The organism is Streptomyces cyaneofuscatus (assembly GCF_042718795.1).
GTDB lineage: Bacteria > Actinomycetota > Actinomycetes > Streptomycetales > Streptomycetaceae > Streptomyces > Streptomyces cyaneofuscatus_A.
In genome coordinates this window covers 230,687-288,357 of record NZ_JBHXOX010000007.1, presented here as the reverse complement: position 1 = coordinate 288,357, position 57,671 = coordinate 230,687, and the positions used below count along the sequence as shown (strand labels likewise).

Here is a 57,671-nt window from a genome sequence, read left to right as displayed (position 1 = left end):
CACCTCTTGGTTGATCCTCCAGTGTTACGTCTGGGGCCTGGTGTATTTCCGTACGGTGAACCAGTCGTGCGGGCCCCTGTCCTGCGGCTTCACTGGCCGGTATGGACCTCAACACGGTGCTCGATGTGCGGGACGGCCGCAGCCCCGCTCCCTGGCGGCCGGGCGACGCCTGGCTCGGCGGGGGCACCTACCTCTTCTCCGAGCCGCAGCCGCGTCTGCGCCGGCTGGTGGACCTGAGCCGGATGGGCTGGGAGCCGGTGCGTGAGCTGCCGGACGGCTCGCTGGAGCTCGCGGCGACCTGCACGATCGCGCAACTCTCCCGGTTCGGGAAGACCTGGCACGCGCCGGCGGCTCCCCTCGTCGAGCAGTGCTGCCGGGCCTTCCTCGCCTCGTTCAAGATCTGGAACATGGCGACCGTCGGCGGCAACCTCTGCAACGCCCTGCCCGCCGGGCCGATGATCTCGCTCACCGCCGCGCTGGACGGCACCTGCCTGCTCCGCGCCCAGGACGGCTCGCTGCGCCGCGTGAAGGTCGCGGACTTCGTCACCGGCGCCGGCCGCAGGGACCTGGCCGAGGGCGAACTCCTGCGCTCGGTCACCCTGCCCGCCCGCGCCCTGGCCTCCCGTACGGCGTTCCGCCAGGCGTCCCTGTACGGGCTCGGGCGCTCGGGGGCCCTGGTCATCGGGGTCCTGGACCCGGTCGACGGGTCGCTGGCCGTGACGGTGAGCGCGGCGACGGTCCGGCCGTTCCGCTACTGGTTCCCGCTGCCGCCGGACCGGCACACCCTGCACGCCACCATCGACGCCACGATCGGCGCCGACGACTGGTTCGACGACATCCACGGACTGCCCGCGTGGCGGCGGCACATGACGCTGCGCTTCGCGGAGGAGATCCGCCGCCAACTGACGTCCGAGGGAGTGGCATGAGCTACGGCATCCACATCAACGGCCGCCCCTACGAGGAGGAGCCCCGCGCCGGCCAGTGCCTGCGCACCTACCTCCGCGAGCGCGCCTGGTTCGGCGTGAAGAAGGGCTGCGACGCCGGGGACTGCGGCGCGTGCACGGTCCACGTCGACGGGGAGCCGGTGCACAGCTGCCTCTATCCGGCGGTCCGGGCCGAAGGGCGGGCCGTCACCACGGTGGAGGGGCTGGCGGACGAGGACGGTGAACTCCACCCCGTACAGCAGCAGTTCCTGGACGCGCAGGGCTTCCAGTGCGGGTTCTGCACCGCCGGGTACCTGATGACGACCGCCGCTCTCGACGACGAACAACTGGCCGACCTGCCCCGGGCGTTCAAGGGCAACATCTGCCGCTGCACCGGCTACCGGGCCATCGAGGACGCGGTGCGCGGCGTACGGCACACCGAGGAGCCGGACGCCGGGCGGGCCGTGGGCCGCAACCTGGGCGCCCCGGCCGGGCCCCAGGTGGTGACGGGCACCGCGCGGTACACCTTCGACCTCGACGTCCCCGGCCTCCTCCACATGAAGCTCCTGCGCTCCCCGCACCCGCACGCCCGCATCCTCGCCATCGACACGGCCGCCGCCCTGCGCGTCCCCGGCGTCCACCTGGTCCTCACCCACCACGACGCCCCGGAACGCCTCTACTCCACCGCCCGCCACGAGCACCCCACCGAGGACCCCGACGACACCCGGCTGCTCGACGACACCGTCCGCTACATCGGCCAGCGCGTCGCCGCCGTGGTCGCCGACAGCGAGGCGGCGGCCGAGGAAGGATGCCGCCGCATCGAGGTGACGTACGAGCAACTCCCCTACGTCACCGACCCGGAGGAGGCGATGGCCCCCGGCGCCCCGGTCGTCCACGACAAGGGACCCGAGTCGCGCATCGCCCGCCCGCAGAACAATGTCGTCGGTGAGGTCCACGGCGAGATCGGCTCGGTGGAGGAGGGGTTCGCGGCGGCCGACGTCGTGTACGAGGAGACCTTCCGCACCCAGCGCGTCCAGCACGCCAGCCTGGAGACACACGGCGCGGTCGCCTGGTACGAGAGAGGGGAGGACGGCGAGGAACGGCTCACCGTACGCTCCAGCACCCAGACCCCCTTCCTCACCCGCCGTGCCCTGTGCGCCTTGTTCGACCTGGAGTTGAAGCGGGTACGGGTGCTGGCGGGCCGGGTCGGCGGCGGCTTCGGCGGAAAGCAGGAGATGATCGTCGAGGACGTCGTGGCGCTCGCCGTGATGCGCCTGCGCCGCCCGGTCAAACTGGAGTACACCCGCGCCGAGCAGTTCTACGGGGCGACCACCCGCCACCCCTTCACCATCGGCGTCCGCGCGGGCGCCCGGTCGGACGGCACGCTCACCGCGCTCCAGGTCCGGGTGGTGTCCAACACCGGTGCGTACGGCAACCACGGCCCGGCCGTGATGTTCCACAGCGTCGGCGAGTCGATGGCCGTCTACCGCGCCCCGCACAAGAAGGTGAACGCCTACTCCGTCTACACCAACTCCGTTCCGGCGGGCGCCTTTCGCGGCTACGGCCTCGGCCAGGTCGTCTTCGCGGTCGAGTCCGTGATGGACGAACTGGCCCGGCGTACCGGCGTCGACCCCCTGGCCTTCCGGGAGTTGAACATCATCGGCCCCGGCGAGCACATGGTCAGCCCCGGTGGCGAGGAGGAGGATCTGGAGATCGCCAGCTACGGCCTCGACCAGTGCCTCCAGGTCGTACGGAACGCGATCGAGGAGTACGGGGAGGGGCCCGGTTCCCCGGCCGGTTCCGGGCCCGGCGACGACGTCCCCGAGGGGTGGCTCGTCGGCCAGGGCACCGGGATGTCGATGATCGCCACCGGACCGCCCGGCGGCCACTTCGCCGACGCCACGGTGAAGCTGCTCCACGACGGAACGTACGACATCGCCGTCGGCACCGCCGAGTTCGGCAACGGTACGACCACCGTCCACAAACAGATCACCGCGGGCGCTCTCTCCACGACCGTCGACCGGATCGCGATCCGCCAGTCGGACACGGACGTGGTCCGGCACGACACGGGCGCCTTCGGCTCGGCGGGGACGGTGGTGGCGGGCAAGGCGGTGATGAAGGCCGCCGACGCCCTCGCCGTACAGCTGCTGGAATTCGCGGCCCGGTATCTGGGAGCTTCGGGGCCGGGGGAGTGCCGGCTCACGGCGGACGCGGTGGAGTGCGCCGGGCGCGTGATCAGCCTCAAGGAGCTGTTCCAGGCCGCCCGCGCATCCGGGCGCGAGCTGTCGGCGGACGGACACTGGGGCGGTTCGCCGCGTTCGGTGGCGTTCAACGCCCAGTGGTTCCGGCTGGCCGTGGACCCGGGCACGGGCGAGATCCGCATCCTGCGCAGCGTGCACGCCGCCGACGCGGGCAAGGTGATGAACCCGATGCAGTGCCGGGGCCAGGTGGAGGGCGGCGTGGCGCAGGCGCTCGGCGCGACCCTCTTCGAGAACGTACGGCTCGACGAGCGCGGCGAGGTGACCACGGCCGCGTTCCGTCGCTACCGGGTGCCGCAGTACGCCGATGTGCCGCGCACCGAGGTGCACTTCATGGAGACCTCGGACGCGATCGGCCCGCTGGGCGCGAAGTCGATGAGCGAGAGCCCGTTCAACCCGGTCGCCCCGGCCTTCGCCAACGCGCTGCGCGACGCGACGGGGATCAGGTTCACCGAGCTGCCGCTGACGCGCGACCGGGTGTGGCTGGCGCTCGACGCGGCCGGCCGGGGCTGACGATCACGTCCGGAGGGCGGGTCGCCGACTGGTCGGCCGGGACACGCGCCCCCGGGAGGTCCGGCGTCGCGCAGCGGGGCGGAAGGTCGGGGGTGAGCAGTGATCGCGGTCGGGTCATGGGTACCACCTGCCTTGCCGGCGGGAGTCCGGACGGGCTCCTACCAGTGATTCGGAGCCGTACGGCAAGGGGATTGGACCCGCCCCGGCCCCCGGCCCCCGTCCGCCGACGTCCGGCTCCCGGCTGGGCGAGGTGAGGTGGGCGGGGAGGGTGGGTAAGGGGCCTGGCGAAGACCCCTGTTACGTTTAGCTTAGGCTTGCCTAACTCTCACCCGCTCGTCCAACCATGAGGAACACCCATGCTCGGCTTCACCCGCGTGCGTCGTCACACCCTTGCCGCTTCGGCCACCGCCGTCGCCCTCGCCGTCGTCCTGGCCGGCTGCTCCTCGGACGGTGACAGCGGCAAGGACGCGGCGAAGGACACGGGCAGGAGCGGCGGCGCCTTCCCCGTCTCGATCAAGAGCTCGCTCGGTACCGCGAAGATCGACGAGAAGCCCGAGCGCATCGTCACCCTCGGCCAGGGCTCCGCCGAGACCGCGATAGCCCTCGGCCAGACCCCGGTCGGCATCGAGAGCTACCCGTGGGGCAGCGACAAGTCCGGCTACCTCCCGTGGATCAACGAGGCCGTGAAGAAGTCCGGCGACAAGCTTCCCAAGCAGTTCACGGGCGGCGAGGAGATCGACTTCGAGGCCATCACCGAGCTGAAGCCGGACGTCATCCTCGCCCCCTGGTCGGGCATCACGCAGAAGCAGTACGACGTCCTCAAGGACATCGCCCCCACGGTCGCCTACCCGGACCAGGCGTGGAGCACCGACTGGGACCAGCAGATCGACATCATCGGCAAGGCGCTCGGCCGCACCGAGGACACCGACGGCCTCAAGACGAAGATCGAGAAGCAGCTCGCCGACGCCGCGGCCACCCGTCCGAACTACAAGGACGTCACCTTCTCCTACATCTACAACTCCGGCCCCGGCACCCTCGGCGTCTTCAAGCCCGAGGAGCAGCGCGTCAAGATGGTCTCCTCGCTCGGCCTGAAGGTCGACCCCGTGGTCAACGGCTTCAAGGAGACCCCCGGCACCGACTCGGCCCTCATCGGCCTGGAGAACGCCGAGAAGCTGAAGGACAGCGACCTGGTCTTCACGTTCTACACGGACGCGAAGAACCGCAAGGAGATCGAGGGCCAGAAGCTGTACGGCGCGATCCCCGCGATCAAGAAGGGCGCCGTCGTCGCGAGCAACGACAACTCCTTCGTCACCGCCTCCTCGATCATCAACCCGCTGACCGTGCCGTGGACGATCGAGCGCTACCTGCCGATCATCGACGAGGCCGTCAAGAAGGCCGGCAAGTAACCCCGGCCGGGTATCCGGACCACCCAGGCCACCAGGCACACTGCACTCCCATGGCAACCACCACGGTCGCACCGTCGAGCGGCGCCGGCACCTCGCGTGCCGGCGCCGCTCGGACGGCGTTCCTCCTGCTCGCGGCGGTCGCCGCACTGGCGGTCGCGCTCTGCGCGAGCGTCATGTTCGGCAGCCGCTCCACCTCGTTCGGCGATGTCCTCGGCGTCGTCGGCGGAACCGCCGACGACAACGTCACCGCGATCATCGAGAGCCGCTACCCCCGTACCGCCCTCGGCGTCCTCGCCGGGCTCTGCCTCGCGGTCGCGGGCACCCTCATGCAGGGCGTCTCGCGCAACCCGCTGGCCGAACCGGGCCTCCTCGGCATCAACGCGGGCGCCTCCGCGAGCATCGTCGCCGCGACCGCCTGGTTCGGCGCGTCGGGCGCCACCGACACCATGTGGTGGGCGCTGCCCGGTGCGCTGGTCGCCGGGGTGCTCGTCCATGTCATCGGCTCCGCCGGTACGGGCACGAGCGTGGTGCGCCTGGTGCTCGCCGGAGCGGTGCTCACCGCCGTACTCATGGCGTTCATCCAGGCGGTGACGCTCAGCAAGCCGCAGGTGTTCGACAGCTACCGCTACTGGGTCGTCGGAGCGCTCGGCGGCCGGGACTTCGACGTGTTCTGGTCCGTCCTGCCCTTCGCCGTCGTCGGCTTCCTGCTCGCCCTCGCCCTCGGCCCCGGCCTCAACGCCCTGGCCCTCGGCGACGCGACCGCCGTCGCCCTCGGCTCGCACCCGGCGCGCACCCGGGGCGGCGGGCTGCTCGCCGCCACCCTGCTGAGCGCCGCCGCGACCGCCGCCGTCGGCCCGATCGCCTTCGTCGGCCTCGCCGTGCCCCACGTCGTACGGGCCCTGGTCGGCGTCGACTTCCGGGTCCAGCTCCTCTTCTCCGCGCTGCTGGGCCCGAGCCTGCTGCTCCTCGCTGACGTGGTGGGCCGGGTCGTCATGCGGCCCACCGAACTCATGGTCGGCGTCGTCACCGCCTTCATCGGCGCACCCGCGCTGCTCATCGCCGTACGCAGGATGCGGGGCACCACATGACCGTCACCACCGAACCCCTCCGCAAGCCCGTCAAGGCCCCCCGCGGCTACCTGGTCGTCGGCCGCACCGTGGCGCTGCCGATGCGCCGCGCCTCCCTCCTCGCGGGCGCCGGGCTCCTCGTCCTCCTCCTCGCGGCCGCCGTGGCAACCCTCACCTGGGGGCGCCTCGGCCTCGACCTCGCCGATCTGCCAGCGGCCCTCCTCGGGGACGCCGAGGGCAAGGACCGCTTCGTCTTCAACCGGCTGCGCGGCCCCCGCCTCACCGTCGCCATCGGGGTCGGCGCCGCGCTCGGCCTCTCCGGCGCGCTCTTCCAGTCCGTCACCCGGAACCCGCTCGGCAGCCCCGACGTCATCGGCCTCTCCGCCGGAGCGGGCGCGGGCGCCGCGATCTGCGCGCTGATGTTCCCCGACACCGTCCCCGTCGCCGTCGGCGCGCTCCTCGGCGCGGTCCTCGCGATGGCCCTCGTGTACGTCTCCACCGGCACCGGATTCCGCAACCCCGCCCGGCTCGTCATCGCCGGTATCGGGGTCGCCGCGATGGGCGCCGCCGTCACCCAGTACGTCGTCTACGCCCTGGAGCGGGACAAGGCCTCCGTTCTCACCGCCTACGTCAACGGCAGCCTCACCGCCCGTTCCTGGACCGACGCCACCACCATCTGGCTGGTCCTGCTCGCCGCCGCCCCGCTGACCGCCCTGATCTCCCGGCGGCTCGACATCGGCGAGATGGGCGACGACATCGCCGAAGGGCTCGGCTCCGAGCCGAGGAAGGCCAAGACCCTCGCCGTGGTCCTCGCCATCGCCCTCTCGGCGGCCGCCGTCAGCGTCTCGGGCCCCATCGCCTTCATCGCCCTGACGGCCCCGCAGATCGCCAAGCGCCTCACCCGCGGCTCCGGCCCCCACCTGCTCCTCTCGGGCCTCACCGGCGGCCTGCTGCTGGTCGCCGCCGACCTCTGCGCCCAGCAGTCGCCGCTCTTCGAGGACCTGCCGGTCGGGATCTACACCATGGCGATCGGCGGCGCGTACCTCGGCTATCTGCTGATACGGGAGTGGCGCCGGGGCGTGCTCTAGAGGCTCGCGGCCCTCAACTCCGCGAACAGCTCCCCCAACGTCTCCTCGCTCGGGATGTGGTCCGGCGCGCCCTGCTCCGTCAGCCGGGCCGCCGGGAACAGCGCGGCGGTCGCCTCCGCCGCCGGGAACGGCACCTCCTGGTCCGCCGGTGCGTGCCACAGCCGTACGGGCTGCGCCACCTCGCCCGGGACGAACCCCCACGGGCGGGTCTGGAGCCGCACCTCCCGGGCCGGCCCCCGCCAGCCGTGGGCGGCCAGGCCCGGCAGCGAGGCGAGCACCGCGGGGGAGCCGGCGAACACCTCCGCCATCCGCTCCGCCGCCCCGGCGAACCGGGCCACGATCTCGTCCACCCCGGCGAGCCGGGCGGCCTCCAGCACGTCCTGCTCGTCCGCGTCCGGTCGGCCGACGCGGATGTCACCGATGAGAGTGTCGTCGAAATCAGGTGAGGCTATCTCTTTAGTTTGATTTCTTCGGGTAGAGCTTCTCCCCTTCAGCGAGAGGGAGTTCACCCGCGAGGTGGAGGACCGGCGGAGGCGAGGGGGCCCGGAACGGGTCGCCGGAGACGGTGACGACTGGTCACGTACAGGTTCGTGGACCATACTGCCCGCCGTGGAGCAGAGCATAGATTCGAACAAGAAGCCCGAGTTCGCCGCTGGCACCGACCCGGCGTTCATCCCTCTCCCCGGCCTGGCGGCACCTGTCGCGACCCGGAAGACCGAACCGGAATCGGAGGCCGCACCGGAAACGGACCCGGAGACCGCCCCGGAGCTCGACGAAGCGGTTGCGGAGGTTACCGAGGCCGACGCCGACGCAGTGTCCGACGCGGAAGCCGAAGCGGAAGAGGCCGAGGACGGTCCGGTCTTCGAGATCAGCGACCGGCGCGGCTCGATCCGGGTGGCCCGGGAAGGCGTCCGGTTCACGCTGGACGACCAGGAGGCCGACTTCGACTGGTCCGAGATCGGCGCGGTGGAGATGAACCCGGCCCGCTTCGGCCGCCGGTTCACCGTGACCGTGCACCTGTCCAGCCGGCGCTGGTTCAACGCCGAGGTCGAGGCGGAGAGCCGGGCGCAGCTCAAGGAGTGGCCGGCCGAGCTGGACGCCGTCCTGGACGCCTACTTCGAGGAGTCCTGAGCGGTCGGCCGCGCCCCGGACACCGCCGAGCGGCACTCCCGCCCCCGGACACCGCCCGGGGGCGGGCGAGCGGTGCCGGAGGGTGATTCCTTATGCGCCGCACGAGCCGCACGAGCTGTACGCGCCGCACGGACCGTATGGGCCGCACGGGCTGTACGGGCCTCACGGACCGTACGAGCCGTAAGGGCCGCAGCCGCCCGTCACTCGCCGCGCCGGGACTCCTTGCTGCTCCGGACGCGCTTCACGACCCACCAGGCCAGCGCCAACGCGGCCAGTCCGAGCACGACCTTGGACACGAGCCCGACGTACGTCCCGACCACGTCCCAGCTGTCGCCGAGCCAGTAACCCGCCAGCACCAGCACGGTGTTCCACACCAGGCTGCCCGCCGTCGTCAGCCCGATGAACACCGGCAGCGGCATCCGCTCCACACCCGCGGGCACCGAGATCAGGCTCCGGAAGACCGGCACCATGCGGCCCAGCAGGACCGCCTTGGTGCCGTGCCGCGCGAACCACTCCTCCGTCCGCACCAGGTCCGCGGGCTTGACCAGCGGCAGCTTGGCCCAGAGGGCGTGCATCCGCTCCCGCCCGAAGACGGCGCCGAGCCCGTACAGCGCCAGCGCGCCGACGACCGAGCCGAGCGTCGTCCAGAACAGGGCGGAGGCCAGGCTCAGCACGCCCTGCGACGCGGCGAACCCGGTCAGCGGAAGGATGACCTCGCTCGGCAGCGGCGGGAACAGGTTCTCCAGGGCGATGGCGAGGCCGGCGCCCGGCCCGCCGAGCGTCTCGACCAGCCCGGTGGCCCAGCCCGCGATGCCGCCCGTCGGCTCCTCGGCAGCGACTGACAGTGCGAGGTGCATGAAGGATCTCCGGCGTGGGGGTGTCGGGTGCGCGGAGGGGCGTCGGCCGCCTCCTGCCGCCCATCCTCCCTCACGCCCGGTCCGGCACCATCGGCCGGGTGCGGCCCGAGGCCGCAGGCCCGGAACTGGGTGGGCGCCGGGCACCTGTGCGACGCTTGCGGCGGTCCGGCCGCCGGCGACCGCGTTCCCGGGAAGCGCGGAGCCCGGGACCGGACGGTGAAGGAGACGTACGTGGCGAGGGACGCCCGGTGGGACGCGCTGCTGGAACTGGTCGGCAAGCACGGCAGGGTGGAGGTCGAGGAGGCGGCCGCCGCGCTCGCCGTATCGGCCGCGACCATCCGCCGCGACCTGGACCAGCTCGCCGAACAGCACCTGCTCACCCGCACCCGGGGCGGAGCGGTCGCGCACGGCGTCTCCTACGAGCTGGCGCTCCGCTACAAGACCGGCCGCCACGCCCCCGAGAAGCAGGCCATCGGCCGCGCGGTCTGCGATCTGGTCGCCGTCGGCGAGGTGGTCGGCCTGACCGGCGGTACGACGGTGACCGAGGTGGCCCGCGCGCTCGCGGTCCGCCCCGACATCGTCGGAGAGGCCACGGTGGCGGGCGGGCAGCCGACGCTCACCGTCGTGACCAACGCGCTGAACATCGCGAGCGAGCTGGCGATCCGGCCGCAGATCAAGATGGTCGTCACGGGCGGTGTGGCCCGGCCGCAGTCGTACGAGCTGACCGGCCCGCTGGCGGTCGGCGTGATGAACGAGATCACGCTCGACGTCGCCGTCCTCGGCGTAAACGCCATCGACATCGAACGCGGCGCCTACGTCCACCACGAGGGCGAGGCCAGCGTCAACCGGCTCCTGGCCGAGCGGGCGCAGCGGGTGGTGGTCGCCGCCGACTCCTCGAAGATCGGCAAACGGGCCTTCGCCCGGGTCTGCGACCTCGGGATGGTCGATGTGCTGGTCACCGACGCGCACCTCACGGCGGAGGCGAAGGACCGGTTCGGCGATGCGGGCGTCCAGGTCATCACGGTGTGAGGGCTCAGGTGCGGTGGGACGGCTCAGGCGGGGTGGGAGAGTTCCGTGTGAGCGACTCGATCAGGCCCTTCGCCGTGTCGTTGGTACGCCGAACGGGTGAGGGACGAGAGGATTGCCCGATGAACAGTGAGCGCAGCCGGCGCGAATTCGACCGGCTTGACGACGGGGTGGCCCTGTGAGCAGGTACGACAGGTACGACAGATATGACGCCACCGACGAACAGTGGGAGGGGCTCGCCCAGGTCGTACCCCTGCGCGGCCGCGACGAGTGGCCGTCCCGGATCGACCACCGCACGGTTCCGGACGAGCGGGTGGCCGAACAGCGCCGCCTGGTCGTGCTGCGGGTGCAGGTCTTCGCGGACGCCCGCGAGGTGGCGGAGTACCTGGTCGCCCAGGTTCCGGTGCTGCTCGACCTGACGGCGGCGGAGACGGATGTGGCCAAGCGCATCCTCGACTTCAGCAGTGGCGTGGTCTTCGGGCTCGGCAGCGGGATGCACCGCGTCGACCGGAACGTCTTCCTGCTGGCTCCGGAGGGCATGGAGGTCGAGGGGGTCACCCCGGCGGGGCTCGCCCAGTCGTAGTCCCCTCCCTCCTCTTCCCTCCCCGCTTCCGTCCCCGCCTCTCCTCGTCGGCCTCGCCGCCGGACGCCCGCTCCGCACGTGGGCGTCCGGGGCGGCGGCGTCCGGGGCGACGTGGTCCCGGGCGACGTGGTCCGGGGCGACGGTGGTAGACCTGGGGCCGTGACAGAACTCGATGTGGCAGAACTCCAGCGACGGCTGGCCGCGTTCGCGGCGGCACGGGACTGGGAGCAGTACCACACCCCGAAGAATCTGGTGGCCGCGCTCAGCGTGGAGGCCTCCGAACTGGTCGAGATCTTCCAGTGGCTGACGCCCGAACAGTCCGCCCGGATCATGGACGAGCCCGAAGCGGCCCACCGCGTGGCCGACGAGGTCGCCGACGTCCTCGCCTATCTCCTCCAGTTCTGCGAGGTGCTCGGCATCGATCCGCTGCGGGCGCTGGCGGCCAAGATGGACCGGAACGAGAAGCGTTTCCCCGTCCCGAGCCCCTCGGAACCCCAGGATCGTCACTCTTCGGAGTGATCGACTTATCCACAATCGATTTTGTGTCCACAGATTTCCGATTTCCTCTGGCCTTACGGTGCCATCTACCTCACTGTGGGTAATGAAAGAGGTAAGCGGGTTTTCGTGATGACGGGGGAAAGACATGGAAGCGGAGCGTCTCATCGAGACGGGGCGGCGGGCGCTGGCCGAGAGCCGGGGCGCGCTGGACGTGATGGCGGAGGCCTGGCAGGCCCAGGCCCTCGCGCGGACGGTCGGCAGCCGGCTGGCCCTGTTCGGCCCGATGGAGTTACGGGGCGAGGCCCGGGCCCTCGGTGAGATCGGCGGCGGATGCGCGGCGCCGGACCACCCGGCGGTCCTCTCCCGGGGCACCCGGGCGGCGCAGCTCTCCCAGATCGCCGATGTGCGGGCGGCCCTGACGGGTCTGGCGCTGCTCCTCGGCGAGGCTGGGATCGCCCTGGTCTCGGTGGCCTGCGACACGGGGGAGGACGGGCTCTACTGGCAGTGCATCGAGGCCATGGACGCCGCCGACGAGTCGCTGGACCGGGTGCACGGGCTGCTGAGACGGCTGGCCGAGCGGGAGCGGGAGCGCGACGGCCCCTACGGCGGGATACGGGGCCCCGCCCCCTCGGCGGCGGGGCCCTGAGGAAGAGGCGCCGCCGAAGGGGCAGGATGGGTGCATGGATCTTCGAATCTTCACCGAGCCCCAGCAAGGGGCCGACTACGACACCCTGCTCACCGTCGCCAAGGCCACCGAGGACCTCGGCTTCGACGCCTTCTACCGCTCCGACCACTACCTCCGCATGGGCTCCGGCGACGGCCTGCCCGGCCCGACCGACGCCTGGATCACGCTGGCCGGCCTCGCCCGCGAGACCAAGCGGATCCGGCTCGGCACGCTGATGACGGCGGGCACGTTCCGGCTGCCCGGCGTGCTCGCCATCCAGGTGGCCCAGGTCGACCAGATGTCCGGCGGCCGGGTCGAACTGGGCCTGGGAGCAGGGTGGTTCGAGGAGGAGCACAAGGCCTACGGCATCCCGTTCCCGAAGGAGAAGTTCGGCCGGCTTGAGGAGCAGCTCGCGATCGTCACCGGTCTGTGGGCGACGGAGGTCGGAAAGACCTTCAGCTACGACGGCACCTATTACCAGCTCACCGACTCACCCGCGCTGCCGAAGCCGGCCCAGGCCAAGGTGCCCGTCCTGATCGGCGGCCACGGCGCGACCCGCACCCCGCGCCTCGCCGCGCAGTACGCGGACGAGTTCAACATCCCCTTCGCCTCGCTGGAGGACAGCGAGAAGCAGTTCGGCCGGGTCAGGGCCGCGGCGAAGGCGTTCGGGCGCGACCCGGACGACCTGGTGTACTCCAACGCCCTGGTCGTCTGCACCGGCAAGGACGACGCGGAGGTGGCCCGGCGGGCGGCGGCCATCGGCCGGGACGTGGAGGAGCTGAAGGCCAACGGGCTGGCCGGCTCGCCCGCCGAGGTGGTCGACAAGATCGGCCGGTACGCGGCGATCGGCTCGTCCCGGATCTACCTCCAGGCCCTCGACCTGGGCGACCTGGACCACCTGGAACTGATCTCCTCGCAGATCCAGTCCCAGCTGACCTGACCCGCTTTTCGCAACGCACACCGGACACCGGACGACGAGGGTACGAGGAGGAGATGGCCGTGAACTCCGGCCGTACGCTCGCCGAAGCGCTGGCGGAAGGGCCCGTCCTGCTGGACGGCGGCCTCTCCAACCAGTTGGAAGCACAGGGGTGCGACCTCTCCGACGCGCTCTGGTCGGCCCGGCTGCTGGCCGACGCGCCGGAGCAGGTCGAGGCCGCCCACCTGGCGTACCTGCGCGCCGGAGCGCAGGTGCTCATCACCGCCAGCTACCAGGCCACGTTCGAAGGGTTCGGGCGCCACGGGATCGGTCCGGAACGGACCGGGGCGCTCCTCGCCCGCAGTGTGGCGCTGGCCCGGCGGGCGGCCGACGCGGCCCGCCGGGCCGACCCCGGGCGGGAGATCTGGGTCGCCGCGTCGGTCGGCCCGTACGGGGCGATGCTCGCGGACGGCAGCGAGTACCGGGGGCGGTACGGGCTCACCGTCCGGGAGCTGGAGCGCTTTCACCGCCCCCGGGTGGCGGCGCTCGCCGAGGCGGGGCCCGACGTGCTGGCGCTGGAGACGGTGCCCGACGTGGACGAGGCCGAGGCGGTGGTGCGGGTCGCCGAGGAGACCGGGCTGCCCCTCTGGCTCTCGTACAGCGTGGCGGGCGGGCGGACCCGGGCGGGGCAGCCGTTGGAGGAGGCCTTCGCGGTGGCAGCCGGGCGGGAGGCGGTGGTGGCCGTCGGGGTCAACTGCTGCGACCCGGCCGACGCGGAGGAGGCGGTGCGGGTGGCGGTGGAGGTCACGGGGAAGCCGGCCGTGGTCTACCCGAACAGCGGGGAGGGCTGGGACGCCGAGGGGAGGGGGTGGACCGGGACGAGCACCTTCGACCCGGGGCGGGTGCGGGCCTGGACGGGGGCCGGGGCGCGGCTCGTCGGCGGTTGCTGCCGGGTGGGGCCGGACCGGATCGAGGAGTTGGCGGGGCTGCTGGAGCGCTGAGCCGGGAGTCGGCGGTGGGAGCACCGAAAATGCCTGGTGGGGGACGGGAGGCGAGGACCATACTCGGACAGGTGTTCCTGACAATCAGTACGACCGGCACCCCTGAACGCCCCGCCACGGACCTCGGCTTCCTGCTGCACAAGCATCCCGACCGGGCGCAGGCGTTCTCCACCTCGCACGGCACGGCACACGTCTTCTACCCCGAGGCGTCCGCCGAGCGCTGCACGGCCGCACTCCTGCTGGAGGTGGATCCGGTGGCGCTGGTGCGGCGCGGCAAGGGCAAGGGCCGGGGCGGTGCGCCCGACGCGGCGCTCGCGCAGTACGTCAACGACCGCCCCTACGCGGCCTCCTCGCTGCTCTCGGTCGCCCTCGCCACGGTGTTCAAATCCGCGCTGGGAGGTGTCTGCCGCGCCCTGCCCGAGCGGGCCGAGGCCCTTCTGCCGCTGCGGATCGAGGTGCCCGCGCTCCCCGCCCGGGGCGGTGCGGAGCTGGTGCGCAAGCTGTTCGTGCCGCTCGGCTGGGAGCGGGTCGAGGTGGCGGAGGTGGCGCTGGACGAGCAGTTCCCCGCGTGGGGCGTCTCGCGTTACGTACGCCTGGTGCTGGAGGGGGAGTTGCGGCTCGCCGACGCCCTGCGCCAGCTCTACATCCTGCTGCCGGTCCTCGACGACGCCAAGCACTACTGGGTCGCGCCCGACGAGGTGGACAAGCTGCTGCGGGCCGGTGAGGGCTGGTTGGCCGACCACCCCGAGCGCCCCCTCATCACCCGGCGCTACCTCTCCCACCGCTGGGGGCTGACCCGCCAGGCGGACCAGGCCCTGGAGTTGGTCCGGCTCGCGGAGTCGGACGACCTGGACGTGGACAGTGTCGACAACGCGGTGGACGAGAGCACCGACACGGAGGAGAGGCCCGTCCCGCTCGCCGAGCACCGGCGCACCGCGATCCTCGAAGCGCTGCGTGCAGCCGGTGCGCAGCGGGTGCTCGACCTGGGCTGCGGCCAGGGCCAGTTGGTGCAGGCGCTCCTCAAGGACGTGCGCTTCACCGAGATCGTCGGTGTCGACGTGTCGATGCGCGCCCTCACCATCGCCTCGCGGAGGTTGAAGCTGGACCGGATGGGGGAGCGCCAGGCGGGCCGGGTCACCCTCCAGCAGGGCTCCCTCACCTACACGGACAAGCGGCTCAAGGGGTATGACGCCGCCGTGCTCAGCGAGGTTGTCGAGCACCTGGACCTGGACCGGCTGCCCGCGCTGGAGTACGCGGTCTTCGGCTCGGCGCGGCCGGGAACGGTCCTCGTGACCACGCCGAACGTGGAGTACAACGTCCGCTGGGAGAGCCTCCCGGCCGGGCATGTGCGCCACGGGGACCACCGCTTCGAGTGGACGAGGGCCGAATTCCGGGAGTGGGCCGGGAAGGTGGCCGAGCGCCACGGGTACACCGTCGCGCAGCTGCCCGTCGGCCCGGACGACCCCGAGGTCGGCCCGCCCACCCAGCTCGCCGTCTTTACCCTGACCGACACGGACATCGACAAGAAGACCGACAAGAAGACCGACAAGAAGAAGGAGGCGGAAGCCGCATGACCAACGACGACAACAGCAACACCGACAGCACCAGCACCGAAACCAGCACCGACATCCCCACCGGCACCGCCGCCCGCACCCTGCCCGTGACCGACCTCTCCCTCGTCGTCCTCATCGGCGCCAGCGGATCGGGCAAGTCCACCTTCGCCCGCAAGCACTTCAAGCCCACCGAGATCGTCTCCTCGGACGTCTGCCGGGGCCTCGTCGCCGACGACGAGAACGACCAGAGCGCCAGCGGCGACGCCTTCGACGTGCTCCACTACATCGCCGGCAAGCGTCTCGCCGCCGGACGGCTCACCGTCGTCGACGCCACCAGCGTCCAGTCCGAGAGCCGCAAGCAGCTCGTCCGGCTGGCCCGCGAGCACGACGTACTGCCCATCGCCATCGTGCTGGACCTCCCCGAGGAGGTCTGTGCCCGGCGCAACGCCGACCGCCCCGACCGCGCCTCCATGCCCCGTCATGTCATCCAGCGCCACCGCCGCGAGCTGCGCCGCTCGCTGCGCGGTCTGGAGCGCGAGGGCTTCCGCAAGGTGCACATCCTGCGCACCGAGGAGGAGGCCGAGAGCGCCGAAGTGGTGCTGGAGCGCCGGTACAACGACCTGCGCCACGTCACCGGCCCGTTCGACATCATCGGCGACATCCACGGTTGCCGCTCCGAGCTGGACACCCTGCTCGGCACGCTCGGTTACGTGGACGGCGCCCACCCCGAAGGGCGTACGGCCGTCTTCGTCGGCGACCTGGTCGACCGGGGCCCCGACAGCCCGGGCGTCCTGCGCCGCGTCATGTCCATGGTCGCGTCGGGCAACGCGCTGTGCGTGCCCGGTAACCACGAGAACAAGCTCGGCCGCTATCTCGCGGGCCGCAAGGTCCAGCAGACCCACGGCCTCGCCGAGACCGTCGAGCAGTTGGAGCGCGAGGACGCCGAGCACCCCGAGTTCCGGCAGCAGGTGCGGGAGTTCATCGACTCGCTGGTCAGCCACTACGTGCTGGACGGTGGCAACCTGGTGGTCTGCCACGCCGGACTGCCGGAGAAGTACCACGGCCGCACCTCCGGCCGGGTCCGCTCGCACGCGCTGTACGGGGACACCACCGGCGAGACCGACGAGTTCGGTCTGCCCGTGCGCTACCCGTGGGCCGAGGAGTACCGGGGCCGCGCCGCCGTGGTCTACGGCCACACCCCGGTGCCCACCACCTCCTGGATCAACAACACCATCTGCCTGGACACCGGCGTCGTCTTCGGCGGGAAGATGACCGCGCTGCGCTGGCCGGAGCGCGAACTCGTCGACGTACCGGCCGAGAAGGTCTGGTACGAGCCGACCAGGCCGCTGACCACCGAGGCGCCCGGAGGTCGGGAGGGCAGGCCGCTGGACCTGGCCGACGTCCAGGGCCGCCGGGTCGTGGAGACCCGGCAGATGGGCCGCGTCGCCGTGCGCGAGGAGAACGCGGCGGCCGCGCTCGAAGTGATGAGCCGGTTCGCCGTCGACCCCCAGCTCCTCGCCTACCTCCCGCCCACCATGGCGCCCACCGCCACCTCCCGGGAGGACGGCTTCCTGGAGCACCCGGCCGAGGCGTTCGCGCAGTACCGCGCGGACGGCGTGGAGCGGGTGGTGTGCGAGGAGAAGCACATGGGCTCCCGGGCCGTCGCCCTCGTCTGCAAGGACGCGGAGGCCGCCACCGCCCGGTTCGGCACGGACGGCCCGACCGGCGCGCTGTACACCCGCACCGGCCGCCCGTTCCTCGACGACCGGGCCGTGACCGAAGAGGTCCTCGGCCGGCTCCGTACCGCCGTCACCGCCGCCGGGCTCTGGGAGGAGTGGGACACCGACTGGGTGCTGCTCGACGCCGAGCTGATGCCGTGGTCGCTCAAGGCCGGCGGACTGCTGCGCTCGCAGTACGCCGCCGTCGGCGCGGCCTCCGGCGCGGTCTTCCCGTCCGCGCTCGCCGGGCTGGAGAGCGCCGCCGCCCGTGGTGTCGACGTCGGCGACCTCTCCGTACGGCAGCGGGGCCGGGCGACGGACGCGGCCGCGTTCACCGAGGCGTACCGGCGGTACTGCTGGACGACCGAAGGGCTGGACGGGGTGCGGCTCGCCCCGTTCCAGATCCTCGCCGTCCAGGGCCGCTCGCTCGCCGCCGTCCCGCACGACGAGCAGCTCGCCTGGCTGGACCGGCTCGTCGAGCACGACCCGACCGGGCTGCTCCAGGTCACCCGCCGGCTCGTCGTGGACCCCGCCGACGAGGCGTCCGTCCGCGCGGGCACCGACTGGTGGCTGGAGATGACCGGGCGCGGCGGCGAGGGCATGGTCGTCAAGCCGCTCGGCGCCCTCGTCCGGGACGCCAAGGGCCGCCTGGTCCAGCCGGGCATCAAGGTGCGCGGCCGGGAGTATCTGCGTATCATCTACGGCCCCGAGTACACCCGCCCGGAGAACCTGGAGCGCCTGCGCTCCCGCTTCCTCGGCCACAAGCGCTCGCTCGCGCTGCGGGAGTACGCGCTCGGCCTGGAGGCGCTGGACCGGCTGGCGGACGGCGAGCCGCTGTGGCGGGTCCACGAGGCGGTCTTCGCCGTCCTGGCCCTGGAGTCGGAGCCGGTGGACCCCCGGCTCTGAGACCGGACGGAACCGTGGGCGATTCGCGGGGTGAACGGTGCTCCGCCCGGTGAGGATGAAGGCATGGGATTCCATGTCGACTCCGAAGCCGGGCGGCTGCGCCGCGTCATACTGCACCGCCCCGATCTGGAACTGAAACGGCTGACCCCCTCCAACAAGGACGCGCTCCTCTTCGACGACGTGCTCTGGGTGCGCCGGGCCCGGCAGGAGCACGACGGGTTCGCCGACGTCCTGCGGGACCGGGGTGTGGAGGTGCACCTCTTCGGGGACCTCCTCCAGGAGTCCCTGGACATCCCCGTCGCGCGCCGGCTGGTGCTCGACCGGGTCTTCGACGAGAAGGAGTACGGGCCGCTCGCCACCGAGCACCTGCGCGCCGCCTTCGAGGAGCTGCCCTCGGCCGAGCTGGCGGAGGCGCTGGTCGGCGGGATGACCAAGCGCGAGTTCCTGGAGCGGCACAGCGAGCCGACCTCCGTCCGCTTCCATGTGATGGACCTCGACGACTTCCTGCTCGGCCCGCTGCCCAACCACCTCTTCACCCGGGACACCTCCGCCTGGATCTACGACGGGGTCTCCATCAACGCGATGCGCTGGCCCGCCCGGCAGCGCGAGACCGTCCACTTCGAGGCGATCTACCGCCACCACCCCCTCTTCACCGGCCCTGAGGCGGGCGTCTTCCACCACTGGTCGGAGGGGCAGGACGACTACCCGTCCACGATCGAGGGCGGGGACGTCCTGGTGATCGGGCAGGGGGCGGTCCTGATCGGGATGAGCGAGCGCACCACCCCGCAGGCGGTGGAGATGCTGGCCCGCGGCCTCTTCGACGCCGGATCCGCCCGCACGATCGTGGCGCTCGACATGCCGAAGGCCCGCGCGTTCATGCACCTGGACACGGTGATGACGATGGTCGACGGCGATACGTTCACCCAGTACGCGGGGCTCGGCATGCTCCGCTCGTACACGATCGAGCCGGGCAGCGGTCCCCGCGAGCTGAAGGTCACCGACCACCCGCCCGAGCACATGCACCGGGCCATCGCCGCAGCGCTCGGCCTCGACGCGATCCGGGTGCTCACCGCCACCCAGGACGTGCACGCTGCGGAGCGCGAGCAGTGGGACGACGGCTGCAACGTCCTGGCGGTCGAGCCGGGCGTCGTCATCGCGTACGAGCGGAACGCGACCACCAACACCTATCTCCGCAAGCAGGGCATCGAGGTCATCGAGATCCGGGGCAGCGAGCTGGGCCGGGGGAGGGGCGGACCGCGCTGCATGAGCTGTCCGGTGGTGCGGGACCCTGTGTAGTGCAGGCATTTATCAGACAGGGGACCGGCGAATTCCGGACCCAGGGGGCTGTATAGGAATGCAGGTAGTCGTATAGACTTCCAGCACTGTTCGTCGATCCCGCACGACCCCTGGAGCCGTCACCATGGCCATCGACCTCACCGGCCGCCCCTTCCTCAAGGAGCTGGACTTCACCGCCGAGGAGCTCCTCGGCCTGGTCGCGCTGGCCGGTGAGCTGAAGGCGGCCAAGAAGGCGGGTGCCGAGGTCCAGCGGCTGCGCGGGAAGAACATCGCGCTGATCTTCGAGAAGACCTCGACCCGGACGCGCTGCGCGTTCGAGGTCGCCGCCGCCGACCAGGGCGCCTCCACCACCTACCTGGACCCCTCGGGCTCCCAGATGGGCCACAAGGAGTCGGTGAAGGACACCGCCCGGGTGCTCGGCCGGATGTTCGACGGCATCGAGTACCGGGGTGACAGCCAGCAGGTGGTCGAGGAGCTGGCCGCGTACGGCGGTGTCCCCGTCTTCAACGGGCTCACCGACGACTGGCACCCCACGCAGATGCTCGCCGACGTGCTGACCATGACGGAGCACAGCGACAAGCCCGTCCCGGAGCTGGCCTTCGCCTACCTCGGTGACGCCCGCTTCAACATGGGAAACTCCTACCTGATCACCGGCGCCCTGCTCGGCCTGGACATCCGCATCGTCGCCCCCGAGATGTACTGGCCGGCTCCCTCCGTCGTGACGCAGGCCGAGAAGCTCGCGGCGATCAGCGGCGCGAAGGTCACGCTCACCGCGGACATCACCGAGGGCGTCCGTGGCGCCGACTTCGTCGCCACCGACGTCTGGGTCTCGATGGGGGAGCCCAAGGAGGTCTGGGACGAGCGCATCGCCGCGCTCGCGCCGTACGCCGTGACGATGGACGTCCTGCGCGCCACCGGCAACCCGGACGTGAAGTTCCTGCACTGCCTGCCCGCCTTCCACGACCTCGGCACCCAGGTCGGCCGGGACGTCCACGCCGCCCACGGTCTGACCGAGCTGGAGGTCACCGACGAGGTCTTCGAGTCGGCGCACTCGGTCGTCTTCGACCAGGCGGAGAACCGGATGCACACGATCAAGGCCGTGCTGGTGGCGACGCTGGCGGGGGAGTAGCCGCCCCCTGCGGAGGGGGATTCGCATGACCATTCGCCCGATTGGGTGAACATGCGCGGTGGTGGCTACGATGTCGCCTCTGGTGGGGTTCGGGCTCGCACGCTCGAACCCCTTACCTGTGTCGCCGCCCACGCGCACACGGGACCGTCCCCCCACTGCACCACCAGAGAAGAGAACGTCCCGCATGAGCCCCGGCCTGCCGACCCCCGGCACCCCGAAGCGTCCCGGCCTCGCCCGGCCCGGACTGCGCCGCAAGAGCCCCGACCAGCTCATCGCCGAATCCGGCGGCGACCTGGAGGGCCACGGCCTCCGGCGGACGATGGGCCTCTTCCAGCTCGTCTGCTTCGGCGTCGGCGCCATCGTCGGCACCGGCATCTTCGTCGGCCTCTCCGACACCGTCGCCGAGGCCGGGCCCGCCGTCGTCATCTCGTTCGTCCTGGCCGCGATCACCTGCATCTTCACCGCCTTCTCCTTCGCGGAGCTGGGCAGCGCGATCCCGGTCTCGGGGAGCTCGTACTCCTTCGCGTACGCGGCCCTCGGCGAGCGCACGGCGTTCCTCGTCGGCTGGTGCCTGATGCTGGAGTACGGCGTCTCGGTCTCCGCGGTCGCGGTGGGGTGGAGCCAGTACGTCAACGAGCTGCTGAACAGCCTGATCGGCTGGCAGCTCCCCGCTGCCGTGTCCGCGGGGCCCGGCGACGGCGGCGTGATCAACCTCCCGGCGATCGTCGTGATCGCCATGGCCGCCACCCTCCTGGTGCGCGGCGTCCGGGAGAGCGCGAACGCGACGGCCGCCATGGCGGTCCTGAAGATCGGCATCCTGCTGGCGTTCTGCGCGATCGCGTTCACCGCGTACCAGGACGACAACCTCGTGCCGTTCGCGGGCCACGGGCTCGGCGGGATCACGGCCGGTGCCTCGCTGGCGTTCTTCTCGTACATCGGCTTCGACGCGATCACCACCGCCGGCGAAGAGGTCAAGAACCCCCGCCGGAACATCCCCGTAGCCATCCTGATCTGCATCGGCGTCGTCACGCTGCTCTACTGCGCGGTGGCGCTCTCGGCCATCGGCGCGCTCGGTGCGGACGCCGTCTCCGACAAGCCCGCCGCCCTCTCGCTGGTCGTCAACCAGGTCACCGACTCCTCGGTGGGCGGCATCATCATCGCCTTCGGCGCGGTCGTCGCCATCGCCTCGGTGGTGCTCGCCGTGATGTACGGGCAGACCCGCATCCTGATGTCGATGTCCCGCGACGGGCTGATCCCGCGCGTCTTCGAGCGCGTCTCGCCCAAGACCCACACCCCGGTCGCCAACACCTGGATCGTGGCCTGCGTCTTCGCCGTCCCGGCCGCCTTCGCCTCGCTGGACGTCGTCGTCAACCTGACGACCATCGGCACGCTCGCCACCATGGTCGCGGTCAACGTGGCCGTCGTGGTGCTCCGCCGCCGCAACCCGGAGCTGGAGCGCACCTTCCGGGTGCCGCTGTATCCGGTCAGCCCGGTGCTCGGCGTCGTGTTCTGCCTGTATCTGATGTACGGGACCGGCTGGACGACCTGGCTCCAGTTCGCGGTCTTCCTCGCCGCCGGATCGCTGCTCTACACGTTCTACGGGCGCAAGCGGTCCCGGCTGATCAGCTCTCCGGGGACGGACCCGGCTGGGACGGTATCGCCGGAAGCGTGAACCAGACGGCCTTGCCGTGCTCCGTCGTGCGGTGACCGCAGGCGGAGCTGAGGGTCCGGATCAGCAGCAGGCCGCGGCCGTGCTCCTGCCAGGGGTCGACCTCGTAACCGGGCTGCGGCCGGGACAGGTCACCGGGCGGAGCGGGGTCGTGGTCGTGCACCTCGACCTGGCAGCCGGTGGGCAGCAGCTCCACGACCAGCTCGATCGGCTCGCTGCTCACCGTGTGCTCGACCGCGTTCGCGACCAGTTCGGCGGTGAGCAGCTCGGCGGTGTCGCTGTCCGCCGGGGCGTGGATGTCCGACAGGGCGGTACGGACGAGAGCGCGGGCGATCGGCACGGCTGCCGTGGAATGCGGCAGGGCGATGCGCCAGGAGGCGGGAACAGGGACATCGGGCGGCACGGCGGGGTTCCGTTCGGGAGCGGGACTTCCTTGGAGCGGGACTTCTCGACTCATCGGGGTCTCTCGACTCATCGGCATCGCGTATCGAGACTTCCTGGGGTCAACCTTACGAACCGCACGGCCCGGACCATAGAGGCGGTCGACCGGTGCAAACAGGACTTTCGCCACAACGGTCTCACGCCTGGCGTATCGCGACCTCGTGACGACAGTCACGTACAGGTGATAACTTCGGTGGTGGAACGCGACCCGCGCACGGCCGGCAACCCGCCCGAATGCTGAAGGGAAGCCCTTCATGAGCTCGTTTCCCAGCTCCGCCCGGCGGGTGGAGGAGTGGCGTCATCTCCGGATCACCCGGGACGACGGTGTGGTGACCGTCACGCTGGACCGCCCCGAGAAACTCAACGCCCTGACCTTCGGCGCCTACGCCGATCTGCGCGACCTCCTCGCCGAGCTGACCCGGGAACGCTCCGCGCGCGCCCTCGTCCTCGCCGGCGAGGGGCGCGGCTTCTGCTCCGGCGGCGACGTGGACGAGATCATCGGCGCCACCCTCGCCATGGACACCGCCGCGATCCTGGAGTTCAACCGGATGACCGGCCAGGTCGTACGGGCCCTGCGCGAGTGCCCCTTCCCGGTCGTCGCCGCCGTCCACGGGGTGGCCGCCGGAGCCGGGGCCGTCCTCGCCCTCGCCGCCGACTTCCGGGTCGCCGACCCCTCCGCCCGCTTCGCCTTCCTCTTCACCCGGGTCGGCCTCTCCGGCGGCGACATGGGCGCGGCCTACCTCCTGCCCCGCGTCGTCGGCCTCGGCCACGCCACCCGGCTCCTCATGCTCGGGGACGCCGTCCGGGCCCCAGAGGCGGAGCGGATCGGGCTGATCAGCGAGCTGGCCGACGAGGGGCAGGCCGACGTCCGCGCCGCCGAGCTGGCCCGCCGCCTCGCCGACGGCCCCGCCCTCGCCCTCGCCCAGACCAAGGCGCTGCTCACCGCCGAGCTGGACATGCCGCTCGCCGCCTCCGTCGAGCTGGACGCCACCACCCAGGCGCTCCTGATGCATGGCGAGGACTACGCGGAGTTCCACGCCGCCTTCACCGAGAAGCGGCCGCCGAAGTGGCGGGGGAGGTAGCCGTGACGCGCGACGGCTCCCCCGCACGGACGCCCGTCCCCGGCCACGTGCCGACCCCCGTGCGGAGCGTCGCGGTCATCGGCGGCGGCCCCGGCGGCCTCTACGCCGCCGCCCTCCTCAAGCGGCTCGACCCGGCCCGCGAGATCACCGTGTACGAGCGCAACGCCCCCGACGACACCTTCGGCTTCGGCGTCGTCCTCTCCGACGAGACCCTCGGCTCCATCGAACACGCCGACCCCGAGGTCTACCGCGCGCTGAGCCGTGAGTTCGTCCGCTGGGACACCATCGACATCGTCCACCGCGGCCGCACCCACACCTCCGGCGGCCACGGCTTCGCCGCCCTCGGCCGCCGCCGCCTCCTGGAGATCCTCCACGAGCGCTGCACCGCCCTCGGGATCGACCTCCGCTTCCGCGCCGAGGCCCCGCCCGCCGCCGAGCTGGCCGCCGGCCACGACCTGGTCATCGCCGCCGACGGGGTGCACAGCACGACCCGCCAGGCACACGCGGACGCCTTCGGCCCGTCCCTCACCGAGCACCGCAACCGCTACATCTGGCTCGCCGCCGACTTCGCGCTCGACGCCTTCCGCTTCGAGATCGCCGAAACCCCGTACGGCGTCATGCAGCTCCACGGCTACCCGTACGCCACCGAGGCCTCCACCGTCATCGTCGAGATGCGCGAGGAGGTGTGGCGGGCCGCCGGACTCGACACCTGCGACGGGGGCGAATCCACCGCCCGCTGCGCCAAGTTCTTCACCGAGGCCCTGGACGGCAGGCCCCTGCGCGCCAACCGGTCCAACTGGCTCACCTTCCGTACGGTCACCAACTCCCGCTGGTCGCACGGGAACACCGTCCTCATCGGGGACGCCGCCCACACCGCGCACTTCTCCATCGGCTCCGGCACCAAGCTCGCCGTCGAGGACGCCCTCGCGCTCGCCGCCTCCATCGAGGAACAGCCGGACCTGGCCTCCGCGTTGACGGCGTACGAGGCCGAGCGCCGCCCGGTCGTCGCCTCCACCCAGCGGGCGGCGGCGGCCAGTCTGCGCTGGTTCGAGGAGCTGGCGACCTATGTCGACCAGCCGCCCCGCCGCTTCGCCTTCAACCTGCTCACCCGCAGCCGCCGGGTCACCCACGACAACCTGCGGCTGCGCGACGCCACGTTCACCGCCGCCGTCGAGGAGGAGTTCGGCTGCCCGCCCGCCACCCCGCCGATGTTCACCCCGCTGCGGCTGCGCGGCCTCGAACTGCGCAACCGGGTCGTCGTCTCCCCGATGGACATGTACTCGGCCACCGACGGGCTCCCCGGCGACTTCCACCTCGTCCACCTCGGCGCCCGCGCGCTCGGCGGCGCCGGGCTCACCATGACCGAGATGGTCTGCGTCAGCCCCGAGGGCCGTATCACCCCCGGCTGCACGGGCCTGTGGACCGGTGAACAGGCCACCGCCTGGCGCCGGATCACCGACTTCGTCCACACCTCGGCCCCCGGCGCGGCCATCGGCGTCCAGCTCGGCCACTCCGGCCGCAAAGGCTCCACCCGGCTGATGTGGGAGGGCATCGACCAGCCCCTGGAGACCGGCAACTGGCCCGTGTCGGCCGCCTCCCCGCTCCCGTACGCCCCTGGCGTCAACCAGATCCCGCAGGAGCTGGACACCGCCGGACTCGCCGTCGTACGCGAGCAGTTCGTCCGGGCGGCCCACCGCGCGGCCACCGCCGGCTTCGACCTCCTCGAACTCCACTGCGCCCACGGCTACTTGCTCTCGGGCTTTCTCTCCCCGCTCACCAACCACCGCACCGACGGCTACGGCGGATCCCTGGCCGCCCGCCTCCGCTTCCCCCTGGAAGTCTTCGACGCCGTCCGCGAAGTCTGGCCGCAGGAACGCCCGATGACCGTCCGGATCTCCGCCACCGACTGGGCCGAGGGCGGCACCGACGCGGCGGACGCCGTCGAGATCGCCCGCGCCTTCGCCGCCCACGGGGCCGACGCCATCGACGTCTCCACCGGCCAGGTGGTGCCCGAGGAGCGGCCCGAGTTCGGCCGCTCGTACCAGACCCCGTACGCCGACCGGATCCGCAACACCGTGGACGTCCCGGTCATCGCGGTCGGCGCCATCTCCTCCTGGGACGACGTCAACTCCCTGCTCCTGGCGGGCCGCGCCGACCTCTGCGCCCTGGCACGTCCGCACCTGTACGACCCGCACTGGACCCTGCACGCGGCGGCCGAACAGGGCTACACCGGACCGGGCGCGCCCTGGCCCCTCCCGTACGGCGCGGGCAGCCGGCCCCCGCCCACGGGCCGCACGGACGGGCCGAAGCCCCGGCTCACCTTGGAGTGACGAACTCCGGCCAGTGCTGCCAAGTCACTTCTGTCGCAGGGGAATCCGAGTAAAATTGGTTCTCTACTCGGGGGAGAGCGCATGTCCGACTTACTGGCAGCCGCCGCTGTCATCGCACCGTTCGTGAGCACCGCCGCAGCAGCCATGGCCGGAGCCGTCGTCGACTCCGCGCGGGACCGCCTGGCGGACAGCGCGGTGGAGGGAGGGCGGAGGCTGCTGGGCGCGGCGCTACGCAGGCACGACGACGACCTGGACCGCTCCGAGGAGGACGTCGACGCGGTCAGCGCCATCGAGCAACTCTCCCAGGAGCAGCGGCAGATCCTGGAGAACGCCATCGGCACCTGGCTGGCCGACGGCGGAGAACTGGACGCCCCGTCCCTGTCCCACTCCATCAGTGCCGCCGACCGCGCCTACCGCGCGGGCGACCTGACCCACGTGACCTCGTACGGGAACAACTCCCCGGCGATCGGCCGGATCGAATCGGCGACCTTCACCTTCCACCGTGAGCCGGGCGGCGGCGAAGCAGGTTGACCGCCCAGCCACCGGCGCCGGGCGACACCACCACCCATGGATCCAACTCACCGGCGATCGGCTTCGTCGGCAAGCTGTTCCTGAGCGTGTTCCTCGGGGACTCCGCCGACTTCACCGACCGGGCCAAAGGCTGGAGCGTCTGGAACTGGCCGCCGTTCCTGCTGGTCGTCCTGGTCGGCGCCTACGCCCTGATCGTGGCCCCCGACGGACCGGCACGCCAGTTCCTCTGGGTCCGTCTCGCGCTCGGCACCGCGGTCGCTCTGGCGCTGATCCGGCTGATCCTGCCGGCGCGCGGCACCCGGGCGCCCTGGCGCGTCCTGATGTCGGCGGCGGCCTTGATGTGCTCCTGCGCAGGCGCGGTCGGTATGGACCACCTGGCCGACCACGGAGAGGTCGACGTCACCGGCCGGAGCGAGATCAGCGGCCGCGCCGTCACCGACGGCTCGCAGCTCCGGCTCGTGGTCGACAGCCCGGCCGACCGCGCACGGCTGCGGCTGACGCTCACCATCCGGGACGCCGCCAAGGCCGCCCAGTTCTGCGCACCCGAGACCCGCTACTCCGCTCAACTGCTGGGGAACACCAGTACGCGTGTCGACGATGTGCGCAGCGGCCAGAAGGTCGAGTTCCCGCTGGGCGGACTGCAAGGGGCGATCGACGTGGAGATCACCCTGCTGACCGAAAAAGGATGTCGGATGAGCCTGTCCGTCGCGAACGCCGTACTTCACGACTGAGAGGACACCGTGGCTCCGACCTCCAAGACGCAGCGCCCGGCGCGGACCGCCCGGCTGCTCGGTACCGTCGCCGCACTGGCCGTGCTGGCGAGCTTCGCCGGCTGCTCCTCCTCGAAGGAGCCGGAGCGCGAGTTCCTCGGCGTGCGGCGCGTCACCGTCGCGATGCACAACGACCTGCCCGGCCTGTCCTACTCCGCGAACTACGACCGTTCCGGGCTGGACTTCCTCGTGTTCCGGCACATCGAGGAGGAGATCGACGTCGACTTCAGCGAGCCCGTCGACGTCTCATCGGGCGACCGGGTCACCCAACTCATCGAACGCAAAGCCGACATGACGATCGCGTCGTTCTCCATCACCGCCGAACGGATGGATGAGATCGACTTCGTCGGGCCCTACCTCAAGACCCGGCAGGGCTTCCTCGTCGGCCCGGACAGCGCCGACGTCAAACGGCTGGCCGATCTGCGGGGCAGCCAGATCTGCACCTGGCAGGGCACCACCTCGGTCGAAGCGCTGCAAGGCATCAAGGAGACCGTCGGCGCCGAGCCGGTCACCTTGACCGACGCGTCGGACTGCATCGAGCAGCTCGTCGCCGGCCAGGTGAAGGCCGTCTCCACCGACCAGGCCATCCTCTACGGCTTCGCCCGGCAGTACGAGAAGGAGGGGCTGCGCGTGGTGCCGGACGTGACGATAGGAGCGCCGCAGCACTACGGCATCGGGCTGCCGAAGGGGTACACCGCGGACTGCCGCAGGCTGGCGTCCTGGCTCAAGAAGCATGTGGGCACGAGCGGTTGGATCAGGGACGTCGAGACGTCGCTGCCGACACTCATCAAGGACGATCCGGCCTGGATCAGCAGCTACAAGCCGAGCGCCGCCGAGATCGAGGCGCGGTCGTGCCGGGACAGCATCAGTCCCTGACCCGCACGAACCGTTCCCCCGCGTCCCGCAGCCGGTCGTGCAGCTTGCCGAACACCTCCGCCGAGCGCCCGCCCGGCCACCCCTTCGGCAGCAGCTCCTCCGGCAACCCCGGGTCGGCGTAGGGGAGTTGCCGCCAGGAGTCCAGTGCCAGCAGATAGTCCCGGTAGGCCTCCTGCGGGCGGGGGCCCTCCTGCGGGCGCGGGCACCCCTCCTCGGTCCGCGGGCCTTCCTCGGTCCGCTCGGTCGCCTCCCACTCGCGGAGCACCGGTTCGTGCAGGTCCAGGAAGTCCCGGTGCAGCCGGGCCACCGCGTCCAGATCCCACCAGCGGGCCACCGAGGCGCGGGTCGCCGCGAAGCCCAGGTGGTCGCCGCGGAACAGGTCGACGTACGGCGCGAGTTCGAGCCGCTCCAGGGTGTGCCGGGTCTCCTCGTAGAGGCCGGCGGGGGCGATCCACACCCCGGGGGCCGCCGTGCCGAAGCCGAGGCGGGCCAGCCGGGAGCGGAGCAGGTGGCGCTTGGCGCGTTCGGCCTCGGGGACGGAGAAGACCGCGAGGACCCAGCCGTCCTCCAGCCGGTGCGAGGGGCGGCCGTAGATGCGCGCGTCGCCGTCGTCGAGGAGCTGGCGGGCGTCCGGCGACAGGGCGTACCCGGCCGAGCCGTCCGCCGCCCGCGCGGCGACCAGCAGCCCGCGCCGCTTGAGCCGCGAGACACAGGAGCGTACGGAAGGGGCGTCCACGCCCACGGCGTGCAGCAGGCGGATCAGCTCGGCCACGGCGAAGGGTGAGCCGTCCGCCGGACGGCCGTAGGCGCCGTAGAGCGTGATGATCAGGGAACGGGGGGTGCGCAGCTCGGCCACGTGATCACTCTAGGGGGAGTCCTCGCGGAGGAGGAACCGCTGGAGTTTGCCGGTCGCGGTGCGCGGCAGCGACTGCTCGAAGACGAAGACGCGCGGACATTTGTGCGGGGCCAGGTTGGCCTTCATATGGGCGCGCAGCGAGTCGGCCGTCTGCTCCGAGCCCTCCGTCAGCACCACGTGCGCCACCACGATCTCGCCGCGCAGTTCGTCCGGCCGGCCCACCACGGCCGCCTCCGCGACCTCCGGATGGCGGAGCAGGGCGTCCTCCACCTCGGGGCCCGCGATGTTGTAGCCGGAGGAGATGATCATGTCGTCGGCGCGGGCCACGTAACGGAAGTAGCCGTCCGGTTCGCGGACGAAGGTGTCGCCGGTCAGGTTCCAGCCGTGCCGGACGTACTCGGTCTGCCGGGGATCGGCGAGGTAGCGGCAGCCGACCGGTCCGCGGACGGCGAGCAGCCCCGCCTCGCCGTCGGGCAGCTCGTCGCCGCGCTCGTCGACCACCTGGGCCTGCCAGCCCGGCACGGGGACGCCGATGGTGCCGGGGCGGATGGCGTCGTCGGCGGCGGAGATGAAGATGTGCAGCAGCTCGGTGGCCCCGATGCCGTTGATGATGCGCAGCCCGGTCGCCTCGAACCAGGCCTGCCAGGTCGCCGCGGGCAGGTTCTCCCCGGCCGACACGCAGCGGCGCAGGGCCGAGAGGTCGTGGCCGTCCAGTTGGCCGAGCATCGTGCGGTAGGCGGTCGGCGCGGTGAAGAGCACCGAGACCCGGTGGCGTACCAGCGCGGGCAGCAGATGGTGCGGCCCCGCCTGCTCCAGCAGCAGCGTGGAGGCCCCGGCGCGCAGCGGGAAGATCAGCAGGCCGCCGAGGCCGAAGGTGAAGCCGAGCGGCGGGCTGCCCGCGAACACGTCGTCGGGGAGCGGCCGCAGCACGTGCGCGGAGAAGGTGTCGGCGATGGCGAGCAGGTCCCGGTGGAGGTGCATACAGCCCTTGGGGCGCCCGGTGGTCCCCGAGGTGAACGCGATGAGGGCGACCTCGTCGGCGGCCGTGTCGACCGCCCGGTACGGGCCGGAGCCGGCGTGCGCGGCCGCCAGATGGGTGAGGTCGCCGGGGCCGTCGCCGCCGTACGACGTGGTTCGTAGCCCGTCCACGTCCGCCTCGGCCAGATCCTCCGCCGACCGCGCGTCGCACAGTGCGTGGCTCACCCGGGCCAGCGAGCAGATGGTGGCCAGCTCACCCGCCCGCGCCTGCGCCAGTACGGTCACCGCCACCGCGCCCGCCTTCATGACGGCGAGCCAGCACGCGGCCAGCCAGGGCGTGGTGGGCCCGCGCAGCAGCACCCGGTTCCCGGACACCACCCCCAGGTCCTCGGTGAGCACATGGGCGATGCGGTCCACCGTCTCCCGCAGCTCGCCGTAGCTCCAGACGCCCCCGTCGGCGGAGCGCAGCGCGGGACGGTCCGGGCCCCGCTCCTCCACCGTGCGGTCCAGCAGCTCGTACCCGCAGTTCAGCCGGTCGGGGTAACGCGGCCCGGGACCGTCCAGGAGGAGCTCGGGCCACTGCTCCGGCGGTGGCAGATGGTCGCGCGCGAACGTGTCGGTGTGCGCACCGGGGACGCGTACGGACGCGTCGGCGGCGGCTGTGGGCGTGTTCGGCGAGGAATTCGGCTCCATCAAGGATCGCCCCCTTGTCGCCTTCGGAGCGTATCGTTCGGGTGACGGTAGTCAACAGTCCGCGATAAAGCAGAGACGCGATAAAGCAGAGAAGCCACAAGAAGCAGAGACGCGACCAGAAGCAGAGACGCGACCAGAGAGGCGCCGCCATGACGGCATTCTCCCTCGAACCGGCACAGACCGCCTGGTGCGAGGAGCTGCGCACCCTCGCCGAGCAGCACCTGCGCCCGCTGGCGGAGAAGGGGGAGCCCGGGCGCGTCAACCGCCCGCTGCTGGCCGCCCTCGGCGAGCTGGGCCTGCTGGAGCGGATGTTCTCCTCCGGCGCGCTGGACCTGTGCCTGCTGCGGGAGTCCCTGGCCCGGGGCTGCACCGAGGCCGAGACCGCGCTCGCCCTCCAGGGCCTCGGCACCACGCCGATCGTCCGGGCGGGCACCCCCGCCCAGCGCGAGCGCTGGCTCCCCGGGGTCCGGGCGGGCCGGACCGTCGCGGCCTTCGCGCTGAGCGAGCCGGGCGCCGGGTCCGACGCCGGGGCCCTGTCCCTGGCCGCCGAAGCCACCCCCGGCGGCTGGCGGCTCACCGGCGAGAAGTGCTGGATCTCCAACGCCCCCGAGGCCGACTTCGCCACCGTCTTCGCCCGCACCACCCCCGGCGCCGGCTCACGCGGCATCACCGCCTTCCTCCTCCCCGCCGACCGCCCCGGACTCACCGGCCAGGCCCTCGACATGCTCTCCCCGCACCCCATCGGCACCCTGGAGTTCGACGGCGTACCGGTCAGCGCCGACGACGTCCTCGGCGAACCCGACCGGGGCTTCCGGGTCGCGATGGACACCCTCAACCTCTTCCGGCCCAGCGTCGGTGCCTTCGCCGTCGGGATGGCCCGCGCCGCTCTCGACGCCACCGTCACCCACACCGCCCGCCGCACCGCGTTCGGCGGCCCGCTGAGCGACCTCCAGGCCGTCTCCCACCAGGTCGCCGAGATGGCGACCCGCACCGAGGCCGCCCGCCTCCTGGTGTACGCGGCGGCCGCCGCGTACGACGCGGGGGAGAGCGGTGTGCCGCGCCGCGCGGCGATGGCCAAGCTGTACGCCACCGAGACCGCGCAGTACGTCGTCGACACCGCCGTCCAACTCCACGGCGCGCGTGCTCTGCGCCGCGGCCATCTGCTCGAACACCTCTACCGCGAGGTCCGCGCGCCCCGGATCTACGAGGGCGCCAGCGAGGTGCAGCGCGCCATCATCGCCAAGGAGCTGTACGCGGCCTCCGCCGCCGAGGAGCCGGCCACCGCCCCGCCGGCCGCCGCCGAGCAGCCTGTCACCGCCGCCGCCCGGAAGACCCAGGAGCCGTCCGTATGAGCCCGTCCCACCGGATCAACCCCTCCGAACTCTCCCCGCCCACCGGCTTCTCGCACGCCGTCGTCGCCACCGGGGGCCATCTGGTCTTCCTCGCCGGGCAGACCGCGCTCGACCCGGACGGCAAGGTGGTCGGCGCCACCCTGCCCGAACAGTTCGCCACCGCCCTCACCAACCTGCTCACCGCCCTGCACGCGGCGGGCGGCGCCCCCGCCGACCTGGCCCGCGTCACGGTGTACGCCACCGATGTGGCCGACTACCGCTCCCACGCCTCCGAACTCGGCCGGATCTGGCGCCGGCTGGCCGGGCGCGACTACCCGGCGATGGCGGTCATCGGAGTGGCCCGGCTCTGGGACGAGCAGGCGATGGTCGAGATCGACGGGATCGCCGTGCTGCCCTGAGAAGGGATCGCCGTGCTGCCCTGAGACGGGATCGCCGCGCTGCCCCGAGCTGTGCGGTGGCCCGGTGTCATGCCGCATGCGCGAACGGTCAACCCGCAACCCACCCCCCGTAAAGAATTCGTCAAGAGAGTCGCGTTAGGCTCTCCGGGTGCGGCACCACATGGAACACCTTCACCTGCGTTCACAGCGGCCCCTACGTCCCCAGTTGACGCCTCCTCGGGCCCGGCGCGGGCCTCAGCGTGCCGGAGTGCGCGCGGCGTGCCGGTCCGATGAATCGACCGGGGCGATATATCTGTATTTGGTGCCCTCTCTCTCGGTTGTCTCGCCGCTCGACCCGGACGCCACGCTGTGATCGGGCTCATCATCGGCCACTTCGTGCTGGCCGCCTTCGCGGGCCCGCTGGTCCACCGGCTCGGCAGGCGCGCCTTCCTCGTGCTGGCGCTGCCTCCCGTCGCCGCCACCGTCTGGGCGTTCACGCAGTGGAGCACCGCCGCCTCCGGTGAGGCCGTCACCTGGTCCTGGCAGTGGATCCCGGACTACGACGTCGCGCTCGGCCTCCGCCTGGACGCGCTCTCCGAGCTGATGGTCCTGATGGCCGCCGGGGTCGGCGCCCTCGTCCTGATCTACTGCGCCTCCTACTTCCGCGACGACACCCCGCAACTGGGCCGGTTCGCCGGGAACCTGCTCGCCTTCGCCGGGGCGATGCTCGCGCTGGTCCTCGCCGACGACCTGATCACGCTGTACGTCTTCTGGGAGCTGACCACGGTCTTCTCCTTCCTGCTGATCGGCCACGGCAGCGAACACCGCCACAGCAGGCGCTCCGCACTCCAGGCGCTCACGGTCACCACGCTCGGCGGCCTCGCCATGCTGGTCGGCTTCCTGATCGTCGGTCAGGCCGCCGGTACGTACCAGATCTCCGCGATCGTCGCCGACCCGCCGGAGACGACCCTCGCCATCTCCGTCGCGCTCGTGCTGATCCTGGCCGGTGCGCTGTCGAAGTCCGCGATCTGGCCGTTCTCCATGTGGCTGCCGAACGCCATGGCCGCGCCCACCCCGGTCAGCGCCTATCTGCACGCCGCCGCGATGGTCAAGGCCGGGGTCTACCTGGTCGCCCGGCTCTCCCCGGCCTTCGCCGACGTACCCGTCTGGAAGCCCGTCATCCTGGTGCTCGGCGGCGCGACCATGCTGCTCGGCGGCTGGCGCGCGCTGCGCCTCAACGACCTGAAGCTCGTCCTCGCCTACGGGACCGTCAGCCAGCTCGGCTTCCTCACCCTGCTCGCCGGGACCGGCAACCGGGACGCGGCCCTCGCCGCCGTCGCGATGATCCTCGGCCACGCCCTCTTCAAGGCGCCGCTCTTCCTCGTGACCGGCATCGTCGACCACTCCGCCGGCACCCGCGACCTGCGGAAACTCTCCGGAGTGGGGCGCTCCCTGCCGTACGTCGCCGCCGTCGCCGTCCTCGCCGCCGCCTCCATGGCCGCGCTGCCGCCGCTGCTCGGCTTCGCCGCCAAGGAGGCCGCGTTCGAGGCGCTGCTGCACGGCTCGGCCGCCGACCGCTGGGCGCTGGCCGTCGTCGTGCTGGGCTCGGCGCTGACGACCGCGTACACCCTGCGCTTCGTCTGGGGCGCCTTCGCCCGTAAGCCCGGCGTCCCCGACACCCCCGTACACCGCGTCGGCTGGGCCTTCCTCGCCCCGCCCGCCCTGCTCGCCGTCCTCGGCCTGGTGCTCGGCCCCGGCGTCGGCCTGACGGACCGGCTGTTCAGCGCCTACGCCGACAGCTATCCGGCCCCCGCCGACCCCTACCACCTGGCGCTCTGGCACGGGTTCGGCATCGCGCTGCTCCTGTCCGCCGTCGCCTGGGCGGCCGGTACCGGCCTCTTCCTCGCGCGGGACACCGTCAGCAAGGTCTCCCGCCGGATCGCCTGGCCCACCGCCGACAGCGTCTTCGGCCATCTGCTGCTGGGTCAGGAACGGCTCGCCCTCCAGGTCACCGGCTTCATCCAGCGCGGTTCCCTCTCGGTCTACCTGGCGACCACGCTGCTCGTCATGGCCGGCGGACAGCTCGCCGTGCTCGTCACCGACCGGCCCTGGCAGGGCGCTCCGGCCCCCCGGATCTGGGACAACGAGCTCCAGGGCGGCGTGGCCGTCCTCACCTGCGTCGCCGCGCTGCTCTGTCTGACCGTACGCCGCCGGATGAAGGCGGTCGTCCTCAGCGGCCTGATCGGTTACGGCACCGCCCTGCTCTTCGTCGTCCAGGGCGCGCCCGACCTGGCGCTCACCCAGTTCTGCGTCGAGACCGTCGCGATGATCGTCTTCGTTCTGGTGCTGCGCCGGATGCCGGTCCACTTCGAGGAGACCGTCTCGCCCTGGCGGCGCGCGATCCGCATCCCGGTGGCCCTCCTGGCGGCCGGCACCATCGGCGTCGCGCTCTGGGTGGCCGCCGCCGCGCGGACCGCCGAACCCGCCGGCGCCGCCATGGTCGAGGAGGTCGCCGACCACGGGTACAAGGACGTCGTCGCCACGATCCTCGTCGACCTGCGCGCCTGGGACACCATGGGGGAGTCCGCCGTACTGGCCGCCGCCGCCATCGGGGTCACCAGCCTCATCTACCTGCACCGGCGCAGCGACGGGCCGATGCTCCCGGACGAACTCAAGGGCCGTACCGCCTGGTCGATCGCGGCCCAGCACACCGCGCGGCTGCCGCAGGGCGACGAGGTGGCGCCCGAGCGCGGCTGGCTCGCCGCCGGCTCCACGCTCGCCCCCGAGCACCGCTCGATCGTCTTCGAAGTGGTGGCCCGGCTGCTCTTCCACCCGATCCTGATCCTCTCGGTCTACCTGCTGTTCTGCGCCGAGAACATGCCCGGCGGCGGCTTCGTCGCGGGGCTCGTCGCCGGAGTCGCCCTCATCACCCGCTATCTGGCCGGCGGCCGGTTCGAACTGGCCCAGGCCGCGCCCCTGCAACCGGGTCTCTTCACCGGACTCGGCCTGTTCATCTCGACCGCGGTGGGGCTCCTCGGGCTGATCGACGGCACCGTGCTGCACGCCTTCACCTACTACGGGCACCTGCCGGTCTTCGGCGACTTCCACATGAGTACGCCGATCCTGTTCGACTTCGGCGTGTACCTGCTGGTGCTCGGCGTCGTCCTGGACATCGTCCGGGCCCTCGGCGCCAAGATCGACCGGCAGATCGAACGGGCCGCCGGCGCCCTGACCGCCTCCAACAGCACGACGGCGGAAGGGAACTCCCGATGACCGTCAGCGCCTCCCTCCTCGTCACGGCCGTGGTGCTCTGCGCCGTCGGCGCCATCCTCATGCTGACCCGCCCGCTGACCCGCATCCTGCTCGGCGCCGTCATCCTGAGCAACGGCGTCAACCTGCTGATCCTCGCCTCGACCGGTACCGCCGGCGCCGCACCCCTCCTCTACGGGGTCGACCTACGCCGGGTCACCGACCCGCTGCCGCAGGCCATCGCGCTGACCGCCATCGTCATCACCCTCGGCACCACCGCGTTCCTGCTCGCCATGGCCTACCGCAGCCACCAGATCACCGGCACCGACGAGGTGCACGACGACCTGGAGGACCGGCGCATCGTGCTCCGCGCCGAAGTGCTCTCCGAGCGCGCCCAGTTGCGCGAGGAGTTCCGCTCGGGCGACGAACCGCCGACGCCGGACGAGCGCGACCGCTACCGCGAGGAGCGCCGCAAGCTCCGCGACCGGCTCCGCGACGACCGCGCCCGCCAGGCGCGCGGCCGTGACGCCTCCGGCGACCTCTGGCACGACGTCATCGGCGCCGACCCCGAGGACTACGAACGCGACGGCGACGCCAAGGCCGACGAACGCTACCCCCGAGACGAAAGAGGAGCCGCCGGATGAACGCGCTCGTCCCGCTGCCGGTCCTCCTGCCGCTCTGCGCCACCGGACTCAGCCTCACCTTCGGCACCCGGATGCAGCGCTTCCAGCGCTTCATCAGCGTCGCCGTCCTCACCGCCGTCCTGGCGCTCTCGATCATCCTGATGATCGCCGCCGACCGGCAGGGCCCGCTCTCCGTCCACCTCGGCGACTTCGCCCCGCCGCTCGGCATCACCCTGGTCGCCGACCGGCTCTCCGGGCTGATGCTCACCGTCTCCTCGGCCGTCACGCTCTGCGTGCTGATCTACTCCCTCGGCCAGGGCATGACCGACCGGGACAAGGAGACCCCGCTGGCGGTCTTCCACCCGGCCTATCTGATCCTCGTCGCCGGGGTCTCCTGCACCTTCCTCGCGGGCGACCTCGTCAACCTCTTCGTCAGCTTCGAGATCATGCTGGTGGCCAGCTTCGTGCTGCTCACCCTCGGCGGCACCGGACCCCGGATGCGGGCCGGCTCCACCTACGTGATCATCTCCCTGTTCTCGTCGATGGTCTTCCTCATCGCCATCGCCATGACGTACGCGGCCCTCGGCACCGTCAACTTCGCGCAGCTCGCCGAGCGGCTGCCCGGACTCCCGCTCGGGGTGCAGACACTGATCCAGGCGATGCTGATCACCGTCTTCGCCATCAAGGCCGCCGTCTTCCCGGTCGCCGCCTGGCTCCCCGACTCCTACCCGACGGCGCCCGCGCCCGTCACCGCCGTCTTCGCCGGACTGCTCACCAAGGTCGGCGTCTACTGCATGATGCGGACCGAGACGCTGCTCTTCCCGGGCAACCGGATCGGCGACCTGCTGATGGCCGTCGCCCTGGCCTCGATGCTCATCGGCATCCTCGGCGCGGTCGCCCAGACCGACCTCAAACGGCTGCTCTCCTTCACCCTGATCAGCCATATCGGCTTCATGGTCTTCGGGATCGGGCTCGCCACCCGCGAGGCGTACGGCGGCGCCATCGTCTACGTCGTCCACCACATCACCGTCCAGACCACGCTGTTCCTGGTCGCCGGGCTGATCGAACGCCGGGGCGGCACCACCGAGCTGACCCGGCTCGGCGGACTCGCCAAGGCCGCGCCGATACTGGCCCTCCTCTTCTTCGTCCCCGCGATGAACCTGGCGGGCATCCCGCCGCTCTCCGGCTTCATCGGCAAGCTCGGCCTGATGCGGGCGGGCGTCGCCGACGGCTCCACCTGGGCCTGGATCCTGGTCGCGGGCTCGGTGGTCACCAGCCTGCTGACGCTGTACGTCACCGCCAAGGTGTGGAACCTGGCGTTCTGGCGGGCCGCCCCGCCCGGACAGGCCGAGGCGGGCACGGTCCTGGAGTCCGGGGACGACAGCGACGACGACACCGACATGGGTCCCGACGGCGTTCCCGGCACCGGTGACGAGGGCATCGAGCCCGTATGGCAGCCGGCCGGCGGACCCGTCGCGGCCACACTGCGGGAGAAGTCGGTCATCACCACCAGCCGGCTGCCCCGGCCCATGATGGCGGCGACCGCCGCGACCATCGCGCTGGCCCTGTCCTTCACGGTGTTCGCCGGGCCGCTCACCGCCTTCACCGACCGCTCGGCCGCCGAACTGCTGAAGCGCACGCCCTACATCGAGGAGGTGCTGGGCAAGTGAGCCGTTTCCTGCGGTTCTCGTTCCGCGACGCCGACCTGCCGCCGATGAGCTGCCGGATCGGCAGACGCGGACGCGTGCTGGACCTGCCGCTGATCGCCTGGCTCACCCTCATCTGGGTGCTGCTCTGGTCCACCTTCAACCTGGCCAACATCATCACCGGCGTCGTCGTCGCGAGCGCCGTCTGCCTGGCCTTCCCGCTGCCGCCGGTCGACCTCGGGCTCCGGCTCCACCCCTGGGGCATCATCCGGCTCGCCGGGTATCTGCTCTACGACATGTACACCTCCGGCGTGCGGGTCACCCGGCAGATCTTCAGCTCCACACCGCACCGGGCCGCCGTCATCGGCGTGCCCCTGCGCTGCCGCGGCGACCTGATGCTCGCCGCCGTCGCGGTGGCCGTCTCCAACGTGCCGGGCGGCTCCGTCATCGAGGTGCGCCGGGCCACCGCCACCGTCTTCCTGCACGTCCTGGACGCGGACCGGCCCGAGGAGCTCGAAGCCGCCCGGCAACAGGTCTGGCGGCTGGAGGAACTGACCGTACGGGCCTTCGGCACCCGGGACGAGATCGCCCGCGTCGCCGAACCGCCCCCACCGCCGCAGCTCGCCGCCGGAAGGCCCGCACCATGAGCGTTCTCGAACAGGTCGACCGTATTCTGCTGACCGCCGCCGTGGTCCTGGTCCTGGCGGCCGGTCTGCTGCTGCTGGTCCGGATCTGGCGCGGCCCCTCCATGCTGGACCGGGCGATCTCGCTGGACGTGATCGCCGCCCTGATCATCGCCGGCCTCGGCGCCAAGTCCGCCGTCGCGCTGGACTCGTTCTACTTCCCGATCATGCTGGTGCTCGCCTTCCTGGGCTTCACCGGCTCGGTGGGCATCGCCCGCTTCATCGCCGTACGCGACCGGCCCGCCGTCACGGTCCCGACCCGGGGCGCCCCGGGACCGGCCGCCGGCGAGACCAAGGAGGGCCCGCAGTGAACGACTGGCTCCAGATCCTCGACACGGCCGGGGCCCTGCTCGTCCTCCTCGGCGCCGCGATCTGCCTGCTCGGGGTGATCGGCATGCTCCGGCTGCCCGACGTCCTCTCCCGCAGCCACGCCGCGACCAAGCCCCAGACCCTCGGCATGCTCCTGGTGCTGGCCGGGGTCGCCCTGCGGCTGCGCTCCGGCATGGACCTCGCCACCCTCGCGCTGATCGGCTTCTTCCAGATGCTGACCGGCCCGGTCGCCTCGCACCTGGTCGCCCGCTCCGCGTACCGCACCGGACAGGTCCAGCACGAGGAGCTGCTCTTCGACGAACTCGACGAGCAGCTCACCGACGGCAGGCAGCCCCCCGGCCCGGCCTGACCGACCTGGCCCCCTTGACCCGGCCCGGCCTGACCGACCTGGCCCCCTTGACCCGGCCCGGCATGATCACGGAACTGTTCCGGCCCGGCCAATCACCCCCCGGCCCCGGTGTCCGCATGCCATGATGCGGGCAATGCCGGACGCTGGGGGGCGTATGGGAAGCACGGGCACAGTGCTGCGCGAACTGCGCGGCGCACAGAAGAGCGCCAAGGGCGTCTCGCTCTACTCGCGGTACGTGAACCGCCCGGCCGGGCGGTTCCTCGCGGCGGGCGCGTACCGGGCCGGACTGACGCCCAATCAAGTGACGCTGGTCAGCGCACTGTTCACCTACGCCGCACTCGCGGCGGTCGCGCTCGTGGAGCCGTCCTGGACACTGGCGCTGCTGGTCTACGCGGCGCTCGCGATCGGCTTCGCCTTCGACTCCGCCGACGGCCAGCTCGCCCGGCTCACCGGCCGGGGCGGGCCCGACGGGGAGTGGCTGGACCACGTCGTGGACTGCGGCAAGCTGGTGCTCGTCCACACCGCCGTGCTGATCTCCTTCTACCGCTTCGGCGAACTTCCCTCGGACGCCTGGCTGTTGCTGCCGCTGGGCTTCCAACTGGCCGCCGTGGTGACCTTCTGCGCGGGGCTGCTGCGCGAGAAGCTCGGCAAGGCGGCGGTGGCCGCAGCGCCGTCGGCTTTGGCCACCGCTCCCGTATCGCAGGTGCGGGCGGTCGCGCTGCTGCCCGCCGACTACGGAGTCTTCTGCCTGGTGTTCCTGCTGCTCGGCGCACCCGGGGCCTTCCGGGCCGGGTACGCCGTGCTCGCGGTGGTCCACACGCTCTTCCTGGCGGCCTTCCTCACCAAGTGGTTCAGGGAGCTGAGAGCGCTCCGTCCCGGCTGACCAGCACGTCCAGCGCCCGGCGCAACTGGGTGCTGGACGTGTGCACGGTGTACGGGAAGTAGACGACCTCCACGCCGACCTCGGCGAAGTCGCGCTCCAGCTTCTTCCCCTTCTCCGTGCCCCGCCAGTCGTCGCCCTTGAAGATCACGTCGAACCGGACCTGCTGCCAGGTCTCGACCTTGTCCGGCACGGTCTCCACGAACGCGGCGTCGACGAACCGCACACTGCGGACGATCTCCAGCCGTTCGCGCAACGGGATGACGGGCGTGTGGCCCTTGGCAAGGGCGGCCATCTCGTCCGAGACGACCCCCGCGACCAGGTAGTCGCACTGACTGCGGGCATGCCGCAGGATGTTGAGGTGACCCACATGGAACAGGTCGTACACCCCGGGTGCGTACCCCACCCTGTGCTGCACCATCCGTATCTCTCCCCCCACGGTCAACGTGATCCGGTGATGTTCCAACGACCTTACTGTGAAGAACACTTGTGCAAGCCGTGAACGGATAAGCTCGGTGAGGGGCTGTTCCCGCAGGGGGCAGCGGCTGTTGTGGGGGGAAGGCGATCGTCCGATGTCCGATGCCGAACGGCACAGGCCGTTTCTGAACCGCCGCCTTCTGGTGGTCTCGACGAACTACGCACCAGAGGTCACGGGCATCGGTCCGTACGCCACTCAACTCGCTGAGCACTGGGCGGAGTCCGGCGCCCGGGTGCGGGCGCTCACCGGGATGCCGCACTACCCGTCCTGGGAGCTGGACGAGGCGTACCGCAGCGTGTGGCGGACGGTGGAGATACGCGGCGGCGTCGGCGTCCACCGGCGCAGGCACTATGTGCCGCCCCGTCAGACGGCCCTGAAGCGAGCCGCGTTCGAGGCGTCCATCCTCGCCACCGGGCTGTTCGCGCCGCCGCCGGGACGGCCGGACGCCGTGATCGCGCAGATGCCCAGCCTCGCCGGCGGGGTGATCGGCGCCCGCCTCGCCCGCCGCCACCGCGTCCCCTACGTCCCCGTCGTCCAGGACCTGATGGGCGCCGCCGCCGCGCAGAGCGGCATACGGGGCGGAGGCAGGGCGGCGGCCGTCGCCGCGGCGGCCGAGCGGTACGCGCTGAGCGGCGCCGCCCTCGTCGGCGTCATCCACGAGAGCTTCGTCCCCGGCGTCACCGCCCTCGGCGTCGATCCCGGCCGCATCCGGCTCGTCCCCAACTGGACCCATGTGCACGGCCCCACCGCCGACCGGGCCGCCACCCGCGCCCGGCTCGGCTGGGACCCCGCCACCCCTGTCCTGCTGCACTCCGGCAACATGGGCCTCAAGCAGGGCCTGGAGGTCCTGATCGACACCGCCCGCCTCGCCAGGGACGTCCGGGTCGTCCTGATGGGCGACGGCAACCAGCGCGACGCCCTGCGCGCCCGCGCCGAGGGGCTGCCCAACGTGGACTTCCTGGAGCCCGCGGGGGCCGGGGAGTTCACCGACGTCCTCGCCGCCGCCGACATCCTCGCGGTGACCCAGCGGGCCTCCGTCCTCGACATGAGCGTCCCTTCCAAGCTCACCTCGTACTTCGTCTCCGGCCGCCCGGTCATCGCCTCCGTCGCCGACGAGGGCGGCACCGCCGACGAGGTGCGCCGCTCGGGCGCCGGGGTGCTCGTCGCCCCCGAGGACCCGGCCGCCCTGCTCGCCACCGTACGGAAGCTGGCCGCCGACCCGGCCGCGGCCGACGCGCTGGGGGCCGAGGGGCCGCGCTACGTCGAGCGCCACCTGAGCCGGGAGGCGGGCCTCGCCCGCTTCGACGACCTCCTCGCCGAGGCCCTGCAGGACGGACAAGGGAGCCCCCGCCGATGACCCCCGTGAACCGTGTCCCGGACGACCAGGACGAACCGGCGCTGCTGCGCGACCAGTTCCGCCAACTCCTGCGCTACCGAGCGCTGCTGGCGGTCGGCGTAGCCATCGGCCTGATCGGCGGCGGCTACCTCGCGCTCAGCGGCGAGGACACCTACACCGCCACCGCCGAGGTGCTGGTCCGCTCCGCCATCTCCGACCCCTTCGCCAGCGGGGCCACCGCCGACAAGGGGATCAACATCGGCTCCGAGCGCCAGACCGCCGTCAGCGACACCGTCGGCACCCTGGCGGCCGGCACCCTGCTCAAGAAGGGTGACGACGTCGCCGCCCGCGACCTGCTCACCGGACTCCAGGTCACCAACCCGCCCAACACCCTCACCCTCCGCTTCGCCTACACCGGCGCCACCCCCGAGCAGTCCCGGGCCCGTGCCGAAGCCCTGGCCAACGCCTATCTGGCCCACCGAAAGTCCCGCACCGAGGAATCCATCGAGAACATCTCCGACGGCTACCGGGCCCAGCTCGACCCGCTGGAGGAGAAGCGCGACCTGCTGGAGAAGCAGATCGGCCTGGGGGCGGAGGACGACGTCACCAGCGCCCGCGCCAACATCATCGTCTCCATCTCCGAGCTCAGCCGGAAGATCTCCGAGCTCAAGGCCCTGGACACCACCCCCGGCTACCTCAACAAGAAGCCCGTCGCCCCCACCTCGCCCACCGGCCCCGGCCTGCCGCTGCTGCTCGGCCTCGGCGCTGTCGTCGGCCTCGCGCTGGGGCTGCTGCTCTCCTGGGTGCGGCTCGTCTTCGACCCCGCCGTACGCTCCACCCGCGAGCTGGTCCGCTCGCTCGGCGCCCCGCTGCTCGGCACCCTGCCCCGCGAACGCGGCGCCGCAGGGTCGGTCCTCGCCATCGGCCGCAGCGGCTCCCGGCTCGCAGAGGAGTACCGGGCCGTCGCCTTCCGGCTCGCCTACGACCCCTCCTTCGCCGAGAGCCGCCGCCTGCTGGTCACCGCCCCGCGCGGCGACAACGAGGAGGCGGCGGCCGCCGCCGCCAACCTGGCCGCCGCCTTCGCCGAGATGGGCCGCGACGTCCTCCTGGTCGAGGCCGACCTGCGCACCCCCTCCCTCGCCCGCGCCCTGGGTTCCGCCGCGCACGAGGTCCGCCCGCCGCGCTGGGCCGCCGAGGAGGGCGACGGCAACTGGCCCACCGGCGGCCGCTCCAACGTGGACGTCCCCGGCTCCGGCGCCTTCGCCCTGATCCCCGGCACCACCGTCGACAACGTCCCGCGCGCCCTCACCTCCACCCCGGTCGGCCGGATCGTCGCCGAGGCCGACCGGCCCGGCAGCGTCGTCATCGTCCTCGCCCCGCCCGTCCTCTCCTACGCGGACGCGGTCGCCCTGGTGGACCGGGTGGAGGGCGTGATGGTGGTCTGCGACCCGCGCGCGGTGCACCGCAGCGACCTGGAGCGCATCCGCGAGATCATCGGCGCCTCCGGCGGCTCCGTCCTCGGCGCCCTGCTCCACCCGGGCCGGCGGCGGCTCACCCGGTCGGAGCGCCGGCCGAAGTCCGCCCGCCGCCGCAACGGCGGCGACGGGCCCGCCCCCACCGCCGAGCCGGACGCGCCCGAGATCACCGGCGACCCCACCGAGACCCTCGGCCTGCGCTCCTTGACGCTTCCGGCGGCGCGGCGGTGAGAGCCCGCACGGCCGTCCTGTGCTCGGTCGCGGACCAGGGCGTGGCGGCGCTCACCAACATCCTGGTGCTTCTTGCCGCCGCCCGGCTCTCCACGGTCGCCGACTTCGCCCGCTTCTCCGCGGTCTACCTGGTCTTCACGGTGCTGCTCGGCGTCTCGGGCGCGTACACCGGACAGCCGCTGGTCCTCAAGCGCGGGGCGGGGGAGGAGACCCGCGGCGCCTGCCGCTCCGCCGTCGCCTTCACCGTGCTCGCCGCCGCCGCGCTCGGCGCGCTCCTGGCCGCCGGCTGCCTCCTCGTCCCCGGAGACACGGCACGGGCGCTGCTGATGCTCGGCCTCGTCCTGCCGGTGGTGCTCGGCCAGGACGCCGTACGGTACGCGTTCTCCACCCTCCAGCAGCCCCATCTCGCCCTGCTCTCGGACCTGTTGCGGCTGGCGTGCGTCCTCGGCGTGCTCGGGACGCAGGTGTACGGGGCGTCTCCCGCCCGCCTGATCACGCTCTGGGGTCTCTCCGCCCTGCCCGCGCTCCTGCTCTCCGCCGCCCTGCTCCACCGCGCCACCGCCGGGTCCCCGCTGCTGCTGCGGCCGATGCTCCGGCGCGGCCACCTCGGGCAGCGGTTCACCGTCGAGTTCGGCGTCGGCAACGCCACCAGCCAGCTCTCCGTCCTCGGCCTCGGCGCCGTCGGCAACCCGCTCCTGGTCGGCGCCCTGCGCGGGGCGACCACCCTGTTCGGACCGCTGAACGTGCTGTTCACCTCCGCCACCTCCTTCGGCCCCCCGCTGCTCGGCCGCATCACCGACGAGCGGAGCCGGGTCCGGGCCACCGCCGCCCTCGCCGCCGTGCTCGCCACCACCGCCGGACTCTGGGCCGCCGTCCTCGCCCTACTCCCCGACCGCGCGGGGCGCCAACTCCTCGGCGACACCTGGTCCGTGGCCGCTGCCCTGCTGCCCGCGACCGGCAGCCAGTACGCGGCTATGGCCGTCGGCACCTGCGGGCTGCTCGCCCTGCGGATGATGGACCCGCGCACCACGCTCGCCATCCAGGTGGTCTTCTCGCTCACCACCGTGGCCTTCCTCGCGGGCGGTTACGTCGTCGGGGGCGTCCTGGGCGCCGCCTGGGGGCTCTTCCTCGGCTCGCTCTGCAAGGCCGCCGCCACCTGGATCAGGGTGGCCCGGCTGCGCCGCCGCCCGGCCCCGGAGGAGTCCGTCACCGTCGGCGCTTCGCCCGCTGCTCCCTGAAGGTGCTGATCAGCAGCAGACACAGCGCGGCGATGGCCAGCTTCCCCGCCGCCTGGAGCAGCGGGCCGCGCAGCAGGATGAAGGTGTACCCGGCGATCAGCGGCGCGGCGATGGCCAGCACACTGCCGGGGCCGGGTCCCGCCCGGGTGACGGACCGCGCGTACCGGCGGTCGGTACGGGCCGCCGCGTACCCGATCAGCGCCATCCCGCCGGCCATCCCGGTCGCCCCGAAGTCGACCCAGAACTCGGTCCACAGCGGGGCCGAGAGATTGGTCATCCGCAGCCCCATCCACTGCCCGACCCGGACCCCGGTGTCCTCCGGCTTCCCGCTCCACACCGCGCGCGGAACGAAGAACAGGGCGGAGCCGGTCAGTTGGCGGCCGTAGGTATGGCCCCGGGTGTCGACCCAGGAGATGGTGTTGGCGAACATCACCATCTGGTCGTAGTCCTTGGTCACCAGCGGCTCGAAGACCGAGGCCGACTGCGCGGGCCGCTGCCCCTCGTCGTCGTAGCGGAACTTGTCCGCGTACGGGAACACCACCAGCGCCCCCACCACCCCCGTCGCCAGCACCGTGCGGTAGACCGCCGCACTGCTCGGCATCGCGGTGAACACGAACGCCATGAGCACCGTCAGGAACCAGTAACGGGCGTTGGAGATAGGGTTGTTCACCACCAGGTTCAGCGCCCCCAGCGCCACCCAGACCAGCACCGTCGACGGGGTGCGCCGGGCCCGGTAGGAGGTCGCCAGACGGCGGGTGTACAGGAGCAGCGCCAGCAGCGCCGGGACCTGGCCGAAGCCCTTGATGAAGGCCGAGCCCACATTGGACCCCTCCGTGACCACCCCGCTCGCCGCGACGGTCTCGGTGATCTCCTGGCGGCTGGAGAAGAAGACCGCGGGCCCGCCCAGCTTCAGCACGTAGAACGCGCTCGCCGCGAACGCGACCACCACCAGCAGCCGCAGCCGCAGCGGATGCGCCACGGCGGGCCCCACGGTGGTCCGCGCGGAGGGCGTACGCCGCCGCAGCGGGCGCCGGGAGGCCAGCAGCGCCCCCAGGTCGTAGGCGGCACACCCCAGCAGGACCATCGCGACGGCCGTGATCAGATCCTGGCGCGGCCCCACCATCGGCGTCGGCGTCTGCCCGATCACCACCTGGGCGAAGGGGGCCACGCCCATCGCGATGTACACGAACATCCAGAAGACGCCCTGGAGCAGCCGCCGCCGGGTGGAGAGGATCATCGTCGCCAGCCGGGCCCCCGCGTAGCAGGTCAGGACCAGTTGGAGCCAGTACGCGGTGTCCCGGACGCCGTTGCCGGGCTGCGCGGCGATCACCGCGGGCAGGAAGCAGACCAGACCCAGGATGAGCGGCACCGAGAGCGCCCGCGACAGCATCGACCAGGCGATCGGCCGTTCGGCCGGCTCCAGGACACCGTCGGGGGCCCCTGGCCACGTGGGCCGCCCGACCGCGCCGTCGGCCTCTCCTCGCGCCGACGTGTGCACCGACGTCATGCGCCCCCCAGAGATCAGTGAACCGCTGAACACTCTAACGAATCAGCCCACTTGGGGAGGGCCGATGGCTAGGCTGTGAACAAGTGGCCATGGTCGAGGGGAACTCTGGTGAAAATCCTGCACGTCGTCACACTCCACACTCCGGACCACGCCTTCGGCGGTCCGACCCGGGTGGCGCTCAACCTGTCCAAGGTCCAGCGGGCCGCCGGGGACGACGCCCGCATCATGGCCCTCGGCGACGGCTTCCCGGACGGCGAACTCCCCAGTCATGTCGAGGGAGTTCCGGTCCACCTCTTCCAGGCCCGGCACGTGCTCCCGATGTTCGAGGTCAGCGGCATCACCTCCGCCGCCCTGCTGAACACCGCACGCCGCATGATGCGCGGCGCCGACCTCGTCCACGTCCATCTGATGCGGGACCTGGTGACCCTGCCCGCCGCACTCCTCGCGCTCGCGACCCGCACCCCCCTGGTCGTCCAGACCCACGGCATGATCGACCCGACCGAGAAGAAGGCCGCCCAGCTCACCGACCTGCTCGGGGTGCGCAAGGTGCTGCGCAGCGCGGACGCCGTCCTGCACCTCACCGAGATGGAGCGGCTCGATGTGAACGCCGTCGCCGCCCCCGTCCCGCTCACCCGCACCGTACGGCTGGTCAACGGCGTCCGCCCGCAGGAGCGCAAGCCCGCCCGCGACGCAGACCGGCCGCCGACCGTGCTCTACCTCGCCCGGATCCAGAAGCGCAAGCGGCCCGAGGACTTCGTCTCCGCGATGCCGCACGTCCTGGCCCGCCACCCGGACGCCCGCTTCGTCCTGGCCGGCCCGGACACCGGCTCGCTCCCCGGCACCCTCGCCCTCGCCCGGGAGCTGGGCGTCGAGGGCTCCCTGGACCATGTGGGCCCGCTGGAGCACGACGAGGTGCTCGCCGCCGGACGCGAGGCCGATGTGTACGTGCTGCCGGCGATCGAGGAGCCGTTCCCGGTCTCGGTCCTGGAGGCGATGTCCGTGGGCACCCCCGTCGTCATCACCCGCACCTGCGGCCAGGCCCCCGATGTGGCGGAGGCCGGGGCGGGCCGGGTCATCGACAGCCGGGTCGGCGAGGACGCGGCCAACGCCCGCAAGGTCGCCGACGCGATCCTGGAGCTGCTGGAGCCGGAGGCCGCCGAGCAGGCGGGCAAGGCCGCCTGGGACCTGGTCAACGACCAGTTCACCATCGAGGTCGTCACCGCCACCCTCCGGCGGACCTACGAGGACGTGGTCCGCCGGAGGCGAGGGTGAGCGGCGCACGGGTCAACGTACGGGCTTCTCGCGGGACTTGAGGGCGATCTGCCAGCGGTAGAAGCTCATCGCCAGCGCGAAGTCGAACCCGGCGCGGCCGTCCAGGAAGCCCCGCCGGTAGAGGTACATGTACGCGAACGACACCACCGGCTTGAACGGTGCCTTGTGGAACAACTGCCCCTGGCGTGACTTGACCTGGCGCACCTGCTCCTTCACCTGGGGGTGGTGCTCCAGCCACGCCTCCCAGTCGGAGTACCGGTTGTGCCGCTCGAACCAGGCGGTGACGGGGTCGAGGTCCTGGTGCTCGATGGGGTTCTCCAACGTCCCCGCCGTCGCGGCGACCGGCTGGTAGTGGCCCTCCACCTCCCCGATACCCGGCGCGTCCAGGTCTCCGACCTCCGGGTAGTACGAGCGGGTGCGGTCGGTCAACGACCGCTTGCGGATGGTGTATCCGTGCCGCAGCCGCTTCCCCGAGAACCAGTACCCGAGCGGGATGTCGTACGCGGCCGGCTTGGGCGCCGCCGGATCCCGGAAGGTCTCCCGCAGCTCGGCCAGCAGCCCGGGGCTGAGGCGCTCGTCGCCGTCCAGCAGCAGGATCCAGTCCAGATCCGTGCGGACGTTCTCCAGGCACCACTGCTTCTTCCGGGGGTGGCCCCCGTCCCAGGTGTACGTGACCACCTCGGCCCCGCACTCCTCGGCGATCTTCACCGTGTCGTCGGTGCTGTGGGAGTCCACCACGACGACCGCCTCGAAGTGGCCGAGCACCGACTTCACCGCCTCGGCGATGTTCAGGCCCTCGTTCTTCGTGGGGATCGCCACGGCTATCGGGAGCTTCGTCTTACCAGCGGTCATCCCTTGGCTCCTTCGGCCAGCCAGGCGTAGCAGCCTGTGGAGGTGAACGTACGGGCGGACTTCGGGATGGTGATCTTCCGCGACGTCCCGGTGTCGGAGGTGCCGGAGGCCAGCTCCTTGCCGCCCGCGCCCTCGATCTGCCACGAGCAGTTCGTCGTGGGCGACGCGGAGCGGTAGACGCCGGGCCGCACGGTCTTCCCGGTGTGGGTGCCGTCCGCGTAGGCGTACGCGGCCTCGTCGACCAGGTCCTGGTGCTGGGGGCAGAGCCCCGCCACCGCGGCCGGTGCGTCAGGGATCTCCTGGGTGGCGATGACGCCCACGGCGGTGTCCCGGTCGACCTTGACCAGGTAGCGCAGCTTCTCGCAGGTCTCCTGGCCGGTCTGGAGCACGGCGGCCGGGTCCATGCCCTTGGGCACCCGGTCCTCCAGATACTCCTTCTGCTTCTTGGTGAAGGTCCCGGTGGCCGGGGTGATCTCGTCGGAGGGGGTCTTCGGACCCTCGGCGGTCGCGGCGGGGACGGACGGTCCGGGGACCACCGGCTCCTCGGTGGCAGGGGCCGTGGGCGCGGCAGGTGGGGCAGAAGCGGTCGGTGTGGTGGCGGACGGGCCGGGGACGGCGGGCCCGGAGGCCGCGGGGCGCTGGGCGCCCGCGGCCTCCGGACCGTTCCCGTCCGCGGACGAGCCGCAGGCGGCCAGCGCCGCCACCGTCATGACGACGGCGGCGCCGGCCAGGAACGGATTCCTCATCGGATCAGCTGTTCCTCAGGGCGTAGTGGGCGCTGACCTGGGAACCGGTCAGCGTGGTCGGGTAGACGGCGGTCTCGTCGATCTGGCCGGCGAAGAAGTTGCTGGTGGGACGGTTGGGCCAGCCGGCCAGGTTGTCCCCGCCGACCCGCCAGTAGCCCGGGTAGTTCTCGTTGCCGGAGACCAGGATGTTCGACGCGCGCAGTTGCCCGTCGACGTACAGCGACATTCCCTGGCCCAGAGGGCCCTGGGTGGCGACGACGTGGTGCCACTGGCCGTCGTTGTAGGCGGCCGAGGTGGTGACCGTGCGTGTCCCGCTGCTGTTGACGCCGAACACGAGGCGCCCGTCGTTGCGCATGTAGACGTGCTTGTCGTGGCGGGTGCTGTTCTGCTGGTTCAGGTTCCCGAACCCGATGATCTTCCCGCCCTGGGTGGTGGTGGTCCTGATCCAGGTCTCCACCGAGAACCGGGTCGGCTGGGGGTGCTGCCGGTTGCTGTAGGCGTACTGGTTGGTCCCGTTGAAGCCGATCGCGGTGGACGGGCCCGCGACGGCCGCCGGGGTCTGCCGGTAGGCCGGGGCGTTGCGCAGGAAGCCGTTGTTGAGCTCGCCGCTGCTGTCGTGCGCGAAGGTTGAGGTGCCCTCGTCGTAGCGCCAGTAGAGGGTGGCCCCGTCGGAGTTGACCCGGGCGGGGTACGCCTCGGTCGTGGTCGTCACGGTGGCGGACTGGGCCGGGGACTTGGCGCTGGTGTTGATGCCGTCGCTCGCGGTGATCCGGTACGAGTAGGTCTCGCCCGGCACGACGTCGGTGTCCGTCCAGGTGAGCTGCGGCCGGTTCCAGAAGACCGAGTAGCCGGTCGTGGTGTGGATGGGGGTGGCGGCGTTGTCCTTGTAGATCCGGTAGGTCAGCTCACCGTCGTCGGTGTCGAAGCTGGTCTGCCAGTTGACCTCGATCTTCCCCGGATTCAGCGTGGACAGGCTGACGTTGGGCACCCAGGGCGCCCCGGTGTCCGGGCCGTCCGCGAACCGGGTCAGCCCCTGCTGGGGGGCGCTGTTGACGGTGGTGAACTCGCCGCCGACCCACAGGTAGTGGCGGTCGCCCTTGCCGGCCTGGGCCATGACTCGCGGACCGACCGGCTCACCGATGCCGTCGTTGGTGTCCGGGAACCAGGGCAGCAGCTTCGGGTCGTCGACCGACTGGGCCAGCAGGTGCTTGCGCGGCTGGTCCGGGAAGGCGCCCATACTCGCGCAGTCGTGGGCGTGGCTGCCGCTGTAGAGGACCCCGGAGTAGACCGCCACGGCCTGGGTGGCGCCCAGGCAGGTGTCGCGCCAGCGCTGCTGGAAGTCGCTCAGGTTCAGCGCGATCCGGCCGTCGAAGACCCCGCCGCCGCTGCCCTCGTTGGCGGTGTAGAAGCCGGTGGCATCAGTGGTGATGTCCTGCACGGTGGACTTCTCGTGGATGAACCCGGGGTAGGACTTGGTGAGTTGCCCGGTGGTGGCGTTCACCACGGCCAGCGCGTGGGTGGTGGTGCCGTTGATCCGGAAGAAGTCCCCGCCGAGCAGCACGTTCTGCCCGTCCGGGGTCACCTCGATCGCCCGGGCCACCTCGTCGGCGTTGGCCGTGAACGGCAGGAGCGAGGCTCCGGCGGTGGAGACGGCCGCGAAGTGGCTCCGGCTCTGGCCTCCGACGGTGGTGAAGTCACCGGCCAGGTAGACCGTGTCGGATGTGACGGCGAGCGCCCGCACGGTGGCCGAGACGGCGATCTTGAAGTTGTTGCGGACGGTGCAGGTCTCGGTGTCGATGGCGGCGAAGTTGCTGACCCCGACGCCGTTCACCGCCCCGAACTGGCCGCCCGCGTACAGCGTCTCCCCGTCGGGGGAGAGCGCCAGCGAGCGTACGGTCGCGGTCCCCGAGGAGACCGTGAACGACAGCGAGCAGTCGGTGGGCGCCCCGGTCGCCGCGTCGAAGGCGGCGAAGTTCACCGCGGGCTGCTCATCGGTTCCGGCCGCCGCCTTGGGCGGCCGCAGGGTGGAGAAGGTGCCGCCCGCGTAGACGACGCCGTCGCCGGCTGCCATCGCCCAGACGATGCCGTTGGTCTGCCAGGTGGAGAGGTCGTCCGCGGTGATGGCCACCGGAGGGGTCAGCGCCGCCGCCGGGGAACTCCCGACCGCCGTGGCGGTCAGGGCTCCGGCCAGCAGGCAGAGAGCGGCGGAAGCGGCCCGAAAACGGCCACGTCCTCCGGTTCTTTGCCCCGTACTTCCGTTCATCATTCAGCTCCGAAGGTGAGAACGAGCTGCGGCCTGGCGGCCGCCGATCCTGCCTCGCTCGACCAGATGCGCAGACTGTCCGTCCCGCCGCTGGTCAGGGCGAGTGAGTAGGCGGAGCCGAGGGCCCCGCCCAGTGCCGGCGCGGTGAGCTCCACCGAGTAGTCGGTGGAGACGGCGGTTGCGCCGGTGATGCTCCCCAGCACGGACGCGGAGAGCGCCGGCCGGGAGGTGTAGGTGACCGCCGACTCGGTCCAGGTGCCGGTGACCGGCACCACGGTGTGGCTGTCGGTGGAGCCCGCCGTCGGATCCGACGACGTACGGAACTGGAGCCGGGCCCCCTTGAGGACCTGCCCGGCCGGGGCGGCGGGCAGGGTGAAGCGCAGATAGCTCAGATAGGGCGTGGAGCCCCGGGAGGCCAACTGCTGGTCGTTGTAGTTCGTGTTGGCCGCCACCCCGTTGACGTACGCGTCCTCGGTGGGCAGGAGGCTCACCGTGGTGTCACCGGGCGGGGCGGGCGCCTGGGCCAACTGGTGGTGGGCGGCGACCTGGGCGGCGGTCAGCGCCGAGGGGTAGATCGCCGTCTCGTCGACCTGACCGGCGAAGTAGGTGCTGGACGGCCGGTTCGGCCAGGCGTTGTGCATCGCGTCACCGCCGACCCGCCAGTACCCGTTGTACGAGCGGTTCCCCGCCGTCGTGTTGGCGGCGACCCGCACCCCGTCCGCGTACAGCGTCATCCCGCCGGACCCCTGGGTCGCGACGGCGTGGTGCCACCGCCCGTCGTTGAAGCTGCCCGAACTGGTCAGCGTGGGGCGGCTGCTGGTGCTGCCTACCTGGACGCCGAAGGCGAGCCGGCCGTTGTCCGTCAGGTAGAGCAGCTTGTCGGAGACGGAGCTGCTATGGCCCTGCGCCGTACCGATCCTGTTGCCGAACCCGACGATCTGCCCGCCGCTCGCCGATGTCGTACGGAACCACGTCTCGATGGAGTACGGGGTGGGCGAGACGTAGCGGTGCAGCCGGTCGCTGTACACGTACTCGTCGCTGCCGTTCAGCGCGAGCGCGGCCGAACCGGCGACGGCCGAGGGTGTGGCCCGGTACGTGGGGGTGTTCACGTACACCCCGCCGTTCCGGCTGTCCGACGCGTCCGCCGCGAACGCCCCGCCGGGCTCGTCGTAACGCCAGTACAGATCCGCCCCGTCGGCCCGCACCCGCTCCTGGTACGGCGATGCGGACGAGGCGGCGGTCACGGAGACGGCGGGGGAGAGGGCGCTGGTGTTGCCGGCGCCGTCGGTCGCGGTGATCCGGTAGGAGTAGGACTGGCCTGCCGTCACATCGCTGTCGGTGAAAGTCAGTTGGGGACGGCTGAAGAAGAGCGACGAGCCGGTCGTGGTGTGGACCGGCGCCGCACCCCCGTTCCGGTACACCCGGTACGTCAGCAGGCTGTCGTCCAGGTCCAGCGAGGACCGCCAGCTCACCCGCACCGCGCCTGCGCGCGGCGCTGACACACTGGCGGCGGGCGCGCTCGGCGCCCCGGTGTCCGGGGTGTCGGCGAACCGGGTCAGCGCCTGCTGCCGCACCCCGTTGACCGTGGTGAACTCCCCGCCCACCCAGAGGAAGTCGCGGCCGTCGCGGGTGGAGATCGTCAGCGCGCGCGGCCCGACCGGCTCCCCGATCCCGTCGTTGGTGTCGGGCAGCCAGCCCAGCAGCGCCGGATCGTCGACGCTCTGTGCGGTGAGGTGCTTGCGCGCCTGGTTGGGGAAGCCGCCCATCGTGGAGCAGTCGTGCACGTGGCTCGCCGCGTACAGCACCGACTTGTACACGCGCAGCGCCTGGGTCGCGCCCTGGCAGGTGTCCCGCCAGCGCTGGCCGAAGCCGTCCAGCTTCATCGCGAGGCGGCCGTCGAAGGAGTTGCCGCCCCGGCCCTCACCGGCCGCGTACCAGCCGCCGGATGCGGAGTCCGTGACGATGTCCTTGATGACGGCGGTGGACGGGATGAAGTTGTCCGGATAGCCCCGGGTCAGGGAGCCGGTGGTGGCGCTCGTGACCGCCAGGGCATGGGAGGCCGCCCCGCCCACGGTGAAGAAGTCACCGCCGATCAGCACCGACCGCCCGTCCGGCGTCACCCGCAGCGTCCGTCCCGGGGCGTCCGCGTCCGGGTTCCACGCGGTGACCGCGCCGGCCGGGGTCACCGCAGCGAAGGAGCGCCGGATCTGCCCGTTCACCGACTGGAAGTCGCCGCCGGCGTGGACCGTGCCGTTCGCCGCCACGTCCAGCGCGCGGACCGTCGCCGAGAAGTTCGGCGAGAACCCCGCCCGCCGCGTGCAGGTGGCGGTGTCGACGGCGACCAGCCCGTTGGCGCTGCTCCCGTTGACCGCGTTGAAGTAACCCCCCACGTACAGCGTCGACTTGTCCGGCGAGACGGCGAGTGCCCGCACGGTGGCGGTGCCGCTGCTCCGGGTGAAGGAGAGCGAGCAGCCGGCCGGAGCCCCCGTCGCCGCGTTGAACGCCGCGAAGTTGACGGCGGGCGTCGAGGCGCCGCCGGAGGGCGTACCGGCCGGGCGGACGGTGGAGAAGGTGCCGCCCGCGTAGACGACCCCGTTCGCCTCGGCCAGCGACCACACGATCCCGTTGGTCTGGTAGGTGGGCAGATGGTCGGCGGTGAAGCCGACCGGGGCGGTCAGCGCGGCCGCCGGGGGCGCGGCGGCCACCGGGGCGAGCACCCCGGCGGCCAGTGCGAGGACGGCGGTGAGGACGCCGGTACGTTCCCGGAGCCCCGGTCCCCTCATCTGTCCACCCGCACGGCGGCCCCGGTGAGCTGGTCCGAGAGCAGGCGGATGTCCGCGTCGACCATGATCCGGGCCAGCTCGCGGGACTTGACCTCGGGCTTCCAGCCCAGCAGCTCCTCCGCCTTGGAGGCGTCACCGATCAACGCGTCGACCTCGCTGGGGCGTTCGTATTTCGGGTCGTAGCGCACATGCTCGGCCCAGTCGAGGCCCGCGTGCTCGAAGGCGAACTCCAGGAACTGCCGGACGCTGACCCCCTCGCCGGTCGCCACCACGTAGTCGTCCGGGGTGTCGCACTGGAGCATCCGCCACATGGCGTCCACGTACTCCGGCGCGTACCCCCAGTCCCGGACCGCGTCCAGGTTGCCCAGGTGCAGCCGGTCCTGGAGCCCGGCCTTGATCCGGGCCACCCCCCGGGTGATCTTCCGGGTCACGAAGGTCTCCCCGCGGCGCGGCGACTCGTGGTTGAAGAGGATCCCGTTCACGGCGAACATGCCGTACGCCTCGCGGTAGTTGACCGTCGCCCAGTACGAGTAGACCTTCGCCACGCTGTAGGGGCTGCGCGGGTGGAAGGGGGTCTTCTCGTTCTGCGGCGGCGGGCTGGCGCCGAACATCTCGGAGGACGACGCCTGGTAGATCCGGGTCTGGATACCGCTGGCCCGGACCGCCTCAAGGAGCCGGATGGTGCCGAGTCCGGTGACGTCACCGGTGTAGAGCGGGGCGTCGAAGGAGACCCGCACATGGGACTGGGCGCCCAGGTTGTAGACCTCGTCGGGCTGGATGTCGCGCAACAGGTTCACCAGTGCCACACCGTCGGTCAGGTCCGCGTGGTGCAGGACGAAGGAGCGCTCCGGTTCCTCGGGGCCCTGGTAGATGTGGTCGATCCGCTCGGTGTTGAAGCTCGACGAGCGGCGTATCAGGCCGTGGACCGTGTACCCCTTGTCGAGCAGCAACTCCGCCAGGTACGAGCCGTCCTGGCCGGTCACACCCGTGATGAGCGCGGTCTTCGCCACGATTCCCCCTTCTCTGCTGTCCGTCTGTGCGACGAACACGTCACCGACATATCGGAATTGGAGCGTTCTGCGGCAAAACATCACCGCAGTCCCTTACTGCTGGCACAATCCGAGCCATGACGACCGAACTCCCCGTCCCACCTCAGGAATCCGCCCGTCCCCTACTGCGCCCGGGCTCCCGCATATTCGTCGCGGGGCACCGCGGGCTCGTCGGCTCGGCGGTGGCCCGCCGCCTCGCCGACGACGGCCACGAGGTCCTCACCCGCGGCCGTGACCTCCTCGACCTGCGCGACGCCGCGCGGACCGAGACGTATCTGCGGGACATCCGCCCGGACGCCGTGGTGCTGGCCGCCGCCAAGGTGGGCGGGATCATGGCCAACAGCAGCTACCCGGTGCAGTTCCTGGAGGACAACCTCCGCATCCAGCTCAGCGTGATCGCCGGGGCGCACGCGGCGGGGACCGAGCGGCTGCTCTTCCTCGGCTCGTCGTGCATCTACCCCCGGCTCGCGCCCCAGCCGATCCGCGAGGAGTCGCTGCTCACCGGGGAGCTGGAGCCCACCAACGAGGCGTACGCGCTGGCCAAGATCGCCGGCATCGTCCAGACCCAGTCCTACCGCCGGCAGTACGGCGCCTCCTACATCAGCGCCATGCCCACCAATCTCTACGGGCCCGGTGACAACTTCGACCTGGAGACCTCGCACGTCCTGCCCGCGCTGATCCGCCGCTTCCACGAGGCGCAGCGCGACGGGGCGCCGGAGGTCACCCTGTGGGGCTCCGGCTCGCCGCGCCGCGAGTTCCTCCACGTCGACGACCTGGCCGCCGCCTGCGTGCGCCTGCTGGAGGCGTACGACGGTGACGCGCCGGTCAACATCGGCTGCGGCGAGGACCTCACCATCCGTGAACTCGCCGTGACAATCGCCGAGGTGACGGGCTATCAGGGCAAGATCGGCTGGGACACCTCGAAGCCCGACGGGACCCCCCGCAAGCTCCTCGACGTCTCCCGCCTGACCTCCCTCGGCTTCACGCCGCAGATCCCGCTCCGTGACGGCATCGCCCGCACCTACGCCTGGTGGCTCGGCCAACTGGCCCCCACCGCATGACCGTTCGCCACTGCGTGCTTCGGAAGCGCAGTGGCGCACCGGGGTTCCTCGCATCGACGCGCCCGCCGTTCTCAGTAGGCCCCGCGGCCGTCGGCGACGGCGCGCACCGTACGGGCGAGGAGCCCCATGTCCGTGGCCACCGACCAGTTGTCGACGTACCAGAGGTCCAGCGAGACGGTCTCCTGCCAGGACAGGTCCGAGCGCCCGCTGACCTGCCACAGCCCGGTCAGCCCCGGCTTCACGGCCAGCCTGCGGCCCTCCCGCTCGTCGTACCGTGACGCCTCCTCGGGCAGCGGGGGCCGGGGCCCCACCAGGGACATCTGACCCAGCAGCACATTGAACAGCTGCGGGAGTTCGTCGATCGACGTCCGGCGCAGCGTCCGCCCCACGGAGGTCACCCGGGGGTCCTGCCGCATCTTGAAGAGCGGCCCGTCGACCTCGTTGGCCTCGGTGAGCTGCGCCTTGCGCGCCTCCGCGTCCGCCACCATCGTGCGGAACTTCCACATGGTGAAGGGCCGGTTGTGCTGGCCCTGGCGGACCTGCCGGTGGAAGACCGGACCGCGCGAGGAGAGCCGCACGCACAGCGCCACCGCGAGCAGCAGCGGGGCGAGCACCAGCAGGCCGAACAGGGCACCGCCGCGGTCCAGCGCGGCCTTGAGGACCCCCTGCGGGCCCCCGCGCAGCGGCGGCGCGATGTGCAGCAGGGTGAGCCCCGCCGCCGTCACCGGGCGGACCCGGGCGGCCGCGATGCCGGAGAGCTCGGAGACCACGCACAGGGCGACGCCCGCGTCGTGCAGCCCCCAGCCGAGCCGCCGCAGCCGGTCCCCGGTCAGCTCGGGCCCGGGAGCCACCAGCACCAGGTCCGCGTCGTGGGCGTAGGCCCCGCCGAGCACCGTCGTCACGTCGTCGTCCGCCGGGGACGAGGCGAGCCGCCCCGGCACCTGCATGTTCTCGAACCCGGGCAGGCCGGGCCCCACCGGGATCGCGGCCACCAGCCGATAGGCGTGGTCCGTACGGGAGCCCAGCAGCTCGGCCGCGCGCTCCAGGCCCGCCGCCTCACCCACCAACAGCACCCGGCGCACCGCCCGTTGTCCCCGCCGCCCGGTCCGCGGCCAGTGCCGCAGCCCCTCCA

The 57,671-nt window shown here is 71.9% G+C and carries 49 protein-coding genes (1 of these 49 cut by a window edge); 36 read left to right on the top strand and 13 right to left on the bottom strand.

Annotation, left to right across the window (positions count from 1 at the left end):
• The first annotated feature begins 101 nt into the window (after positions 1-101).
• The 5 genes from ACFWRT_RS10135 to ACFWRT_RS10115 all read left to right on the top strand — a co-directional run bounded on the left by ACFWRT_RS10135 (position 102) and on the right by ACFWRT_RS10115 (position 7,255).
• A complete protein-coding gene (locus ACFWRT_RS10135) occupies positions 102-926 on the top strand; it encodes an FAD binding domain-containing protein (RefSeq protein WP_380955769.1) in 825 nt (274 codons plus the stop codon).
• Complete coding sequence (locus ACFWRT_RS10130) at positions 923-3,694, top strand: molybdopterin-dependent oxidoreductase (protein WP_380955771.1); 2,772 nt, start codon at positions 923-925, stop codon at positions 3,692-3,694. Before ACFWRT_RS10135 ends, ACFWRT_RS10130 begins: the two co-directional genes overlap by 4 nt.
• Positions 3,695-4,050: 356 nt before the next feature.
• Positions 4,051-5,100, top strand: a complete 1,050-nt coding sequence (locus ACFWRT_RS10125) for an iron-siderophore ABC transporter substrate-binding protein (protein ID WP_380955772.1) — start codon at positions 4,051-4,053, stop codon at positions 5,098-5,100.
• Between the two features lie 50 nt (positions 5,101-5,150).
• Complete coding sequence (locus ACFWRT_RS10120; RefSeq protein ID WP_381121254.1) at positions 5,151-6,188, top strand: FecCD family ABC transporter permease; 1,038 nt, start codon at positions 5,151-5,153, stop codon at positions 6,186-6,188.
• On the top strand, positions 6,185-7,255 hold the full coding sequence (locus ACFWRT_RS10115; RefSeq protein ID WP_380951437.1) for a FecCD family ABC transporter permease: 1,071 nt from the start codon (positions 6,185-6,187) through the stop codon (positions 7,253-7,255). The genes ACFWRT_RS10120 and ACFWRT_RS10115 overlap by 4 nt, the downstream gene beginning before the upstream one ends.
• Here the strand turns inward: ACFWRT_RS10115 and ACFWRT_RS10110 are convergent.
• Positions 7,252-7,764: an alpha/beta fold hydrolase gene (locus ACFWRT_RS10110; RefSeq protein WP_380951438.1), complete on the bottom strand. Its 513-nt coding sequence runs from the start codon at positions 7,762-7,764 to the stop codon at positions 7,252-7,254. The two genes, ACFWRT_RS10115 and ACFWRT_RS10110, sit on opposite strands and share 4 nt — an antisense overlap.
• A 100-nt stretch (positions 7,765-7,864) precedes the next feature.
• Here ACFWRT_RS10110 and ACFWRT_RS10105 point away from each other — a divergent pair, with 100 nt between their 5' ends.
• Positions 7,865-8,386: a hypothetical protein gene (locus tag ACFWRT_RS10105; RefSeq protein WP_380951439.1), complete on the top strand. Its 522-nt coding sequence runs from the start codon at positions 7,865-7,867 to the stop codon at positions 8,384-8,386.
• A 200-nt stretch (positions 8,387-8,586) separates the two neighbouring features.
• On the opposite strand, the gene ACFWRT_RS10100 is transcribed toward ACFWRT_RS10105, so the two are convergent.
• On the bottom strand, positions 8,587-9,243 hold the full coding sequence (locus ACFWRT_RS10100) for a DedA family protein (RefSeq protein ID WP_380951441.1): 657 nt from the start codon (positions 9,241-9,243) through the stop codon (positions 8,587-8,589).
• Positions 9,244-9,474: 231 nt separating this feature from the next.
• Here ACFWRT_RS10100 and ACFWRT_RS10095 point away from each other — a divergent pair, with 231 nt between their 5' ends.
• The 11 genes from ACFWRT_RS10095 to ACFWRT_RS10045 all read left to right on the top strand — a co-directional run bounded on the left by ACFWRT_RS10095 (position 9,475) and on the right by ACFWRT_RS10045 (position 22,205).
• Positions 9,475-10,272: a DeoR/GlpR family DNA-binding transcription regulator gene (locus tag ACFWRT_RS10095; RefSeq protein ID WP_380951442.1), complete on the top strand. Its 798-nt coding sequence runs from the start codon at positions 9,475-9,477 to the stop codon at positions 10,270-10,272.
• Positions 10,273-10,447: 175 nt separating this feature from the next.
• A complete protein-coding gene (locus ACFWRT_RS10090; protein ID WP_030572629.1) occupies positions 10,448-10,852 on the top strand; it encodes a cell division protein SepF in 405 nt (134 codons plus the stop codon).
• Between the two features lie 159 nt (positions 10,853-11,011).
• On the top strand, positions 11,012-11,371 hold the full coding sequence (locus ACFWRT_RS10085; protein ID WP_380951443.1) for a nucleotide pyrophosphohydrolase: 360 nt from the start codon (positions 11,012-11,014) through the stop codon (positions 11,369-11,371).
• A gap of 124 nt (positions 11,372-11,495) precedes the next feature.
• The gene (locus ACFWRT_RS10080; RefSeq protein WP_380951445.1) at positions 11,496-11,996 is read left to right on the top strand and encodes a DUF6099 family protein; all 501 of its coding nucleotides are present in this window, start codon (positions 11,496-11,498) and stop codon (positions 11,994-11,996) included.
• Between the two features lie 34 nt (positions 11,997-12,030).
• On the top strand, positions 12,031-12,954 hold the full coding sequence (locus ACFWRT_RS10075; protein ID WP_018514399.1) for an LLM class F420-dependent oxidoreductase: 924 nt from the start codon (positions 12,031-12,033) through the stop codon (positions 12,952-12,954).
• 53 nt (positions 12,955-13,007) lie between these two features.
• On the top strand, positions 13,008-13,931 hold the full coding sequence (mmuM, locus tag ACFWRT_RS10070; RefSeq protein ID WP_380951447.1) for a homocysteine S-methyltransferase: 924 nt from the start codon (positions 13,008-13,010) through the stop codon (positions 13,929-13,931).
• 71 nt (positions 13,932-14,002) lie between these two features.
• Positions 14,003-15,505, top strand: coding sequence for a 3' terminal RNA ribose 2'-O-methyltransferase Hen1 (locus ACFWRT_RS10065; protein WP_380951448.1), 1,503 nt, complete (start codon positions 14,003-14,005; stop codon positions 15,503-15,505).
• Positions 15,502-18,108: a polynucleotide kinase-phosphatase gene (locus ACFWRT_RS10060; RefSeq protein WP_380951449.1), complete on the top strand. Its 2,607-nt coding sequence runs from the start codon at positions 15,502-15,504 to the stop codon at positions 18,106-18,108. Before ACFWRT_RS10065 ends, ACFWRT_RS10060 begins: the two co-directional genes overlap by 4 nt.
• 63 nt (positions 18,109-18,171) lie before the next feature.
• Positions 18,172-19,404, top strand: coding sequence for an arginine deiminase (locus tag ACFWRT_RS10055; protein WP_317816850.1), 1,233 nt, complete (start codon positions 18,172-18,174; stop codon positions 19,402-19,404).
• Positions 19,405-19,528: 124 nt separating this feature from the next.
• Complete coding sequence (gene argF, locus ACFWRT_RS10050; protein WP_380951450.1) at positions 19,529-20,533, top strand: ornithine carbamoyltransferase; 1,005 nt, start codon at positions 19,529-19,531, stop codon at positions 20,531-20,533.
• A gap of 184 nt (positions 20,534-20,717) precedes the next feature.
• Entirely contained in the window at positions 20,718-22,205 is a 1,488-nt protein-coding gene (locus ACFWRT_RS10045; protein WP_380951451.1) for an amino acid permease, read from the top strand.
• Here the strand turns inward: ACFWRT_RS10045 and ACFWRT_RS10040 are convergent.
• Positions 22,156-22,605 (bottom strand): ATP-binding protein, encoded by a 450-nt coding sequence (locus ACFWRT_RS10040; protein WP_030572598.1) that lies wholly within the window; start codon positions 22,603-22,605, stop codon positions 22,156-22,158. The two genes, ACFWRT_RS10045 and ACFWRT_RS10040, sit on opposite strands and share 50 nt — an antisense overlap.
• Positions 22,606-22,897: 292 nt before the next feature.
• On the opposite strand from ACFWRT_RS10040, the gene ACFWRT_RS10035 reads away from it, so the two are divergent.
• The 5 genes from ACFWRT_RS10035 to ACFWRT_RS10015 all read left to right on the top strand — a co-directional run bounded on the left by ACFWRT_RS10035 (position 22,898) and on the right by ACFWRT_RS10015 (position 28,232).
• Positions 22,898-23,725, top strand: a complete 828-nt coding sequence (locus ACFWRT_RS10035; RefSeq protein ID WP_380951452.1) for an enoyl-CoA hydratase family protein — start codon at positions 22,898-22,900, stop codon at positions 23,723-23,725.
• A gap of 2 nt (positions 23,726-23,727) precedes the next feature.
• Complete coding sequence (locus ACFWRT_RS10030; protein WP_380951454.1) at positions 23,728-26,055, top strand: bifunctional salicylyl-CoA 5-hydroxylase/oxidoreductase; 2,328 nt, start codon at positions 23,728-23,730, stop codon at positions 26,053-26,055.
• Positions 26,056-26,136: 81 nt separating this feature from the next.
• Complete coding sequence (locus ACFWRT_RS10025; RefSeq protein WP_380951455.1) at positions 26,137-26,586, top strand: hypothetical protein; 450 nt, start codon at positions 26,137-26,139, stop codon at positions 26,584-26,586.
• Positions 26,583-27,317, top strand: a complete 735-nt coding sequence (locus ACFWRT_RS10020; protein ID WP_380951456.1) for a hypothetical protein — start codon at positions 26,583-26,585, stop codon at positions 27,315-27,317. The genes ACFWRT_RS10025 and ACFWRT_RS10020 overlap by 4 nt, the downstream gene beginning before the upstream one ends.
• Before the next feature lie 9 nt (positions 27,318-27,326).
• Complete coding sequence (locus ACFWRT_RS10015) at positions 27,327-28,232, top strand: transporter substrate-binding domain-containing protein (protein ID WP_380951457.1); 906 nt, start codon at positions 27,327-27,329, stop codon at positions 28,230-28,232.
• Here ACFWRT_RS10015 and ACFWRT_RS10010 read toward each other — a convergent pair.
• Positions 28,222-29,088 (bottom strand): PaaX family transcriptional regulator, encoded by an 867-nt coding sequence (locus ACFWRT_RS10010; RefSeq protein WP_380951458.1) that lies wholly within the window; start codon positions 29,086-29,088, stop codon positions 28,222-28,224. The genes ACFWRT_RS10015 and ACFWRT_RS10010 overlap by 11 nt on opposite strands.
• A gap of 9 nt (positions 29,089-29,097) precedes the next feature.
• Positions 29,098-30,759 (bottom strand): AMP-binding protein, encoded by a 1,662-nt coding sequence (locus ACFWRT_RS10005; protein WP_380951459.1) that lies wholly within the window; start codon positions 30,757-30,759, stop codon positions 29,098-29,100.
• 149 nt (positions 30,760-30,908) lie between these two features.
• Between ACFWRT_RS10005 and ACFWRT_RS10000 the strand changes: the two genes are divergently transcribed.
• The 9 genes from ACFWRT_RS10000 to ACFWRT_RS09960 all read left to right on the top strand — a co-directional run bounded on the left by ACFWRT_RS10000 (position 30,909) and on the right by ACFWRT_RS09960 (position 40,251).
• Positions 30,909-32,111 (top strand): acyl-CoA dehydrogenase family protein, encoded by a 1,203-nt coding sequence (locus tag ACFWRT_RS10000; RefSeq protein ID WP_380951460.1) that lies wholly within the window; start codon positions 30,909-30,911, stop codon positions 32,109-32,111.
• Positions 32,108-32,509 (top strand): RidA family protein, encoded by a 402-nt coding sequence (locus ACFWRT_RS09995; protein WP_380951461.1) that lies wholly within the window; start codon positions 32,108-32,110, stop codon positions 32,507-32,509. Before ACFWRT_RS10000 ends, ACFWRT_RS09995 begins: the two co-directional genes overlap by 4 nt.
• A 348-nt stretch (positions 32,510-32,857) precedes the next feature.
• Entirely contained in the window at positions 32,858-35,761 is a 2,904-nt protein-coding gene (locus ACFWRT_RS09990) for a Na+/H+ antiporter subunit A (RefSeq protein WP_380951462.1), read from the top strand.
• Positions 35,758-36,381: a Na(+)/H(+) antiporter subunit C gene (locus ACFWRT_RS09985; protein WP_380951463.1), complete on the top strand. Its 624-nt coding sequence runs from the start codon at positions 35,758-35,760 to the stop codon at positions 36,379-36,381. Before ACFWRT_RS09990 ends, ACFWRT_RS09985 begins: the two co-directional genes overlap by 4 nt.
• Complete coding sequence (locus tag ACFWRT_RS09980; RefSeq protein ID WP_380951464.1) at positions 36,378-38,030, top strand: Na+/H+ antiporter subunit D; 1,653 nt, start codon at positions 36,378-36,380, stop codon at positions 38,028-38,030. The genes ACFWRT_RS09985 and ACFWRT_RS09980 overlap by 4 nt, the downstream gene beginning before the upstream one ends.
• Complete coding sequence (locus ACFWRT_RS09975) at positions 38,027-38,653, top strand: Na+/H+ antiporter subunit E (protein ID WP_380951466.1); 627 nt, start codon at positions 38,027-38,029, stop codon at positions 38,651-38,653. Before ACFWRT_RS09980 ends, ACFWRT_RS09975 begins: the two co-directional genes overlap by 4 nt.
• On the top strand, positions 38,650-39,000 hold the full coding sequence (locus ACFWRT_RS09970; protein WP_380951467.1) for an MrpF/PhaF family protein: 351 nt from the start codon (positions 38,650-38,652) through the stop codon (positions 38,998-39,000). The genes ACFWRT_RS09975 and ACFWRT_RS09970 overlap by 4 nt, the downstream gene beginning before the upstream one ends.
• A complete protein-coding gene (mnhG, locus tag ACFWRT_RS09965; RefSeq protein WP_355868512.1) occupies positions 38,997-39,368 on the top strand; it encodes a monovalent cation/H(+) antiporter subunit G in 372 nt (123 codons plus the stop codon). Before ACFWRT_RS09970 ends, mnhG begins: the two co-directional genes overlap by 4 nt.
• Positions 39,369-39,522: 154 nt before the next feature.
• Positions 39,523-40,251, top strand: a complete 729-nt coding sequence (locus ACFWRT_RS09960; protein ID WP_380951468.1) for a CDP-alcohol phosphatidyltransferase family protein — start codon at positions 39,523-39,525, stop codon at positions 40,249-40,251.
• On the opposite strand, the gene ACFWRT_RS09955 is transcribed toward ACFWRT_RS09960, so the two are convergent.
• Entirely contained in the window at positions 40,220-40,669 is a 450-nt protein-coding gene (locus ACFWRT_RS09955; RefSeq protein ID WP_015612087.1) for an FAD synthase family protein, read from the bottom strand. The two genes, ACFWRT_RS09960 and ACFWRT_RS09955, sit on opposite strands and share 32 nt — an antisense overlap.
• A gap of 151 nt (positions 40,670-40,820) precedes the next feature.
• Between ACFWRT_RS09955 and ACFWRT_RS09950 the strand changes: the two genes are divergently transcribed.
• The 3 genes from ACFWRT_RS09950 to ACFWRT_RS09940 are packed head-to-tail and all read left to right on the top strand — an operon-like array spanning position 40,821 to position 45,006.
• Entirely contained in the window at positions 40,821-42,083 is a 1,263-nt protein-coding gene (locus tag ACFWRT_RS09950; RefSeq protein WP_380951469.1) for a glycosyltransferase, read from the top strand.
• The gene (locus ACFWRT_RS09945) at positions 42,080-43,768 is read left to right on the top strand and encodes a tyrosine-protein kinase domain-containing protein (RefSeq protein ID WP_380951470.1); all 1,689 of its coding nucleotides are present in this window, start codon (positions 42,080-42,082) and stop codon (positions 43,766-43,768) included. The genes ACFWRT_RS09950 and ACFWRT_RS09945 overlap by 4 nt, the downstream gene beginning before the upstream one ends.
• Positions 43,765-45,006 (top strand): MATE family efflux transporter, encoded by a 1,242-nt coding sequence (locus tag ACFWRT_RS09940; RefSeq protein ID WP_380951471.1) that lies wholly within the window; start codon positions 43,765-43,767, stop codon positions 45,004-45,006. Before ACFWRT_RS09945 ends, ACFWRT_RS09940 begins: the two co-directional genes overlap by 4 nt.
• Here ACFWRT_RS09940 and ACFWRT_RS09935 read toward each other — a convergent pair.
• Positions 44,975-46,513 carry a hypothetical protein gene (locus ACFWRT_RS09935; RefSeq protein ID WP_380951472.1) on the bottom strand — a complete coding sequence of 513 codons (1,539 nt, stop codon included), beginning with the start codon at positions 46,511-46,513 and terminating at the stop codon, positions 44,975-44,977. The genes ACFWRT_RS09940 and ACFWRT_RS09935 overlap by 32 nt on opposite strands.
• Positions 46,514-46,621: 108 nt before the next feature.
• On the opposite strand from ACFWRT_RS09935, the gene ACFWRT_RS09930 reads away from it, so the two are divergent.
• The gene (locus ACFWRT_RS09930) at positions 46,622-47,785 is read left to right on the top strand and encodes a glycosyltransferase (RefSeq protein ID WP_380951473.1); all 1,164 of its coding nucleotides are present in this window, start codon (positions 46,622-46,624) and stop codon (positions 47,783-47,785) included.
• Positions 47,786-47,797: 12 nt separating this feature from the next.
• Here ACFWRT_RS09930 and ACFWRT_RS09925 read toward each other — a convergent pair whose 3' ends face one another.
• From ACFWRT_RS09925 to gmd, 5 genes are read right to left on the bottom strand one after another with little or no spacing between them, the layout of a single operon-like run.
• Entirely contained in the window at positions 47,798-48,637 is an 840-nt protein-coding gene (locus ACFWRT_RS09925; protein WP_380951474.1) for a glycosyltransferase family 2 protein, read from the bottom strand.
• Positions 48,634-49,383, bottom strand: coding sequence for a hypothetical protein (locus ACFWRT_RS09920; protein WP_380951475.1), 750 nt, complete (start codon positions 49,381-49,383; stop codon positions 48,634-48,636). Before ACFWRT_RS09920 ends, ACFWRT_RS09925 begins: the two co-directional genes overlap by 4 nt.
• A gap of 4 nt (positions 49,384-49,387) precedes the next feature.
• Positions 49,388-51,649, bottom strand: coding sequence for a LamG-like jellyroll fold domain-containing protein (locus ACFWRT_RS09915; protein ID WP_380951476.1), 2,262 nt, complete (start codon positions 51,647-51,649; stop codon positions 49,388-49,390).
• Complete coding sequence (locus ACFWRT_RS09910) at positions 51,646-54,429, bottom strand: LamG-like jellyroll fold domain-containing protein (RefSeq protein ID WP_380951477.1); 2,784 nt, start codon at positions 54,427-54,429, stop codon at positions 51,646-51,648. Before ACFWRT_RS09910 ends, ACFWRT_RS09915 begins: the two co-directional genes overlap by 4 nt.
• Complete coding sequence (gene gmd / locus ACFWRT_RS09905; protein ID WP_380951478.1) at positions 54,426-55,439, bottom strand: GDP-mannose 4,6-dehydratase; 1,014 nt, start codon at positions 55,437-55,439, stop codon at positions 54,426-54,428. The genes ACFWRT_RS09910 and gmd overlap by 4 nt, the downstream gene beginning before the upstream one ends.
• Before the next feature lie 116 nt (positions 55,440-55,555).
• Between gmd and ACFWRT_RS09900 the strand changes: the two genes are divergently transcribed.
• A complete protein-coding gene (locus ACFWRT_RS09900) occupies positions 55,556-56,539 on the top strand; it encodes a GDP-L-fucose synthase family protein (protein WP_380951479.1) in 984 nt (327 codons plus the stop codon).
• A 71-nt stretch (positions 56,540-56,610) separates the two neighbouring features.
• Here ACFWRT_RS09900 and ACFWRT_RS09895 read toward each other — a convergent pair whose 3' ends face one another.
• Positions 56,611-57,671, bottom strand: the 3' portion of a protein-coding gene (locus tag ACFWRT_RS09895; RefSeq protein ID WP_380951481.1) for a sugar transferase. The gene runs 493 nt beyond the window's last position; only the last 1,061 of its 1,554 coding nucleotides appear in the window; its start codon lies beyond the right edge, outside the window; its stop codon occupies positions 56,611-56,613.

Coding starts and splice junctions, on each gene's coding strand:
- ACFWRT_RS09960 (WP_380951468.1), top strand. CDS start 39,523: ATGGGAAGCACGGGCACAGTGCTGCGCGAACTGCGCGGCGCACAGAAG.
- ACFWRT_RS10035 (WP_380951452.1), top strand. CDS start 22,898: ATGAGCTCGTTTCCCAGCTCCGCCCGGCGGGTGGAGGAGTGGCGTCAT.
- ACFWRT_RS10100 (WP_380951441.1), bottom strand. CDS start 9,243: ATGCACCTCGCACTGTCAGTCGCTGCCGAGGAGCCGACGGGCGGCATC.
- ACFWRT_RS10080 (WP_380951445.1), top strand. CDS start 11,496: ATGGAAGCGGAGCGTCTCATCGAGACGGGGCGGCGGGCGCTGGCCGAG.
- ACFWRT_RS10125 (WP_380955772.1), top strand. CDS start 4,051: ATGCTCGGCTTCACCCGCGTGCGTCGTCACACCCTTGCCGCTTCGGCC.
- ACFWRT_RS10055 (WP_317816850.1), top strand. CDS start 18,172: ATGGGATTCCATGTCGACTCCGAAGCCGGGCGGCTGCGCCGCGTCATA.
- ACFWRT_RS09935 (WP_380951472.1), bottom strand. CDS start 46,513: ATGACGTCGGTGCACACGTCGGCGCGAGGAGAGGCCGACGGCGCGGTC.
- ACFWRT_RS09945 (WP_380951470.1), top strand. CDS start 42,080: ATGACCCCCGTGAACCGTGTCCCGGACGACCAGGACGAACCGGCGCTG.
- ACFWRT_RS09950 (WP_380951469.1), top strand. CDS start 40,821: ATGTCCGATGCCGAACGGCACAGGCCGTTTCTGAACCGCCGCCTTCTG.
- ACFWRT_RS09995 (WP_380951461.1), top strand. CDS start 32,108: ATGAGCCCGTCCCACCGGATCAACCCCTCCGAACTCTCCCCGCCCACC.
- argF (WP_380951450.1), top strand. CDS start 19,529: ATGGCCATCGACCTCACCGGCCGCCCCTTCCTCAAGGAGCTGGACTTC.
- ACFWRT_RS10135 (WP_380955769.1), top strand. CDS start 102: ATGGACCTCAACACGGTGCTCGATGTGCGGGACGGCCGCAGCCCCGCT.
- ACFWRT_RS10075 (WP_018514399.1), top strand. CDS start 12,031: ATGGATCTTCGAATCTTCACCGAGCCCCAGCAAGGGGCCGACTACGAC.
- ACFWRT_RS09980 (WP_380951464.1), top strand. CDS start 36,378: ATGAACGCGCTCGTCCCGCTGCCGGTCCTCCTGCCGCTCTGCGCCACC.
- ACFWRT_RS09910 (WP_380951477.1), bottom strand. CDS start 54,429: ATGAGGGGACCGGGGCTCCGGGAACGTACCGGCGTCCTCACCGCCGTC.
- ACFWRT_RS09955 (WP_015612087.1), bottom strand. CDS start 40,669: ATGGTGCAGCACAGGGTGGGGTACGCACCCGGGGTGTACGACCTGTTC.
- ACFWRT_RS09915 (WP_380951476.1), bottom strand. CDS start 51,649: ATGATGAACGGAAGTACGGGGCAAAGAACCGGAGGACGTGGCCGTTTT.
- ACFWRT_RS09900 (WP_380951479.1), top strand. CDS start 55,556: ATGACGACCGAACTCCCCGTCCCACCTCAGGAATCCGCCCGTCCCCTA.
- ACFWRT_RS10005 (WP_380951459.1), bottom strand. CDS start 30,759: ATGGAGCCGAATTCCTCGCCGAACACGCCCACAGCCGCCGCCGACGCG.
- ACFWRT_RS09985 (WP_380951463.1), top strand. CDS start 35,758: ATGACCGTCAGCGCCTCCCTCCTCGTCACGGCCGTGGTGCTCTGCGCC.
- ACFWRT_RS10045 (WP_380951451.1), top strand. CDS start 20,718: ATGAGCCCCGGCCTGCCGACCCCCGGCACCCCGAAGCGTCCCGGCCTC.
- ACFWRT_RS10115 (WP_380951437.1), top strand. CDS start 6,185: ATGACCGTCACCACCGAACCCCTCCGCAAGCCCGTCAAGGCCCCCCGC.
- mmuM (WP_380951447.1), top strand. CDS start 13,008: ATGGCCGTGAACTCCGGCCGTACGCTCGCCGAAGCGCTGGCGGAAGGG.
- ACFWRT_RS10130 (WP_380955771.1), top strand. CDS start 923: ATGAGCTACGGCATCCACATCAACGGCCGCCCCTACGAGGAGGAGCCC.
- ACFWRT_RS09970 (WP_380951467.1), top strand. CDS start 38,650: ATGAGCGTTCTCGAACAGGTCGACCGTATTCTGCTGACCGCCGCCGTG.
- ACFWRT_RS09925 (WP_380951474.1), bottom strand. CDS start 48,637: ATGACCGCTGGTAAGACGAAGCTCCCGATAGCCGTGGCGATCCCCACG.
- ACFWRT_RS10120 (WP_381121254.1), top strand. CDS start 5,151: ATGGCAACCACCACGGTCGCACCGTCGAGCGGCGCCGGCACCTCGCGT.
- ACFWRT_RS09920 (WP_380951475.1), bottom strand. CDS start 49,383: ATGAGGAATCCGTTCCTGGCCGGCGCCGCCGTCGTCATGACGGTGGCG.
- ACFWRT_RS10000 (WP_380951460.1), top strand. CDS start 30,909: ATGACGGCATTCTCCCTCGAACCGGCACAGACCGCCTGGTGCGAGGAG.
- ACFWRT_RS10025 (WP_380951455.1), top strand. CDS start 26,137: ATGTCCGACTTACTGGCAGCCGCCGCTGTCATCGCACCGTTCGTGAGC.
- ACFWRT_RS10060 (WP_380951449.1), top strand. CDS start 15,502: ATGACCAACGACGACAACAGCAACACCGACAGCACCAGCACCGAAACC.